This is a genomic window from Streptomyces sp. NPDC019224, from assembly GCF_040632605.1.
In the GTDB taxonomy this organism is placed as follows: domain Bacteria; phylum Actinomycetota; class Actinomycetes; order Streptomycetales; family Streptomycetaceae; genus Streptomyces.
In genome coordinates, this window is record NZ_JBEYCF010000001.1 from 151,460 (window position 1) to 207,450 (window position 55,991).

54 protein-coding genes and 1 pseudogene (1 of these 55 cut by a window edge) are annotated in these 55,991 nt (G+C 71.3%); 29 read left to right on the plus strand and 26 right to left on the minus strand.

The features are described 5' to 3' along the window. The first annotated feature begins 188 nt into the window (after positions 1 to 188). Complete coding sequence (gene rplQ, locus ABZ564_RS00790) at positions 189 to 665, plus strand: 50S ribosomal protein L17 (RefSeq protein WP_328901794.1); 477 nt, start codon at positions 189 to 191, stop codon at positions 663 to 665. 88 nt (positions 666 to 753) lie between these two features. After that, positions 754 to 1,608 (plus strand): tRNA pseudouridine(38-40) synthase TruA, encoded by an 855-nt coding sequence (truA, locus tag ABZ564_RS00795; RefSeq protein ID WP_360847259.1) that lies wholly within the window; start codon positions 754 to 756, stop codon positions 1,606 to 1,608. A 9-nt stretch (positions 1,609 to 1,617) separates the two neighbouring features. Here truA and ABZ564_RS00800 read toward each other — a convergent pair whose 3' ends face one another. Next, entirely contained in the window at positions 1,618 to 2,493 is an 876-nt protein-coding gene (locus ABZ564_RS00800) for a hypothetical protein (protein ID WP_360847261.1), read from the minus strand. A 172-nt stretch (positions 2,494 to 2,665) separates the two neighbouring features. Beyond that, positions 2,666 to 4,018 (minus strand): FAD-binding oxidoreductase, encoded by a 1,353-nt coding sequence (locus ABZ564_RS00805; RefSeq protein WP_360847264.1) that lies wholly within the window; start codon positions 4,016 to 4,018, stop codon positions 2,666 to 2,668. Positions 4,019 to 4,158: 140 nt separating this feature from the next. Here ABZ564_RS00805 and ABZ564_RS00810 point away from each other — a divergent pair, with 140 nt between their 5' ends. Then, positions 4,159 to 5,115, plus strand: a complete 957-nt coding sequence (locus ABZ564_RS00810) for a YihY/virulence factor BrkB family protein (protein ID WP_360847267.1) — start codon at positions 4,159 to 4,161, stop codon at positions 5,113 to 5,115. Here the strand turns inward: ABZ564_RS00810 and ABZ564_RS00815 are convergent. Further along, the gene (locus ABZ564_RS00815; protein WP_360847270.1) at positions 5,063 to 6,337 is read right to left on the minus strand and encodes a D-alanyl-D-alanine carboxypeptidase; all 1,275 of its coding nucleotides are present in this window, start codon (positions 6,335 to 6,337) and stop codon (positions 5,063 to 5,065) included. The genes ABZ564_RS00810 and ABZ564_RS00815 overlap by 53 nt on opposite strands. A gap of 121 nt (positions 6,338 to 6,458) precedes the next feature. Between ABZ564_RS00815 and ABZ564_RS00820 the strand changes: the two genes are divergently transcribed. The 3 genes from ABZ564_RS00820 (at position 6,459) to ABZ564_RS00830 (ending at position 9,808) form a co-directional block, all read left to right on the plus strand. Then, positions 6,459 to 6,704: a hypothetical protein gene (locus ABZ564_RS00820; protein ID WP_360847273.1), complete on the plus strand. Its 246-nt coding sequence runs from the start codon at positions 6,459 to 6,461 to the stop codon at positions 6,702 to 6,704. Positions 6,705 to 6,777: 73 nt separating this feature from the next. Next, positions 6,778 to 8,034 carry a metallophosphoesterase gene (locus tag ABZ564_RS00825; RefSeq protein ID WP_360847276.1) on the plus strand — a complete coding sequence of 419 codons (1,257 nt, stop codon included), beginning with the start codon at positions 6,778 to 6,780 and terminating at the stop codon, positions 8,032 to 8,034. Between the two features lie 220 nt (positions 8,035 to 8,254). Beyond that, complete coding sequence (locus ABZ564_RS00830; RefSeq protein ID WP_360847279.1) at positions 8,255 to 9,808, plus strand: ABC transporter substrate-binding protein; 1,554 nt, start codon at positions 8,255 to 8,257, stop codon at positions 9,806 to 9,808. 36 nt (positions 9,809 to 9,844) lie between these two features. On the opposite strand, the gene ABZ564_RS00835 is transcribed toward ABZ564_RS00830, so the two are convergent. Next, complete coding sequence (locus tag ABZ564_RS00835; RefSeq protein ID WP_360847281.1) at positions 9,845 to 10,570, minus strand: TetR family transcriptional regulator; 726 nt, start codon at positions 10,568 to 10,570, stop codon at positions 9,845 to 9,847. Positions 10,571 to 10,598: 28 nt separating this feature from the next. Beyond that, the gene (locus ABZ564_RS00840; RefSeq protein ID WP_360847284.1) at positions 10,599 to 11,843 is read right to left on the minus strand and encodes an MFS transporter; all 1,245 of its coding nucleotides are present in this window, start codon (positions 11,841 to 11,843) and stop codon (positions 10,599 to 10,601) included. Positions 11,844 to 11,930: 87 nt separating this feature from the next. Here ABZ564_RS00840 and ABZ564_RS00845 point away from each other — a divergent pair, with 87 nt between their 5' ends. Continuing rightward, complete coding sequence (locus ABZ564_RS00845) at positions 11,931 to 12,440, plus strand: MarR family transcriptional regulator (protein WP_360847287.1); 510 nt, start codon at positions 11,931 to 11,933, stop codon at positions 12,438 to 12,440. Positions 12,441 to 12,641: 201 nt separating this feature from the next. On the opposite strand, the gene ABZ564_RS00850 is transcribed toward ABZ564_RS00845, so the two are convergent. From ABZ564_RS00850 to ABZ564_RS00870, 5 genes are all read right to left on the minus strand, one after another. Continuing rightward, positions 12,642 to 13,418, minus strand: coding sequence for a succinate dehydrogenase iron-sulfur subunit (locus ABZ564_RS00850; protein WP_136320159.1), 777 nt, complete (start codon positions 13,416 to 13,418; stop codon positions 12,642 to 12,644). Then, entirely contained in the window at positions 13,418 to 15,172 is a 1,755-nt protein-coding gene (sdhA, locus tag ABZ564_RS00855; RefSeq protein ID WP_360847290.1) for a succinate dehydrogenase flavoprotein subunit, read from the minus strand. Before sdhA ends, ABZ564_RS00850 begins: the two co-directional genes overlap by 1 nt. Positions 15,173 to 15,202: 30 nt before the next feature. Further along, positions 15,203 to 15,676 carry a succinate dehydrogenase hydrophobic membrane anchor subunit gene (locus ABZ564_RS00860; protein WP_360847293.1) on the minus strand — a complete coding sequence of 158 codons (474 nt, stop codon included), beginning with the start codon at positions 15,674 to 15,676 and terminating at the stop codon, positions 15,203 to 15,205. Between the two features lie 5 nt (positions 15,677 to 15,681). Continuing rightward, complete coding sequence (sdhC, locus tag ABZ564_RS00865; RefSeq protein WP_026242571.1) at positions 15,682 to 16,062, minus strand: succinate dehydrogenase, cytochrome b556 subunit; 381 nt, start codon at positions 16,060 to 16,062, stop codon at positions 15,682 to 15,684. Positions 16,063 to 16,306: 244 nt separating this feature from the next. Further along, entirely contained in the window at positions 16,307 to 16,816 is a 510-nt protein-coding gene (locus ABZ564_RS00870; protein WP_360847296.1) for a 2-oxo-4-hydroxy-4-carboxy-5-ureidoimidazoline decarboxylase, read from the minus strand. A 345-nt stretch (positions 16,817 to 17,161) separates the two neighbouring features. On the opposite strand from ABZ564_RS00870, the gene ABZ564_RS00875 reads away from it, so the two are divergent. The 5 genes from ABZ564_RS00875 (at position 17,162) to ABZ564_RS00895 (ending at position 22,871) form a co-directional block, all read left to right on the plus strand. Then, on the plus strand, positions 17,162 to 18,757 hold the full coding sequence (locus tag ABZ564_RS00875; RefSeq protein WP_360847298.1) for a family 20 glycosylhydrolase: 1,596 nt from the start codon (positions 17,162 to 17,164) through the stop codon (positions 18,755 to 18,757). A 224-nt stretch (positions 18,758 to 18,981) separates the two neighbouring features. Continuing rightward, positions 18,982 to 19,689: a DUF4328 domain-containing protein gene (locus tag ABZ564_RS00880; protein WP_360847301.1), complete on the plus strand. Its 708-nt coding sequence runs from the start codon at positions 18,982 to 18,984 to the stop codon at positions 19,687 to 19,689. A gap of 162 nt (positions 19,690 to 19,851) precedes the next feature. Continuing rightward, positions 19,852 to 20,421: a hypothetical protein gene (locus tag ABZ564_RS00885; RefSeq protein ID WP_360847304.1), complete on the plus strand. Its 570-nt coding sequence runs from the start codon at positions 19,852 to 19,854 to the stop codon at positions 20,419 to 20,421. Positions 20,422 to 20,832: 411 nt separating this feature from the next. After that, positions 20,833 to 21,717 carry an RNA polymerase sigma factor gene (locus ABZ564_RS00890; RefSeq protein WP_360847307.1) on the plus strand — a complete coding sequence of 295 codons (885 nt, stop codon included), beginning with the start codon at positions 20,833 to 20,835 and terminating at the stop codon, positions 21,715 to 21,717. Beyond that, positions 21,717 to 22,871, plus strand: coding sequence for a hypothetical protein (locus ABZ564_RS00895; protein WP_360847310.1), 1,155 nt, complete (start codon positions 21,717 to 21,719; stop codon positions 22,869 to 22,871). The genes ABZ564_RS00890 and ABZ564_RS00895 overlap by 1 nt, the downstream gene beginning before the upstream one ends. A gap of 172 nt (positions 22,872 to 23,043) precedes the next feature. Here the strand turns inward: ABZ564_RS00895 and ABZ564_RS00900 are convergent, their stop codons facing one another. Next, the gene (locus ABZ564_RS00900) at positions 23,044 to 23,979 is read right to left on the minus strand and encodes a L,D-transpeptidase family protein (protein WP_360847313.1); all 936 of its coding nucleotides are present in this window, start codon (positions 23,977 to 23,979) and stop codon (positions 23,044 to 23,046) included. A gap of 223 nt (positions 23,980 to 24,202) precedes the next feature. On the opposite strand from ABZ564_RS00900, the gene ABZ564_RS00905 reads away from it, so the two are divergent. Both ABZ564_RS00905 and leuE read left to right on the plus strand, forming a co-directional pair. Then, a complete protein-coding gene (locus tag ABZ564_RS00905; protein WP_360847316.1) occupies positions 24,203 to 24,814 on the plus strand; it encodes a Uma2 family endonuclease in 612 nt (203 codons plus the stop codon). 71 nt (positions 24,815 to 24,885) lie between these two features. Then, positions 24,886 to 25,554: a leucine efflux protein LeuE gene (leuE, locus tag ABZ564_RS00910; protein ID WP_360847319.1), complete on the plus strand. Its 669-nt coding sequence runs from the start codon at positions 24,886 to 24,888 to the stop codon at positions 25,552 to 25,554. Positions 25,555 to 25,635: 81 nt separating this feature from the next. Here leuE and ABZ564_RS00915 read toward each other — a convergent pair whose 3' ends face one another. The 4 genes from ABZ564_RS00915 to ABZ564_RS00930 form a co-directional block, all read right to left on the minus strand. Continuing rightward, positions 25,636 to 28,143 (minus strand): YfhO family protein, encoded by a 2,508-nt coding sequence (locus ABZ564_RS00915; protein ID WP_360847322.1) that lies wholly within the window; start codon positions 28,141 to 28,143, stop codon positions 25,636 to 25,638. 302 nt (positions 28,144 to 28,445) lie between these two features. Beyond that, the gene (locus ABZ564_RS00920; protein WP_360847325.1) at positions 28,446 to 28,874 is read right to left on the minus strand and encodes a hypothetical protein; all 429 of its coding nucleotides are present in this window, start codon (positions 28,872 to 28,874) and stop codon (positions 28,446 to 28,448) included. Positions 28,875 to 28,960: 86 nt separating this feature from the next. After that, positions 28,961 to 30,349 (minus strand): polysialyltransferase family glycosyltransferase, encoded by a 1,389-nt coding sequence (locus tag ABZ564_RS00925; protein ID WP_360847328.1) that lies wholly within the window; start codon positions 30,347 to 30,349, stop codon positions 28,961 to 28,963. Next, positions 30,346 to 31,329 (minus strand): glycosyltransferase family 2 protein, encoded by a 984-nt coding sequence (locus ABZ564_RS00930; RefSeq protein WP_360847331.1) that lies wholly within the window; start codon positions 31,327 to 31,329, stop codon positions 30,346 to 30,348. The genes ABZ564_RS00925 and ABZ564_RS00930 overlap by 4 nt, the downstream gene beginning before the upstream one ends. A gap of 209 nt (positions 31,330 to 31,538) precedes the next feature. Here ABZ564_RS00930 and ABZ564_RS00935 point away from each other — a divergent pair, with 209 nt between their 5' ends. Genes ABZ564_RS00935 through ABZ564_RS00950 form a run of 4 tightly spaced genes read left to right on the plus strand, consistent with a single transcriptional unit; the run spans position 31,539 to position 36,157 of the window. Beyond that, on the plus strand, positions 31,539 to 32,888 hold the full coding sequence (locus ABZ564_RS00935) for a DUF6716 putative glycosyltransferase (RefSeq protein ID WP_360847334.1): 1,350 nt from the start codon (positions 31,539 to 31,541) through the stop codon (positions 32,886 to 32,888). Positions 32,889 to 32,920: 32 nt separating this feature from the next. Then, complete coding sequence (locus ABZ564_RS00940; protein ID WP_360847337.1) at positions 32,921 to 34,141, plus strand: acylneuraminate cytidylyltransferase; 1,221 nt, start codon at positions 32,921 to 32,923, stop codon at positions 34,139 to 34,141. A gap of 10 nt (positions 34,142 to 34,151) precedes the next feature. Continuing rightward, complete coding sequence (locus tag ABZ564_RS00945) at positions 34,152 to 35,087, plus strand: N-acetylneuraminate synthase family protein (protein WP_360847340.1); 936 nt, start codon at positions 34,152 to 34,154, stop codon at positions 35,085 to 35,087. Positions 35,088 to 35,098: 11 nt separating this feature from the next. Next, positions 35,099 to 36,157, plus strand: a complete 1,059-nt coding sequence (locus ABZ564_RS00950) for a hypothetical protein (RefSeq protein WP_360847343.1) — start codon at positions 35,099 to 35,101, stop codon at positions 36,155 to 36,157. 14 nt (positions 36,158 to 36,171) lie between these two features. Here ABZ564_RS00950 and ABZ564_RS00955 read toward each other — a convergent pair whose 3' ends face one another. Continuing rightward, on the minus strand, positions 36,172 to 36,546 hold the full coding sequence (locus ABZ564_RS00955) for a type II toxin-antitoxin system VapC family toxin (protein WP_360847346.1): 375 nt from the start codon (positions 36,544 to 36,546) through the stop codon (positions 36,172 to 36,174). Beyond that, a complete protein-coding gene (locus tag ABZ564_RS00960) occupies positions 36,546 to 36,788 on the minus strand; it encodes a type II toxin-antitoxin system prevent-host-death family antitoxin (RefSeq protein ID WP_360847349.1) in 243 nt (80 codons plus the stop codon). The genes ABZ564_RS00955 and ABZ564_RS00960 overlap by 1 nt, the downstream gene beginning before the upstream one ends. Positions 36,789 to 37,028: 240 nt before the next feature. Between ABZ564_RS00960 and ABZ564_RS00965 the strand changes: the two genes are divergently transcribed. Beyond that, positions 37,029 to 38,255 carry an amidohydrolase gene (locus ABZ564_RS00965; protein WP_360847667.1) on the plus strand — a complete coding sequence of 409 codons (1,227 nt, stop codon included), beginning with the start codon at positions 37,029 to 37,031 and terminating at the stop codon, positions 38,253 to 38,255. 501 nt (positions 38,256 to 38,756) lie between these two features. Here ABZ564_RS00965 and ABZ564_RS00970 read toward each other — a convergent pair. From ABZ564_RS00970 to ABZ564_RS00980, 3 genes and pseudogenes are all read right to left on the minus strand, one after another. Then, positions 38,757 to 39,543, minus strand: a pseudogene (locus ABZ564_RS00970) (IS630 family transposase). Positions 39,544 to 39,682: 139 nt separating this feature from the next. Further along, positions 39,683 to 40,024 carry a hypothetical protein gene (locus ABZ564_RS00975; protein ID WP_360847352.1) on the minus strand — a complete coding sequence of 114 codons (342 nt, stop codon included), beginning with the start codon at positions 40,022 to 40,024 and terminating at the stop codon, positions 39,683 to 39,685. Between the two features lie 83 nt (positions 40,025 to 40,107). Next, positions 40,108 to 40,251 (minus strand): hypothetical protein, encoded by a 144-nt coding sequence (locus tag ABZ564_RS00980; protein WP_360847355.1) that lies wholly within the window; start codon positions 40,249 to 40,251, stop codon positions 40,108 to 40,110. Positions 40,252 to 40,912: 661 nt separating this feature from the next. Here ABZ564_RS00980 and ABZ564_RS00985 point away from each other — a divergent pair. The 7 genes from ABZ564_RS00985 to ABZ564_RS01015 all read left to right on the plus strand — a co-directional run bounded on the left by ABZ564_RS00985 (position 40,913) and on the right by ABZ564_RS01015 (position 48,401). Further along, positions 40,913 to 41,953, plus strand: coding sequence for a BMP family ABC transporter substrate-binding protein (locus tag ABZ564_RS00985; RefSeq protein ID WP_360847358.1), 1,041 nt, complete (start codon positions 40,913 to 40,915; stop codon positions 41,951 to 41,953). Between the two features lie 308 nt (positions 41,954 to 42,261). Next, entirely contained in the window at positions 42,262 to 43,851 is a 1,590-nt protein-coding gene (locus tag ABZ564_RS00990; RefSeq protein WP_360847361.1) for an ABC transporter ATP-binding protein, read from the plus strand. Then, positions 43,848 to 44,963, plus strand: coding sequence for an ABC transporter permease (locus tag ABZ564_RS00995; protein WP_360847364.1), 1,116 nt, complete (start codon positions 43,848 to 43,850; stop codon positions 44,961 to 44,963). The genes ABZ564_RS00990 and ABZ564_RS00995 overlap by 4 nt, the downstream gene beginning before the upstream one ends. Continuing rightward, positions 44,960 to 46,249, plus strand: coding sequence for an ABC transporter permease (locus ABZ564_RS01000; RefSeq protein ID WP_360847367.1), 1,290 nt, complete (start codon positions 44,960 to 44,962; stop codon positions 46,247 to 46,249). The genes ABZ564_RS00995 and ABZ564_RS01000 overlap by 4 nt, the downstream gene beginning before the upstream one ends. Next, the gene (locus tag ABZ564_RS01005; RefSeq protein WP_360847370.1) at positions 46,246 to 46,650 is read left to right on the plus strand and encodes a cytidine deaminase; all 405 of its coding nucleotides are present in this window, start codon (positions 46,246 to 46,248) and stop codon (positions 46,648 to 46,650) included. Before ABZ564_RS01000 ends, ABZ564_RS01005 begins: the two co-directional genes overlap by 4 nt. A gap of 117 nt (positions 46,651 to 46,767) precedes the next feature. Further along, on the plus strand, positions 46,768 to 48,045 hold the full coding sequence (locus tag ABZ564_RS01010) for a thymidine phosphorylase (protein WP_360847373.1): 1,278 nt from the start codon (positions 46,768 to 46,770) through the stop codon (positions 48,043 to 48,045). Positions 48,046 to 48,089: 44 nt separating this feature from the next. After that, the gene (locus ABZ564_RS01015) at positions 48,090 to 48,401 is read left to right on the plus strand and encodes an STAS domain-containing protein (protein WP_360847376.1); all 312 of its coding nucleotides are present in this window, start codon (positions 48,090 to 48,092) and stop codon (positions 48,399 to 48,401) included. Between the two features lie 23 nt (positions 48,402 to 48,424). Here ABZ564_RS01015 and ABZ564_RS01020 read toward each other — a convergent pair whose 3' ends face one another. The 4 genes from ABZ564_RS01020 to ABZ564_RS01035 all read right to left on the minus strand — a co-directional run bounded on the left by ABZ564_RS01020 (position 48,425) and on the right by ABZ564_RS01035 (position 51,973). Beyond that, positions 48,425 to 48,733 carry a hypothetical protein gene (locus ABZ564_RS01020; protein WP_360847379.1) on the minus strand — a complete coding sequence of 103 codons (309 nt, stop codon included), beginning with the start codon at positions 48,731 to 48,733 and terminating at the stop codon, positions 48,425 to 48,427. After that, positions 48,730 to 49,749, minus strand: coding sequence for a sigma-70 family RNA polymerase sigma factor (locus ABZ564_RS01025; protein ID WP_360847382.1), 1,020 nt, complete (start codon positions 49,747 to 49,749; stop codon positions 48,730 to 48,732). The genes ABZ564_RS01020 and ABZ564_RS01025 overlap by 4 nt, the downstream gene beginning before the upstream one ends. A 103-nt stretch (positions 49,750 to 49,852) precedes the next feature. After that, positions 49,853 to 50,569, minus strand: a complete 717-nt coding sequence (locus ABZ564_RS01030) for a L,D-transpeptidase (RefSeq protein ID WP_360847385.1) — start codon at positions 50,567 to 50,569, stop codon at positions 49,853 to 49,855. Positions 50,570 to 50,674: 105 nt separating this feature from the next. Beyond that, complete coding sequence (locus ABZ564_RS01035) at positions 50,675 to 51,973, minus strand: MFS transporter (RefSeq protein ID WP_360847388.1); 1,299 nt, start codon at positions 51,971 to 51,973, stop codon at positions 50,675 to 50,677. Between the two features lie 63 nt (positions 51,974 to 52,036). Between ABZ564_RS01035 and ABZ564_RS01040 the strand changes: the two genes are divergently transcribed. Next, positions 52,037 to 52,987, plus strand: a complete 951-nt coding sequence (locus ABZ564_RS01040; RefSeq protein WP_360847391.1) for a LysR family transcriptional regulator — start codon at positions 52,037 to 52,039, stop codon at positions 52,985 to 52,987. Between the two features lie 225 nt (positions 52,988 to 53,212). Here ABZ564_RS01040 and ABZ564_RS01045 read toward each other — a convergent pair whose 3' ends face one another. After that, the gene (locus ABZ564_RS01045) at positions 53,213 to 53,977 is read right to left on the minus strand and encodes an alpha/beta hydrolase (RefSeq protein ID WP_360847394.1); all 765 of its coding nucleotides are present in this window, start codon (positions 53,975 to 53,977) and stop codon (positions 53,213 to 53,215) included. A 150-nt stretch (positions 53,978 to 54,127) separates the two neighbouring features. On the opposite strand from ABZ564_RS01045, the gene ABZ564_RS01050 reads away from it, so the two are divergent. Both ABZ564_RS01050 and ABZ564_RS01055 read left to right on the plus strand, forming a co-directional pair. Next, complete coding sequence (locus ABZ564_RS01050) at positions 54,128 to 55,282, plus strand: adenosine deaminase (RefSeq protein WP_360847397.1); 1,155 nt, start codon at positions 54,128 to 54,130, stop codon at positions 55,280 to 55,282. A 134-nt stretch (positions 55,283 to 55,416) separates the two neighbouring features. Beyond that, a complete protein-coding gene (locus ABZ564_RS01055; RefSeq protein ID WP_360847400.1) occupies positions 55,417 to 55,731 on the plus strand; it encodes a hypothetical protein in 315 nt (104 codons plus the stop codon). Positions 55,732 to 55,802: 71 nt separating this feature from the next. On the opposite strand, the gene ABZ564_RS01060 is transcribed toward ABZ564_RS01055, so the two are convergent. Beyond that, positions 55,803 to 55,991, minus strand: the 3' portion of a protein-coding gene (locus tag ABZ564_RS01060) for a PspC domain-containing protein (protein ID WP_360847403.1). Its footprint extends 15 nt past the window's final position; only the last 189 of its 204 coding nucleotides appear in the window; the start codon falls outside the window, past its right edge; its stop codon occupies positions 55,803 to 55,805.

Below are 55,991 nucleotides of genomic sequence, written 5' to 3' on the forward strand. Positions count from 1 at the left end.
TTTCGGGCTGGTGCCCGATGTTCAGTGCCGGCGCGCTTGATTTTCGGGCTGATGACCGGATTTCGGGTGCGGACGCCGACTCGGAGTGGGTCGGTGCGGCGACAGCACACACTTCCGCGTGACGACCGTCGCGCGGGAACTGACACCGGTACCTGATACGGCCGGTGCAGCACACAAGGAGAAAACCCATGCCGAAGCCCGCCAAGGGTGCCCGTCTGGGCGGCAGCGCCGCGCACGAGAAGCTTCTTCTCAACAACCTCGCGAAGTCGCTGTTCGAGCACGGCCGCATCACCACGACCGAGGCCAAGGCCCGCCGCCTGCGTCCGGTCGCGGAGCGTTTCATCACCAAGGCGAAGAAGGGCGACATCCACAACCGTCGCCTGGTGCTGCAGTCGATCACGGACAAGGGCATCGTTCACACGCTCTTCACCGAGATCGCCCCGCGGTACGAGAACCGCCCCGGTGGTTACACCCGCATCACCAAGATCGGCAACCGTCGTGGCGACAACGCCCCGATGGCCGTCATCGAGCTGGTCGAGGCGCTGACCGTCGCCCAGCAGGCCACCGGTGAGGCCGAGGCCGCCACCAAGCGTGCGGTCAAGGAAGACGCGGCCAAGAAGGACGAGACCCCGGTCGAGTCCGTCGAGGACGCGCAGGACGCCTGAGCGTTCCGGAACCACTGAACGGGTCCGCATCACCCTCCGGGGCGGTGCGGGCCCGTTCGGCTGTGCGGGATCTTGAGAGGATGCGCTGGTGAGTGACGAGGTGGAGCCCGGCTTCGTACGGGTGCGGCTGGACCTGGCCTATGACGGCAAGGACTTCTCGGGCTGGGCGAAGCAGACCGCCCGGCGGACGGTCCAGGGCGAGATCGAGGATGCGCTGCGGACCGTGACCCGCTCCTCGCGCACGTACGACCTGACGGTGGCCGGCCGCACCGACGCCGGGGTGCACGCCCGGGGGCAGGTCGCCCATGTGGACCTGCCGGACGAGGTGTGGGCCGAGCACGCCGAGAAGCTGCTGCGGCGGCTGGCCGGGCGGATGGCCCCCGATGTGCGGGTCTGGCGGATCGCGGAGGCGCCCGCCGGGTTCAACGCCCGGTTCTCGGCCCTGTGGCGCCGGTACGCGTACCGCGTCGCCGACCGCCCCGGCGGCGTCGACCCCCTGGTGCGGGGCCACGTGCTCTGGCACGACCGCCCGCTGGACGTGGCCGCGATGAACGCCGCCGCCGCCCGGATGACCGGGGAACACGACTTCGCGGCGTACTGCAAGAAGCGCGAGGGCGCCACGACCATCCGGACGCTCCAGAAGCTGCACTGGGTGCGGGACGGGGCGACCGGGATCATCACCGGGACCGTGCAGGCGGACGCCTTCTGCCACAACATGGTGCGGGCCCTGGTGGGGGCGATGCTGTTCGTCGGCGACGGGCGGCGCCCCGACCCGTGGCCGGCCGAGGTGCTGGCCGCCGGGGTGCGCGACCCCGGGGTGCACGTGGTGCGCCCGCACGGGCTGACCCTGGAGGAGGTCGCGTACCCGGCGGACGAGCTGCTGGCGGCCCGTGCCGTGGAGGCCCGCAACGTGCGGAGCCTGCCGGGGGCCGGCTGCTGCTGAGCGGCGGGGTCAGGTCGTGGTGAGGTTCGCGGCGGCCGAGGCCTGGACCTCGCCGCGGTGGCGGATCCGGCGGAACGTGTAGTCCGTCAGGTCGTCGCCGGTGGTGTACACGTTCTTGTCGCCCTCGGTGACGTTCCTGCCGTCGGTGAAGCCGCCGACCGTGAAGTACGCGTACCGGCCGTAGGAGTTCGCGGTGCGGCGGCAGATCACGCCGTCGCGGCAGAAGACGGGGACGCCGGACCCGTTCAGCGAGGCCAGCCCGCCGCGCGCCTGCCGGGCGGTCCGCTTCGCCTGGGCCTCCGTCTCGAAGACCGCGATGCCGACGGTGACCGCCACGCCGTCCCGGCTGTACGTGGCCCGGATGACCTGGTCGCAGCCGTTGGCCGTGAGGATCGGGCCCAGCGCGCCCTGGGTGGTCGTGGCGCAGCCGGTGGTGCGGTGGGTCGCACCCCTGGCGTACGTGTGGCCGCCGGAGGTCAGCTTCTCGCCGGGGAAGAACGACTCGACGCCGATAGGCAGCCGGTCCCTCTTCACGTCGGCTATGTAGTCCCTGGGGTCCGGCGGGGGCGGGGGCGCCACCGAGGAGAAGGACGGCTCGGGCGCGGGGGTCTCGCCGGGCAGTTCGTCCGCCGTCGGCAGCTCGCTCGCGTGCTTCCCCGCGGTGGTGTCCGAGCCGTCGCCGTCGGCCGAGACGACCACCGTCGCGACGATCGCGGCGACCGCCGCGGTGGCGAGCGCGCCGCCGCCGATCAGCAGCCACTTCCTGCGCCTGGCGCGGGCCGCGGACGCCTCGGCCAGCGCCTCCCAGTCGGGAGTGCCGCTGTTCCCCGGTCCCGTCGGTCCCGCAGGCCCCCAGGGCGAGGGCCCCCCATCCCCAAAGCTCATGCCGCGCATCCTAGTGCCGCGGCAGCCGGGGTCCGCCCCGTCGCGACGCCATGCACGCACTCTCGCCGCACCGGCCGAAAACCCGAGTACGTCCAGTACGAGGGCTTCCGGCCGGCACGCCGGGAGCACACCTGACGCCGCTCCTTCCGGACAAACCCCGGCTGCCGCGGCACTAGAGCGACAGCCGGCGGGACAGGTCCGAGCGGAACGCGCCGTTCGGGTCCAGCTCGGCCCGCAGCGCCCGGAAGCCGGGTAGCCGCGGGTACATCGCGGCGAGCGCGTCGGGGCGCAGCCGGGAGTCCTCCGTCAGGGACACCCGGCCGCCCGCCGCCGCCACCTCCTCGTCCAGGGAGTCGAGGAAGCGGGCGAGCCCCGGCAGGCCGGCCGGAAGATCGAGGGCGAGGTTCCAGCCGGGCGCGGGGAAGGACAGCCAGCCGGGGCCGGCCTCGCCGCACCGCCTGAGCACCGCCCGGAACGAGGGGCAGCGGCTGCGGGCGATCCGCCCGACGATCCGGCGCAGCGTCTCCTCCTGCCCGTCCCCGACCAGGAACGCGTAGTGGACGCGGCCGCCCGTGGCGGAGACGCGGTTGCTGTGGGGCGTGGCGTCCAGGGCACGGAAGAAGGCCGCGAGCGACTGGAGTTCGCCGGTGCGGGACCGGGGCGCGGAGCGGTAGCCGATCTCGTTGAGCGCGGTGGCGGACAGCCGCCCGAACAGGCCGGAGAGGCCGGAGAGGAGCGGGAGGGCGAGGGGGCCCCGCGCCGGGCGGAGTGCGAGCGCGGTGTGCCGGGCGTGCGCCGGGAGCGCGTGCACCGGGACGTGGTCCGCCCGGACCAGGACGCCGCGCCCGGTGGCCCGGCCCCGGGCGGTCAGGTCGATCCGGGCGTACTCGTAGGGGCGGTGGCCGCCGCGCGTCATCCGGGCGAGCAGGTCGTCGAGCCCGGCCGCCCGCCCGGTGTCGACCGCCATCAGGGAGGTGGTGACCGGGCGGAACCGGAGCGTGGCCGAGAGGATCACCCCGGTCAGGCCCAGGCCGCCGGCGGTCGCGTCGAAGAGCGGGGTGCCCGGGTGGACCGTACGCACCTCGCCGTCGGCGGTGAGCAGCGTGAACTCCGTGACGTGGCGGGAGAAGGAGCCGGCCGCGCGGTGGTTGTCGCCGTGGGCGTCGCAGCCGATCGCGCCGCCCACCGTGACATAACGCCCGCCGGGCACCACCGGCAGGAACCAGCCGAGCGGAAGCATCACCTCGCGCAGCCGGTGCAGGGTCGTGCCCGCCTCGCACACCACCAGGCCGGCCGCCGCGTCGATCGCCCGGACGCGGTCCAGGGCCGTCATGTCCAGGACCGAGCCCCCGGCGTTCTGCGCCGCGTCGCCGTGCGCCCGGCCCTGGCCCCGGGCGATCGAGCCGCGCGGCCCGCAGCCCAGTACGGCCGCCGCGGCCTCCTCGTGACTACGGGGGCGGAATCGCAGCGCGGCCGTCGGGGAGGTGCGGCCCCAGCCGGTCAGGGACACGGTGTCGACAGACATGAGGGTGACCGTATCGCCCGGGATAACACCTTTGAGGGATTTGTTACAGCACTCACCGAAATGGGTGATTGAAGGCCCGTCATCTCCTCCATCCCGCCCCGGACTTCGGTTTTCGCGGGCCGGAAGGGTAGTCGTGACGCATGGACTGGCTGAAAAAACTCCCCGTCATCGGGCCACTCGTCTCCCGGCTGATGGAGACGCACGCCTGGCGCAGTTACGAGACGCTGGTGCGGGTCCACTGGGCCCGGCTCGCCGCGGCGATCACGTTCATCAGCTTCCTCGCCCTCTTCCCGCTGATCGCGGTTGGCGCGGCGATCGGCGCGGCGCTGCTCACCGACAAGCAGCTGGACGAGATCAAGGACAAGCTCGCCGAGCAGGTGCCCGGCATCTCTGACCAGCTCGGCATCGACGGTCTGGTCGCCCACGCGGGGACGGTCGGTCTGGTGGCCGGTGCCCTGCTGCTCTTCACCGGTGTCGGCTGGATCGGCTCGATGCGGGACTGCCTGCGCGCGGTCTGGGAGATGGACGACCTGGAGGAGGGCAACCCGGTCGTCCGCAAGATCAAGGACGCCGGGGTGCTGTTCGGCTTCGGTGGCGCGGCCCTGGTGACCCTGGCCGTCTCCTCGGTCGGCTCGGTGGCCGTCGGCTGGGTCGCCGATCTGCTCCACATCCCCGAGAACGGCGCGGGCGGGGTGCTGCTGCGGATCGCGGCCCTGCTGGTGGGCGTGGCCGCCGGCTTCCTGCTGCTGCTCTACCTGCTGACCCTGCTGCCCGGCGTCGAACCGCCGCGCCGCCGGCTGGTGGTGGCCGCGCTGCTCGGCGCGGTCGGGTTCGAACTGCTCAAGCTGCTGCTCGGCAGCTATATGAGGGGCGTCGCGTCCAAGAGCATGTACGGCGCCTTCGGTGTGCCGATCGCCCTGCTGCTGTGGATCAACTTCACGGCGAAGCTGCTGCTGTTCTGCGCCGCCTGGACGGCGACACCGAGCAAGGAGGACGATCCGGCGGTGGACGCGGAGGAGGGCCCCGCGCCCGCCGCCCGGCGCGTCACGGGCGGGGACGGCGACGCATCAGGTCCGGCAGCGGCCAGCGCCGGTTGACCAGGAACACCCCGCCGGCCAGCAGGACCAGCACGCCGCCGACGATGCCCAGCGCGATCCCGACGCCGCTGGATCCGTCGGTGGCGGCCACCGCCCGCACGGCCCGCTCGGGCCCGTGCCCGCCCTTGTCCGCGGCCGGCGTGTCCGCCTCGGCGCCCTTGCCCGTGCCGGCGGTGTCCGAGCCGTCGCCGACGACCGCGGACTTCGGCGGGACGAGTTCGCCCACCGGGGTCACCTTGCCGTTCGCGGCGAACCCCCAGTCCAGGAGCCGGGCCGCCTCCTTGTAGACCGCGTGGGTCTCGTCGGACGCCGGGTTCATGACGGTGACGAGGAGGACCTTGCCGTCGCGCTCGGCGACTCCGGTGAAGGTGTTGCCGGCGTGCGTCGTGTAACCGTTCTTGACGCCCGCGATGCCCTTGTACGCGGTGACGCCGTCGGCCCCGGTGAGCAGCCGGTTGGTGTTCTGGATGCCGAAGGTCTCGCGCTTCTCCCCCTTCTTCTTCTCGCCGGGGAACTGGGCGGTGGCGGTCGAGCAGTACTCCCGGAAGTCCGCGTTCTGCAGTCCGTCGCGGGCGAAGAGCGAGAGGTCGTACGCGCTGGAGACCTGCTCGGGCGCGTCGTACCCGTCGGGCGACACCACGTTCGTGTCCAGCGCCTGGAGCTCCTCCGCGCGCGCCTGCATGGCCCGGACGGTCTTCGGCACGCCGCCGTACATCGAGGCCAGTACGTGCACCGCGTCGTTCCCCGAACGCAGGAAGACCCCGAGCCACAGGTCGTGCACCGTGTAGCTGTGGTCCTCCTTGATCCCCACCAGGCTGCTGCCCTCACCCATGCCGGCGAGGTCCTCGTCCTTCACCGTGTACTCCCGCGTCTTCGGCAGGAGCGCCCGGTCCTCCAGCAGGGTGTCCGCGAAGAGCATCTTCAGCGTGGACGCCGGGGGCAGCCGCCAGTGCGCGTTGTGCGCGGCGAGCACCTTGCCGCTCTCCGCGTCCGAGACCATCCACGAACGGCCCGTCAGGTCCTTGGGCAGGACCGGGGCGCCGGCCAGGAGATTGACCTGGGTGCCGGAGCGCCCCAGCTGCGCGCCCCCGATCTGCGACATGTTCGACGGAGGCTTGGGGGCGTCGTCGTCCCCGCCGGCCGCGGAGGCGGGCGTGACGACAAAAGCGGACAGCAGAGCGGCAGAGGTGACCGCCAACGCGGCCTTCTTGAGAGCTGGCACGGTCGAAAACGTACATGCAGTTGATGTGAATATCGGCACTGGTGTCATGACCCGCCGGGCGCGACGCCGGGACGGACCACCCCGGCCGAGCCGTCCCGGACGCGGCGGCGATACTGATTCCATGAAGCTCAGCCGCCCGGTCTCCTGGTTCCTGCTCGCCTTCGGAGTGTGGTCGTGGGTCATCTGGGTCACCTTCGCCAAGAATTTGTGGAAGGACGGCAGCGGCCTCGCCTTCGACGACGCCGGTGACCCGACCGCCTACTTCTGGGTGCATCTGCTGCTCGCCATCACGTCCTTTCTCCTGGGGACGGCCGTGGGCTGGATCGGGTTCCGGGGCGTCAGGGCCCTGCGCAGCGCGAAGGCTTGAAAACGCCGGTCCCATCGGGGCCTGAATCGGTCGATAACCGGACGAACAGGGCGGGGGAGTGGGCGTGCGGTTCATGGGGTTCGCTCTGGCGGCGGTCGCGGTGCTCGCGCTGCTCGTGGCCGTGCACCGTTATGTGTGGCGCCGGCTCGTCGGCGACACGACGGCACCCGGCAGCCCGTGGCGCAGGGCCGGCACGGTCGCCGCGTACGCGCTGCCGCTGCTCAGCCTCGGCGCCCTGGTCTCCGGCCGTACGGGGGTGCCCTTCCGGTTCCAGCAGGTGCTGGCCTGGCCGGGGTTCCTCTGGCTGGCCGCGCTGCTCTACCTGACGCTCGCGCTGCTGGTGGGCGAGGCCGTACGGCCCCCGCTCCGCCGGTGGCTCGCGCGCCGGGCGGCCGCCGCGCCGGAGCCCGCACGGGAACCGGCGCCCGTATCCGCACCCGCCTCCGCGGCCGTGGCGGAGTCCGCGCCCCGGCCCGCGCCGGAGTCCGCCCCCGCGCCCGGCGCCCCCTCGCGGCGGCTCTTCGTGGCGCGGACCGTCGGCGGCGCCGCGGCCGCCGCCGGGCTCGGGATCACCGGCTACGGCACGTACGGCGTGCTGCGGGGGCCCCGGGTGAAGCGGGTCGCCGTGCCGCTCGCCCGGCTTCCCCGGTCCGCGCACGGGTTCCGGATCGCCGTCGTCAGCGACATCCACCTGGGCCCGGTCCTGGGCCGGTCCCACACCCGGAGGATCGTGGACGCGGTCAACCGGACCCAGCCCGATCTCATCGCGGTCGTCGGTGATCTGGTCGACGGATCGGTCGCCGATCTCGGCCCGGCCGCCGAACCGCTCGCCCGTCTCCGGGCCCGGCACGGCGCGTTCTTCGTCACCGGCAATCACGAGTACTACTCCGGCGCGGAGCAATGGGTCGACCGGGTAAGGGAATTGGGTCTGCATCCGCTGGAGAACGCCCGGGTGGAGACCGGTGGTTTCGATCTGGCGGGTGTCAATGACATCGCCGGCGAGAGCGAAGGACAGGGCCCCGATTTCGCCCGGGCCCTCGGGGACCGCGATCCCGGCCGCGCGGTCGTGCTCATGGCCCACCAGCCGGTGGTCATCGACGAGGCCGTCGAATACGGCGTGGACCTCCAGCTTTCCGGCCACACCCACGGCGGCCAGCTCTGGCCGGGCAACTACGTCGCGGAGCTGTCCAATCCCACGGTCGCCGGGCTCGAACGCCATGGCGACACCCAGCTGTACGTCACGCGGGGCGCCGGTGCCTGGGGCCCGCCCGTCCGGGTCGGCGCACCCTCCGACATCACCGTCGTCGAACTCGCCTCCCGGCAGGCGTAAGCGCCGTCGAGAGTGCCCGGAATGGCTGATCGGGTGACCGGTCGTGAACCCTCTGTATTCGCCGTAACAGCCGAAGGTTTCGGCTGGCGAACAATTGACTGTGAGCCTCTGATCTCCTCTTCCAGATGTGAAAATCGTGTGGTTGGGTGAGCGCGAACATGCGGTGATCTGCGTATCTGAGCGCGACACCGAGGTGGGGCAGTTAAGGGAGAGCACGTCAATGCGGTCGATCCGGCTACGGATTCTCGCGATTCTCGCGGTTTTGGTCATCGCAGGCGTCGTCGCCTGGCAACTGCTTCCCGCGGACGAGGGGGACTCCGATCCGGTCGTCGTCGGGACGACCGACGCGGTGACCTCGCTCGACCCGGCGGGCGCCTACGACGCCGGTTCCTGGGCGATGTACAGCAACGTCTACCAGTCCCTGATGACGTTCAGGGCCGGGGCGATCGTGCCCGAGCCGGACGCCGCCGAGAACTGCGGCTTCATCGGCGGGAAGCTGCAGACGTACCAGTGCGAGCTCCGTGACGACCTGACGTTCTCCGACGGCAAGAAGATCACCGCCGAGGACGTCAAGTACTCGTTCGACCGCATGATGGAGATCAAGACGGACGCCGGTCCCTCGGTCCTCTTCCCCAGCCTGAAGAACGTGGTCGTCGAGGGCCGGATGATCACCTTCAACCTCTCCGCGCGTGACGCGACCTTCCCGCAGAAGCTCGCCACGGGCGCCGGCTCGATCGTCGAGAAGGACGCCTACTCCGAGCACAAGCTGCGCAACGACAACAAGGTGATGGGCTCGGGGCCGTACGTCCTGAAGTCCTACGAGCCCGGCGTCAAGGCCGAACTCGTGCCGAACTCGCGGTACAAGGGCGCGCTCACCAAGACCGGCGGTCCGGTCACCGTGCGCTACTACAAGCAGTCGGAGGACCTCCTCGCGGCCTGGAACTCCGGCCGGGTCGACGTGACGCACCGTCAGCTGCCGCCGTCCACCCTCGCGGCCCTGAACCCGGGCGACGCCGACAAGCGTGTCACCGAGGCCGACAGCGCCGAGATCCGCAACCTCGTCTTCAACGTCCGCAAGGACTCCCCGCTCGCCGACCGCAGGGTCCGGCAGGCCATCGCGGCGGTCATCGACCGCGGCCCGCTGGTGAGCGACGTCTTCAAGGGCACCGTCGAGCCGCTCTACTCGCTGATCCCGCAGGGCTACGTCGGCCACAGCACCCCGTTCTTCGACGCCTACCCGTCGCCGGACACCGAGCGGGCCGAGGCGCTCATGCGGGAGGCCGGTGTCCAGACGCCGCTGTCCGTCACCTTCGCCCACCGCGAGGGCGACGACTACGTCAAGGAGACGAAGGAGATCAAGCGCCAGCTGGAGGCGACCGGGCTGTTCAAGGTCACGGCCAAGGCCGTCGAGTGGACGCAGTTCCAGAAGGGCTACGCGTCCGGCGAGTACGACATGTACACCGTCGGCTGGCTCCCGGACTACCCGGACCCCGACACCTTCAGCCAGCCGCTCGTCGGCCGCGACAACACCCTCCACAACGGCTACACCAGCAAGAAGATGGACCAGCTGATCAGCTCCACCCTGGAGTACAGCGACCGCAGCCGGGCCTCGGCCGACTTCAAGGAGCTCCAGAAGCTGGTCGGCGAGGACGTGCCGCTGGTGCCGCTGTGGCAGAAGAAGGACTACGTCGTCGCCAAGGCGGACGTCTCCGGCTCGCAGTACCTCACCGACGGCACCGGCGTGTGGCGCCTGTGGGAGCTCGGCTGGATCTGATCCGTCCGGCGCGTGGGCGGCAGGACCGGAGAGGCCTCAGGACCTCTCCGGTCCCGCCGCCCGCGCCGTCGCGCCCGGCAGGAACTCCTCCAGTACCTCGTGCACCTGGCGCACCAGCGGCCGCAGCACCCGGAACCTGGACAGGGCTACGGCGCGGGCGGCGATCGGGACGGTACGCGCGACGAGGCGGCGGCTCCGTTCGGCGCCGTCCGTCCGGTCGTACACCCAGAACAGCACCAGGCCCATGTGCATGAGCCACATCAACTGCGGGAGCAGCGGGGCCAGTTCGGTGTCCGTCTTGGTGGTGGAGCCGGTCAGGCAGCGTTCGTGGATGGCGATGACCGCCTCGCGTGCGGTGACCGACTCCGGTGAGAACGGGCTGAGCGGGCTCTCCGGATCGGCGGCGTTCTTGAAGAACTGGGTGGCGAAGGGGCGGTACGGCTCCGCCACGTCCAGCCACGTCAGCAGCACCCCGCGCAGGCGCGCCGCGAGGTCCTTCTCGCCGTCCAGGACCGGCCGCACCGCCGCCGCGTGTTCGGCGGCGAGCCGGTCGTAGAAGCCCTGCACCAGGTGCTCCTTGGACGAGAAGTAGTAGTAGGCGTTGCCCACGGAGACGCCGGCCTCCTGGGCGATGGCCCGCATCGTCGTCCGGTCGTAACCGCGTTCCTGGAAGAGCCGGAGCGCGGTTTCGAGGATCAGGGCACGGGTCTGCTCGCTCTTGGGGGCCTTGACCGCCTTCACGTCCTTCTCTTCCTTCGGCACGGCCCCGAGGGTATCCGGGCCGCGCCCCCTAACCGGCCGCGGGCGTCGTCCCGGCCGGCGCCCCGGTCTCCCGCGCCGCGACGGCGGGCGCCCCGAAGCGCCGTACGCCCGGCACGGCGGCCGTGGCCGCGCAGGCCGCTCCGGTGAGCAGCCCGGCCACGGCGAGCGGGACCTCCGCGTCCCAGGCGGAGGCGGCGAGCGGGGCGAGGGCGTAGCCGAGCGGCGTGGCGGCGAGGGACAGCAGCCAGTCGTACGAGGTCACCCGGGCCAGGGTGCGTGGGGGAATGGCGGACTGGACGGCCGTCTCCCAGACCGGGTTGAGGAAGCCGAGACCGGTCATGGCGATCCCGTACGCGGTGAGGGAGACCGCCATGGGCACGTGCGCGGCCAGCAGGCAGAGCGGCAGCACGTACAGCGCGCCGGCGAGGTTGGCGGCCAGCACCGGGCGGCGCGGCCGGATCCGGCCGGCCGACAGCGACCCGAGCAGCAGGCCGACCGCGCCGGTCTGGAGCAGGGCGACCCAGGTGCCCTCGCCGCCCGGGCCGTGCAGGAAGAGGGCCGGGCCGAGCGTCATCAGCGTGGCCGCGGCCCCGTTCCAGACGGCGTGCGCGATGAGGCTCGTCCAGTACCAGTCGCGGCTGCGGACCTCGGCCCAGCCCTCCTTGAGGTCGCTGAGCAGGGAGCGCCGGGGGATCGGGACGTGCCGCACGTCGATCGCGTACAGCAGGGCGGCGCTGACCGCGAAGCCGGCGCCGTCCAGCACGAAGGCCCAGCCCGGTCCGGCGGTGAGGATCAGGGCCCCGGCGACGGCGGGCCCGCCGAGCCGGGCGGCCCCGGAGGCCACCGCCATCAGGGAGTTGGCGCGCAGCAGCCCCGACTCGTCCACGGTGCCCCGGATCAACGGGGAGGAGGTCGGCATCGCGAAGGCCCCGGCGGCGCCACCGACCGCCTCGGCGAGGGCGATCTGCCAGAGGGCCGGGGTGCCGGAGAGCAGTTCGGCACCGACGAAGAGCTGGGTGGCGCACCGCACGAGGTCCGTGGTCAGGGCCACCGTACGGGCGTTGAAGCGGTCGCCGACGACACCGCCCAGCGGGAGCAGCAGCAGCTTGGGCACCATCGCGCACGCCAGTACCAGGGCGAGGTCGCCGGTGGAGCCGGTGGCCAGGTAGACGGCGAGGGTGAGCGCGGCGGGGATCGCGGCGTCGCCCAGCATCGACAGGGACCGCCCGATGAAGAGCAGCCGGAAGGAGCGTGTGCGTAAGGGGTGTGCCATGGGCGGCAATCTATTTCGGTTCCGAAGTACCCGTCAATGAGAATTTCGTTTCCGAAAGATCAAGGGGGTCCGCGTAGGCTGGAGCCCATGCAGCGACGCGACTGGACCGACGGGCACGTGGAGCGGTGGAGACCCGTGCTTCCCGAGCTCGATCCGGATGTCGAGGGCGCGGTGACCCGGATGAAGAAGCTCTCCGTCCATCTGCGCCGGGTGCGCGAGCAGTCCCTCGTCGACTTCGAGCTGGACCGGCAGGAGTTCGACACCCTGCACAAGCTCGCCGGACGGGGCGGCACGGCCGCCCCGTCCGAACTGGCCGCCGACCTCGACCTCGCCCCCGCCTCCGTCACCGGCCGGCTGGACGCGCTGGAACGCCGCGGCTTCGTCCAACGCACCCCGTCCACCACGGACCGGCGGCGCGTCGACGTGGAGCTGACCGACGAGGGCCGGGCGACCTGGCTCGGCGCGATGGACTTCCTCGGACACGAGGAGGAACGGCTGCTCGGCGTCCTGGACAAGTCCGAGCGGGCGCTGCTCAACGACATGCTGCGGCGCATCATGGTGGTCGCCGAGGACCGGGGCGGCGCCGCCTGGGACTGAGCCAGCCCCTCGGCGGGTCCTTCTCCGGGCGCCCCTGGGCCGCCTGCCGGGCCGGCTCCTCCCGGAGCCCCGCCGGGCCGGGCTCCGGCAGTCGGCCCACCGCCTCGTTCCGGCTCCGCACGGCCGTACCGGCCGGGTTCCCGGGCACAGCAAGAGGCCCGGCCCCCCTCGGGGGACCGGGCCTCTTCACGTGCTCGGGGATCAGAAGCGACGCGTGATCAGCGCGCGCTTGACCTCCTGGATCGCCTTGGTGACCTCGATGCCACGCGGGCAGGCGTCCGTGCAGTTGAAGGTGGTGCGGCAACGCCACACACCGTCACGGTCGTTGAGGATCTCCAGGCGCTGCTCGCCGCCCTCGTCGCGCGAGTCGAAGATGAAGCGGTGCGCGTTGACGATCGCCGCCGGGCCGAAGTACTGGCCGTCGTTCCAGAACACCGGGCACGAGGACGTGCACGCGGCGCACAGGATGCACTTGGTGGTGTCGTCGAAGCGCTCGCGGTCCTCGGGGGACTGCAGACGCTCGCGGGTCGGCTCGTTCCCCTTGGTGATGAGGAAGGGCATGACGTCGCGGTACGCCTGGAAGAACGGGTCCATGTCGACCACGAGGTCCTTGAGGACCGTGAGGCCCTTGATGGCCTCGACCGTGATCGGCTTCTCCGGGCTCAGGTCCTTGATCAGCGTCTTGCAGGCGAGCCTGTTCTTGCCGTTGATCCGCATGGCGTCCGAACCGCAGATGCCGTGCGCGCAGGACCGGCGGAACGTGAGCGTCCCGTCCTGGTCCCACTTGATCTTGTGAAGGGCGTCGAGGACACGCTCCTTCGGGTCGATCTCGATCTGGAAGTCCTGCCACTGGGCCTCGTCGGAGACCTCCGGGTTGAACCGCCGGATGCGGAACGTGGCCGTGATGTACGGCGAGTCGGCGAAGCCGGCCTCGGGCTCGGGAGCCTTGTCGGCCTTGTCCAGGGTGGGGGTAGCCATCAGTACTTACGCTCCATCGGCTGGTAGCGGGTCTGGACGACCGGCTTGTAGTCCAGCCGGATCGACTCGGTGCCGTCCTCGGCGACCTCGCGGTACGCCATGGTGTGGCGCATGAAGTTGACGTCGTCGCGGTTGGGGTAGTCCTCGCGGTAGTGACCGCCGCGGGACTCCTTGCGCGCCAGCGCCGACGTCGCCATGACCTCGGCGAGGTCGAGCAGGTTGCCCAGCTCGATGGCCTCCAGCAGGTCCGTGTTGAACCGCTTGCCCTTGTCCTGGATGGACACGTCCAGGTAGCGCTTGCGCAGCTCCGCGATCTTGTCGACCGCGGTCTTGATCGTCTGCTCGGTGCGGAACACCATCACGTTGGCGTCCATGCACTCCTGGAGCTCCTGGCGGATCGTCGCGACCCGCTCGGTGCCCGTGGAGTTGCGCAGCCGCTCGACCTGGTCGATGACCAGCTGGGCCGGGTTCTCGGGAAGCTCGACGAAGTCGCTCTTCGCGGAGTACTCGGCGGCGGCGATGCCCGCGCGGCGTCCGAAGACGTTGATGTCGAGCAGCGAGTTGGTGCCGAGGCGGTTGGCGCCGTGCACCGACACGCAGGCGACCTCGCCGGCGGCGTACAGGCCCGGGACGACGGTGGTGTTGTCGGCCAGCACCTCGCCCTCGACGTTGGTCGGAATGCCGCCCATGGCGTAGTGCGCGGTCGGCTGGATCGGGATCGGGTCCGTGTAGGGCTCGATGCCGAGGTACGTACGCGCGAACTCGGTGATGTCCGGGAGCTTGGCGTCGAGCTGCTCCGGCGGGAGGTGCGTGAGGTCGAGGTAGACGTGGTCGCCCTCGGGACCGCAGCCGCGGCCCTCACGGATCTCCGTGTAGATGGAGCGGGACACGACGTCACGGGACGCGAGGTCCTTCATGACCGGCGCGTACTTCTCCATGAAGCGCTCGCCGTCCTTGTTACGGAGGATGCCGCCCTCACCACGGGCGCCTTCCGTGAGGAGGATGCCCATGCGCCAGATGCCGGTCGGGTGGAACTGGAAGAACTCCATGTCCTCCAGCGGGATCCCGCGCCGGTAGCAGGCGGCCTGGCCGTCGCCGGTCAGGGTGTGCGCGTTGGACGTCACCTTGAAGAACTTGCCGGTGCCGCCGGACGCGTAGATGACCGACTTCGCCCGGAAGACGTGGATCTCGCCGGTGGCCAGCTCGTAGGCGACGACGCCGGCGGACTTCTTGACGCCGTCCTCCTCGACGACCAGCTGGTCCAGGACGTAGAACTCGTTGAAGAACTCCACGCCCTCCTTGACGCAGTTCTGGTACAGCGTCTGGAGGATCATGTGGCCGGTGCGGTCGCCCGAGTAGCAGGCGCGGCGGACCGGGGCCTCACCGTGGTTGCGGGTGTGACCGCCGAACCGGCGCTGGTCGATCTCGCCCTTGGGCGTACGGCCGAACGGCAGGCCCATCTTCTCCAGGTCGAGAACGGCGTCGATGGCCTCCTTCGCCAGGATCTCGGCGGCGTCCTGGTCGACCAGGTAGTCACCGCCCTTGATCGTGTCGAAGGTGTGCCACTCCCAGTTGTCCTCCTCCACGTTGGCCAGCGCGGCGGCCATGCCGCCCTGCGCGGCGCCCGTGTGGGAGCGGGTGGGGTAGAGCTTGGTCAGCACGGCGGTGCGGCTGCGCTTGGTCGACTCGATGGCCGCGCGCATGCCGGCGCCGCCGGCGCCGACGATGACGGTGTCGTACGTGTGGATCTGCATGGTTTACCTCTGGTCCTTCGGGCCCGGCGCCTAGCGGATGTTCGGGTCGAAGGTGAAGATCACCAGCGTGCCCAGCAGGACGGTGAACACCGTGGCGGTGTACAGCAGCATCTTCAGCCAGAAGCGGGTGTTGTCCCGTTCGGCGTAGTCGTTGATGACCGTACGCAGACCGTTGGCGCCGTGCAGCATGGCGAGCCACAGCATCGCAAGGTCCCACATCTGCCAGAACGGCGAGGCCCAGCGGCCGGCCACGAAGGCGAAGCCGATCTTGGAGACGCCGCCGTCCAGCACCAGCTGGATCAGCAGGTGGCCGATGACCAGGACGACCAGCACGATGCCCGACAGGCGCATGAAGAGCCAGGCGTACATCTCGAAGTTGGTGCGCGAGCCCTTGGGGGTCTTGCCGGTCCGCTTGCGCGGCGGCTCGATGACGGGGGCCGGGTTGTCGACGTCGTACAGCGAGACGCCTTCGACGGCGCCGATCGCGGAAGTCTCGGTGGACATGGGCCTCAGCTCCCGAAGAGTTCGCGGACGGCGTGGCCGAGCACGGGGTACAGCGCCCCCAGCATCAGCACGATCCAGATGCCCAGCACGGCCCAGAGCATCTGCTTCTGAACGCGCGGGCCCTTGGCCCAGAAGTCCACGGCGACGATGCGCAGCCCGTTCAGCGCGTGGAAGAGAATCGCGGCCACCAGGCCGTATTCCAGCAGCGCGACGATCGGCGTCTTGTACGTGGACACGACGTCGTCGTACGCCTCGGGGGAGACGCGGACGAGGGCGGTGTCCAGGACATGCACGAACAGGAAGAAGAAAATGAGGACACCGGTGACTCGATGAGCCACCCAGGACCACATGCCTTCCCGGCCGCGGTACAGCGTTCCAGCCGGCACGGAAGAACCCTCCGGGAGCGGGGATTGGGGTCGGCCGGCTTGACTGTCGGTCTGACCCGGCCGGGTACGGTCCACCGGCCCTGGCCATCGTAGCGACGGATCGTCGGTTCGATCGCGCGGGGGCCTCCGGTGTGATCAAAGTGGCAACGAAACAGGCACGGACGGGCTATGGACAGGCCCCCGGGGCCCTGCTCACCCGCCTGTTTACCGGGGATGCGGGCCCGCGCGGCCCTCCGCCGACCCGTTATCGACTCGATACCAGCGCGGCCAGGCGGCCCCGGGCGAGTCGCCGCATCTCGTCCGCCGTGACGGCCCGCTCCCGCTCCTCCTCGTGCGCCAGCCGGGCCCGGATGCCGGCCAGCACCTGGTCGGGGTGTTCGTCGGGCGGATAGCCGTCCAGGCAGATCACGAAGACATGGCCGAACCTGCGTTCGTACTCGGCGTGCGCGGCGGCCAGCGCGAGATGGGCGGAGCGGGGCGCGTCCGGCCGCAGCCCCGGCGAAGCCTCGGCGGCCAGCGCCTCGGTGTGATCGGTGGGGAAGAGGTCGTGGACCGCCTCGTCGGCCGCGGCGAGCAGCGCCTCCACGTCCGGGTAGGGGCGGTGGGCGGCCAGCCGCTGCGCCCAGGCCCGGCTGCCGAAGCACTGCAGCAGGGCGGCCTCGGCCTCCGGGGCGGACGCGGTGTTGAAACGGGGCAGGTCCCAGCACTGCGCGGCGGACCGGGCGGGTGCGCCGCCGCGGTTCTGCACGGGCACGGCGGTGCGCCGGGCGGGCCGGGGCGGCTGCTCGGGAAGGCCGGCGTGGGACTCGCTGGACCTGGACAGCGGGGGCTCCTGGAATCAACGGCATCTTTGAACCTGGAGGGGGGAGGGACTGGGGGGACCAGGCGGATGCGGGGGCGAAAGGAGAGACGAATGGGGCTCAACGCTAGCGATACGGGGAAACGGCCGGGCGAAGGATGCGCGAATTTCACCCGGACGGGAGAGTTTCGTGATGCCTGAAGAGCGGATGTGTGAGGAGAATGCCCGGCGACCTCCATATATCCGCCCTGTTTTCTCGCAGTTCTGCTCCCTTTCCCCCGAACCGGAGGTTTCCGACTGATGGCACCCTCACGCGGCGTCCTCCTGGCCGTGACGGCGACGGCCGCGGCGAGCGTCGCCCTCGTCGGCTGCGACGGCTCCGGAACCGAACACCGCAACGGCCCCGAGACCTCCCGCGCGGCGTCGTCGCCGTCCCCCACTCCCTCCCCGACCCGGAGCTACCCGCTCTCCGAGACGCCCCGCACCATCCCCGCCGTACGGGAGCACACCCCCGCCCGCGGGCCCGGATGGCGGCCCGGCAAGGACAGCGGGGTGGTCCTCGCGGACGGCAGCGGCAAGCTCGCCGACGAGGGGAAGCTGCTGGCCGGCGAGCTGAAGATCCGCTACCGGGGCGAGGTGCCGGCCCGCGCCGGTGACATCGAACTGGCCCTCACCCCGAAGGCGTCCGGCGGTCCGGAGTCGTACACCCTGCGCACCGGGAACGGACGCGTGCGGATCAGCGGACCCGGCGAGGCGGGCGTCTTCTACGGAACGCGCACCCTCAAGCAGTCCGTGCGCGCCGACGGCTCCATGCCCGAGGGCGAGGTGCGCGACCGGCCCGGCAAACCGCAGCGCGGTCTCAACCTCGACATCGCGCGCAAGCCCTACACCGCGTCCTGGATCGAGGACCGGCTGCGCGAGATGGCCGACCTCAAGCTCAACCAGCTCGGCCTGCACTTCTCCGACGACCAGGCCTTCCGCATCGAGTCCGACACCCACCCCGAGGTCGTCTCGCCCGACCACCTGACCAAGAAGCAGGTGCGGCACATCCTCGCGCTGGCCGGCCGGCTGCACATCCAGGTCGTCCCGGAGATCGACTCGCCGGGCCACCTCGGCGCGGTGCTGCGCGCCCACCCCGACCTCCAGCTGCGCAACGTCTCCGGCGTCGCCTCGACCGGATCGCTGGACATCTCCGAGCCGGGCGCGGCCAAGCTGATCGACGAGCTCCTGGGCGAGTACACCGAACTGTTCGGCGGCGCGTACTGGCACCTGGGCGGCGACGAGTACCGCGCGCTGATGGCGAGCGACCCGGCCGCCTCCTACCCGCAGCTCCAGCGCGCGGCCGTCGCGAAGTACGGCGCCGGGGCGGGCATCGCCGACCTCGCCACCGGCTGGCTCAACGACCGGGCGGACGTGGTCCGCGAGAAGGACATGCGGCCCAAGGCGTGGAACGACGGGCAGTTCCGCGACAGCGAGGTCCGCGCCGACCAGGACATCGAGGTCGAGTACTGGACGGGCAAGGAGTACGGGGCCCGGTCACCGGAGGAGTACCTCGCCGAGGGCCGCAAGGTCCTCAACCTCAACGACGAGTACATGTACTACGTGCTCGGCCAGCCCAACGAGTTCGTCTACCCCACCGGCAAGCGGATCTACGAGCAGTGGACCCCGCTCGTCCTGCGCGGCACCACCCCGGTCCCGAAGCGCTACTCGGACCAGATCCTCGGCGGCCGCTTCGCGGTCTGGGGCGACTTCCCCAACGCCCAGACCGCCGCGCAGGTCGCCGCCGGCATCCGGATGCCGCTGCGGGCGACGGCACAGAAGCTGTGGGTCCCGGGCGAGCCGAAGCTCAGCTATGCGCGGTTCCAGTCGCTGGCGAAGGAGATCGACGCGGGCTGAGACGCCGTGGAGGGCCTCTGACCATGGACAACGCGGTCTGCGGAGCACTAGGGTCCGCTAGCCGCGCCATCCGGGGAGGGGCGCGCGCTTCTCGCGTAGACGTCCGAATCCTGGGGGGTTCCTTCTTCATGCTCTGTTCTCTCTGCGGTACGAGACCGGCCGGCACCGCCGACGGGCGGTGCACCGTGTGCGCCGGCACGCACCGGGCACGGGCCGGTGGACTGATGCCGGTACCGGCCCGGCTGGACGGGCTGCGTTCGCCCGTGGGCCTCGGCAAGGCGGTGTGCGTGCTGCTCGGCGCCGTGGCCGTCGCGGACGTGCTGTCGATCGCTGCCGGTGTCCACTCCCGCATGCTGCTCGCGGACGGGATGGACAGCGGCTTCCTGGCGGTCGACGAGAAGGCGTTGACCCTCGCCGACAACATGTACGGGTCCGCCGGCGCCCTCCAGTGGCTCACCTTCATGGCGACGGCCGTCGTCTTCCTGGTGTGGCTGCGCCGGGTCCGGGGCAACGCCGAGGTGTTCGACCCGTACGCCCACCCGATGCGGCCCGGCTGGGCGATCGGCGCCTGGTTCGTACCCGTCGGCAACCTGTGGCTGCCGTACCGGGTGGCGAGCGGTGTCTGGACCGCGAGCGCGCCCGTCGGCACCCCCGGCGGCCGGTCCGCCGCCCCGCGCGGGCTGCTGAACGCCTGGTGGGCGGCGCTGGTCGCGACCCAGGTCCTGTCCAGGATCGCCAGCCGGTTCTACACCCGGGCGGAGACCGTGGACGAGGTCATCGAAGGATTCGACATGCTCGCGTTCTGCGACGCGCTGGACGTCGTCGCGGCGGTCCTGGCGATCCTGTTCGTCCGCAGGCTGACGGAGATGCAGACCCACCGCGCGATGACCGGGGCGCTCCCCGTCGAGCGGCCTCCGCTCCGGGCGCACTGAGGGCGGGGCGCGAGGCGCACCGGGGCGGTTCGGGCGGGCGGTAATCAGCCAGCCGCGGTGACGCTTTTCGGCCATTCGGCGCTGAACGCGATAACAGGAAGCGCTGCGCCCTCCCTGCGTCCCGTCGTGGAGCGCGTACGGGAGGGCTGACAGGAGACGCCGATGAGCCTGCTCGAAATGATCGCCGCCGCCGACGCACGCGGGCTCGCCGTCGGCGCGGCCGCCTGCCTCGAACGCTGTCTGCCCCAGCCCGCTCCGGGCGACGAGCCCGACCCGCTGCGCCCGCTCCGGGCCGGCTGCGCCGACCCCCGGCTCTGGCCCGCCCGGCTCGCCGAGGCCCGCACCGCCCTGGATTCCCTCGCGGACCCCGGCGAGCCGGTCCGGCGGGTCCGGGAGCTGCTCGCCGAGGCCCCGGACGAGCGGGCGGGCGAGGGGCTGCGCGCCTGGGCGGACGCCTGCTCGGTGCTGGCCCTCCAGGTCCACCTCGCCCACGACGCGGCCGGGCCCGCCGCCCCGGACCCGGTGGCCCGCTGCCGGGCGGGCGACCCGTCGGGGGCGGGCCCGCTGCTGGCCGGTGAGCTCGCCCGGCAGGTCCTGATCCTGGAGATGCTCGCGGGCATCGACGAGGCCGCGCCCGCCGGCGCCGGGCTGCGCCAGGTGCTCGACGTCTCGGCGGAGGGCCGGCGGGTGCTGCGCGCGGCGGCCGCCAGACGGGCCCGGGTGCGCGGCTGAGCCGCCTGCCGCCAGGCGTACGCCCCGTCGGTGACCGGGGGCGGCGGCATGTCCCCGGCCCGGCCGGCGGAGGCGGAGCCCGAGGGCCCGCTCCCGGCGGACGAGGCGGGACCCGCGGACCTCCGCGGCGAGTGCGCCGAGGCCGCGTGGCGGGAAGTGACGAGGACGACCGGGGCCGCCACCCCCCACAGGAGAGGCCCCGGTCGTCTTCCACGGGGCCGCAGGACGGCCCCGTACTCATCTCAGCGCCGTGGGGCCGTTTTCTGTCACACCGGGGCGCGGCGCCGGAATGTTGCGGGTTGTACAAGTCATGGACGCGGCGCACACCGAGCACGTAGCGTGCTGAGTCGCGCAGCGTGGCGCGGCAGTGGTGACCAGCTGCGATTCGGACAGCAGGGCAGGGTTGAGGTAGTGCTGGGGGACGACGCGGGGCTTACCGCCGCGGTGCTCGCGGCGCAGCACGGGGACGAGGACGCCTTCCGTACTGTGTACCGCGCTGTGCAGCCGCGGCTGCTGGGCTACATAAGGACGCTGGTGGGGGAGCCGGACGCCGAGGACGTGGCGTCCGAGTCGTGGCTGCAGATAGCCCGGGACCTCGACCGCTTCAGCGGGGACGCCGACCGCTTCCGGGGCTGGGCGGCGCGCATAGCCCGCAACCGCGCCCTGGACCATCTCCGGATGCGCGGCAGGCGGCCCGCCATCGGCGGCGACGAGACGGAACTGTCCGACAAGCCGGCCGTCTCCGACACGGCCGACGAGGCGATCGAAGCCCTGGCGACCGGCCGCACCATGTCGCTCATAGCCCAGCTGCCGCAGGACCAGGCCGAGGCCGTGGTGCTGCGCGTGGTCGTCGGGCTCGACGCGAAGAGCGCGGCGCAGACACTCGGCAAGCGCCCGGGCGCGGTCCGCACCGCCGCCCACCGCGGACTGAAGCGGCTGGCCGAACTGCTGCGGGCGGACAGCGCGGAGAACCGGGGCGGCGGCACGGGCGGACCGCCCGCCCCGGTGCCGGAGGGCAGCGGCCCCCACGCGGGAACCCCCGCCTCGCACGCCGCCCGGCCGAGCGCCGGTGCCGTCCCGGAGGACGGGCGTCCGCACGGCGTGGCACCGGTCGTCCCGCCGCGTGGACCGGGCGGCCCCGAGGCTCCCTCGGCGTCCCTGCGGGAGAATGCGTCGGGCGCACCGGGCCGCACGGGGGAGCTCGGTGCCGTACCCGTACAACGCCCCCCGCACACCGGCCTGGTGGCTCCCGCCGGTGTGACGCATTCGCGTCTGTGGACGCAGAAGGACATGTGATGGCCGACGAGCAGTACGCATGGCTTGACAAGGAAGCGGCGGAGAAATTGCTCCGCGGCGAACCGGTCGACCCTGCCGATGGCCGTCCCCGTCAGGATGCCGAACGCCTGGCCGCCGCCCTCGACGCCGTGGCCCGCACCGCCCTTCCCGCCACCGGCGAACTGCCCGGCGAGGCCGCTGCCCTGGCCGCCTTCCGCACCGCGTCCCGCCGCACCCGCACCGCGCCCCGCCGCACCCCTGCCCCCGCGGCGGACGCCGCGCACGGCGAGGACTCCGGGACCGCGATGCTCACCCCCGTCCACATCGGCAGGGCCGCCTCCGGCGCGGGTGCCGGGGCCGCGGGTCCACGCGGCGACCGCCCGTTCCGCTGGAGCCGGCCCCTGCGCTTCGGCCTGGTCGCCTCCCTGGCGTGCTGCGCCCTAGGAGGGGTGGCCGTGGCAGCCGGGTCCGGGGTGCTGCCCGGCCCCTTCGGCCGGCACACCCCCTCCCCGGCGAACTCCGTCTCGGCGGCCGCGTCCCCGGAGGAACTCGGCTCCGGCGGCGTCCCCGACGGGGAGCCCACCGCGCCCCCGCCGCCCGGCTCCCCGACCCCGGACGCCCCGGCCCCCGGCGACGGCACCGACCGGGACACCGCCCACCCCGGCGGCACCGCCCCCCGGGGTGACCGGAACGGCACGGCCGGCGGGACCGGCACCGGCCGGACGGGCGGCAGCCGGTCCGGCGGCGCGACGGGCTCCGGCGACGCCACCTCCGAGGACGGTGCCACGGAGACCGGGAAGGGGAACGGCCGCTTTGGCGACAGCGACGAGGGCGCGTCGGGCGCCTGGTACGCCAAGACCCTGAAGGCCTGCCGCGACTACCGCGCCGGCAAGCTCGACGAGGACCGCCGCACCCGCCTCGAAGCCCTCGCCAAGGGCGCCCGCAACCTGGACCGGTTCTGCGACCGGCTGCTCGACGGCGAGGACGGGCGGGGCGACGACAAGAACGGCGAAGAGGACGCCGAGCAGGGCGGCGACGCCGCCACCCGGCTCCCCTCGATCCGGTTCACCGAGGCGCCCGGCCCCTCGACCGAGGCCGTCGCTCCGGACCCGGCGACGACGGACTCCGGCGCGGCCGAGGCCCCCCGCCCCACCGCCGGCGCGGCGGCCCGCTGACCGCCCGTACCGGCCGGTGTGACGTTTCCCGGCCTGCCGACGCTGTACGGAATGAGCCGACTGGTCATCGGCAGCGCCCGGAGCCGGGGTTCCCCCCGTACCTGCGGCTCGGCGCACACGGCGCGGGCGGGACACGTTCCCCCGGTCCCGCCCGCGCCTCTCTCCGGCGGTCCTACTTGTAGACGACGACCTTGTCGCCGGTGCGGACCTGGGCGAACAGGGCCGCGATCTTCCCCTCGTCCCGGACGTTGACACATCCGTGTGAGGCCCCGTCGTAGCCGCGGGCCGCGAAGTCCGACGAGTAGTGCACCGCCTGGCCGCCGCTGAAGAACATCGCGTAGGGCATGGCCGTGTGGTAGATCGACGACACGTGGTGCCGCGACTTCCAGTACACGGAGAACGTGCCCTCGCGGGTCGGCGTGTACTGCGAGCCGAACCGTACGTCCATCGACGAGACGACCTTGCCGTCGATCACCCAGGACAGCGTCCGGCTGTTCTTGCTGATGCAGAGCACCCGCCCCTCCAGACACCGCTTGTCCGGCTTCGCCACCGGGCGGGTGGTCGGCGGGTTCAGCTCGGTGGCCGTGGGCTTGCGCGTCATGCCGAGCAGCTTCCGCCAGGTGACCGTGTCCGTCCTCCCGGTCCGCGACAGGCCGCGCTTGCCCTGGAACGACTGCACGGCGGCGACCGTGACGGTCCCGTAGTAGCCCGTGGGGCTGCGGTCGAAGTGCCCGATCTGCCGCAGCCGCGCCTGGAGTTCGCGCACCTGCTCGCCCTGCGCCCCGCTCGCCATCAGGACCGTGCCCTGCGGATCGGCCGTGGGCGTCGGTGCGGACGTGGTGCGGCTCGCGCTCGGCTCCGGCGACGCCCCGGCCGGCTCCTTCGGTGTCGCCGTCGGTGTCGCCGTCGCGGACGGGCTCGGGGTACCGCCGCCCGGCTTCGCGTCGTCGGTGGGGGAGTCGCCGCTCGCCGGCGCCGAGGGGGCGGCCGACGCACCGGCGGCGGGCTGCTCCTTGCAGCCGGCGGTCACGGCGGCCAGCGCCACGACGGCCACGGCGGCGGCCCCTCGGAGTGCGTAACCGCGCCCGGTCCTGCCCGTGCGTATCATCCCAGCCCCCTGAATCGTCGGCCCTCGCGTCGTCGGCCTCTGAACCCGCGTATCTCATGGGACGGGTTCCCGCTCCACCCGGTTGCCGAATCCTGCGGATGAGGGGAAAGCGGGACGGTGGAGGCGTGCTGGGGGAGAAGGTGCACACATGCGGGTGATCCCACGCCGTTTGTCCGCAAGGCTGGATAAGCTCGTGAACAGTGACTCCCGAAAGGAGGATGCCGTGGCCGTCATACAGCACGAGGAGCAGGCGCACGTGCAGGAGCAGCCGGAGCTGACGCTCGGCGAGGCAGCAGAACAGCTCGCACACTCGCTGCCTGGGCATCGCGTGGAGATTCTCCAGGGGAGGCTCACTGTGACACCACCCGCGGACGGGACGCACGCTCTGGCGCTGTCCTGGCTCAGCGAGGAATTCGGGGCCCGGGCGCGCAAGACGGGCCTCAGGCTCGTTCAAGGCGTCGGGCTATGGCTTCCCACGGGGCCGGACGACTATGCGGTGCCCGACCTCTCAGTGGTCGAGGCCGACTTCCGTGACGCACACGCCATGAAGAACTGCTACGCCCCCCATGTCTTCCGCATGGTCGTGGAGGTGACCTCCTCCAACTGGGCGGACGACCTCGGGCCCAAGGTCGAGGACTACGCCCAGGCGGGCATTCCGGTCTACGTCGTGGCCGACCGGAAGCACGACCAGGTGCTGCTGTGCACCGACCCCCGCGGCGGCGAGTACAAGAACCGGACGCACCACAAGCGCGGGGCGTCGTTCCTGGTGCCCGACGAGGTCGGTGTCGAGATGGAGCTCTCCGTGGATCGCCTGCTCGACGGCGACGAGGACTGAGAAGAGGACGGGGACATCGCGGCGGAACCCCCGATTCCGGGGTGTCGTACTCGCGTGCGACACTCCGTCCCATGCTGGGTGTCACCGACCTTCCGACCTATCTCGCCGGCCTCGTCCTGATCGTTCTGCTGCCGGGGCCGAATTCGCTGTACGTGCTGTCCGTCGCCGCGCGGCGCGGGGTGCGGACCGGATATGTGGCCGCGGCCGGGGTGTGGACGGGGGACACCGTCCTGATGACGCTGTCCGCGCTGGGCGCCTCGTCGCTGCTGCAGACGACCCCGGTGCTGTTCGCGATCGTCAAGTACGCGGGCGCGGGCTATCTCACCTGGATGGCCGTCGGGATGCTGCGGGCCGCGGTGTCGATGTGGCGCGAACGGCACCGGCGGGCCGCCGAGATCACGGACGAGGAGCGGGCCGAGGCACAGGCCCCGGGGGCCATGGAACGGCCGTACCGGCGGGCGCTGGTGGTCAGCCTGTTCAACCCGAAGGCGATCCTCTTCCTGATCTCGTTCTTCGTGCAGTTCGTGGACCCGGGATACGCCTACCCGGCGCTGTCCTTCCTGGTCCTGGGCACCCTGCTCCAGCTCGCCAGCTTCCTTTACCTGTCCGCGCTGATCTTCGGCGGCACCCGGCTGTCCGCCGCGTTCCGCCGGCGCCGCCGGCTCTCGGCGGGGGCCACGTCGGCGGCGGGTGTGCTGTTCCTGGGCTTCGCGGCGAAGCTGTCGCTCAGCAGCGTCTGACCGGCGGGGCCGGTGGTCTCAGCCGGCCCTGAGGCCGAGGCCCAGCGGTGCGACGTACTCCGCGAGCCCCTCGCCGTCGCCCTACGTACGCACGCGCCGCCACCGCACGCGTGCCAGGGCCGCCGGCAGGAACGCCACGGCGAGCAGGGCCGCCAGCGCTGCCGCCCCGGCGATCGTCCCGGCGCGCAGTCCCGGCGGCCGGAAGGCACAGTCCACCGAAGGCCGGTCGCCGCCGACCGGCACCGCCACCAGGCCGAGGTACGAGTCGGCCGGATGGCCGTTGCAGCTCCAGCCCGCGATCCGGGGCGCGGCCAGCACGGCGACCCCCTCGGTCCGCGGCGGGAGTTCGGCGTGCACGCCGCTGCCGGAGACGGTGACCCGCGTCGCACCCGTCTCCTTCAACTGCTCCACCGCCGAGGCCAGACGCCCCGGAACCAGGCAGCCGACGGCCTCGTGCGGGACGGTTCCCGCCCTTTCCGCCCGCAGCGTCACAGCGATCCGGCCCGCGCCCGCGCCCAGGGGCAGAATGCCGGCCCGGCGCGCGGGCATATCGCCCCGGATGTCGTTCAGTTCGCCGGTCGCACCCAGCCGGGCGGTGCCGAACAGGTCGGGCGCCCACAGAAACACCTGGCTGCCCGCAGGACAGGTCGCACCCAGGGTGTACGTCCCGGGCTCCACCGCGTAGGTGCTCGTATTCCTGTCGGTGGCGGCCGAGCCGTCCGCGGCCCGCAGCGCGGTCGAGGGCAAGGTGTACACCGAGGCGCCGAGCAACTTCTCCTGGTTGCGGAACGGCGAGCGCCCCCACCCGGACGCACCGGAGCCGGCCGGCCGCACGGTCACCAGCGGGGGGACGTCCTGCCGGCTCACGGTCACCGTTCTCCGGTCCGGGCGGTTCCAGACCTGATGCGGATCGCGCGGTACATGGACGCGGGCCCCGACCGAGAACACCGCATCGGTCACCGGGTTGTCCAGGCTCTGCAGCGCGCGGCCGCGCGAGGTCCAGCCGGCGCCCAGGGCGAGGAAGGTGCGGGTCGTCACGTCCGGTGTATGACTGCTGTAGTAGGCCCCGCCCTGCCCGCCGACCAGCATCGGATCGTTGGCGGTGCTCTGTTCGAGACCGGGGTCGGTGCGGTAGCGCGGCCAGCCGTCGGCGCCGGCGACCGCGGCGGCCTGGACGTCCTGCCGCTCGCCCCAGGGGGCGTAGTCATCGAGCCGGTTCAGTCGCTGCTGGTCGGCGTACGCGGTGGTCGCGGCGGCCTGCCCTGCCTGTGCACCGACCAGCAGGAGCGCCGCGAGCAGGAGGAACCTGCGGCTGCGCACCAGCGCGAGCGCGCCCACCGCCGCCACCAGGCCGGCGGCGAACAGGGGATAGGTCCACCGGGTGATCAGCTCGCTGGGGGCGGCAGCGGCGGCGACCAGCACCAGCACCCCGCCGCCGCCCAGCAGCGCCCGCCGCTCCGGCCAGGCACGGGCGACACCGGTCCAGGCAGCGATCACCACGATGCCGGAGAGGACGAACGTCTGCCGGAACGGGCTCCCGTTCGGCGTCGCGAAGGCATGCCACAGCAGATGCGTGGGCCCCCACTGCAACGACAGCGCCACCGCCGCGACCAGCCCCGGCCACACCCACCGTTCCGCGCGCGGTACGGCACGGTGAAAGGCCAGCGCGCAGGCCATCAGCAGGGAACCGGTGCCGAGGAAGACCGCCGGACTGAAGAAGCCGTACGTGGCCGGCAGCAACCGGGCCGCGACGTCCGGCCAGGCGGCCGGGGCGAACTCCCGGGTCCAGCCCGGGTAGGCGTGGCGCGTCCCCAGGAACACCGGCACCAGCACCGGCGCGGCCAGTCCGATACCGATCAGCACCGTCCGCACCGCGCGCATCAGGCCCCGGACTCGCTCCCGCGACGTCCCGTCCTCCAGCAGCAGCCGTACCAGCAGCACCAGGGCCGCCCCGAGCGTGGCCATGTACGCGGTGTAGAAGTTGGACACCCAGGCGAGCGTCACCAGCAGCGCGCCCAGCATCGGCCGCCGCGCGGTGCGTGCCCACTCACCGGCCAGACACAGCAGCGGGAAGGCGATCAGCCCGTCCAGCCACATCGGGTTGTACACGGCCTCGATGACCGACCAGCCGCACAGCGCGTACGAGGCACCGAGCACGGCCGCCAGCCACTCCCGGCCGCGCCCCCGGCGCAGCGCGGTGAGCAGCCAGGTCATGGCCGCCGCCGCCGTCCCCGTCTTCACCAGCGTGACCACGTACACGGCCAGGTCGATCCGGTCCCTCGGGAACACCCCGACGAGCAGAACGAAGGGGCTGGTCAGGTACGTACCGAGGTCCGGCAGGAAACTCGTGCCGAAACCCGACTGCCAGTTGATCAGCAGCCCGCCGTCCGCCCGCCCGTGCAGAAGGTCCCAGAGCCGCGCGTGGAAAGGCACGAACTGGTTGCCCAGGTCGTTCACGCTGCGGGTGTGCGGGCCGAAGGGGTAGCTGCGGGCCACCGCGTCCCCGGCGCAGACGGTGAGGGCGGCGAGCACAGCGGCCAGGGCGGCGGCCCGGGCGCGCGGGGAGTGGAGAATCGACGGAGTCCTCATGGTGGGTTCGAATATGCCACCGAACATCGTCAAATCCCCTGGTCCGAAGGCCGGTTCACGTGATCGACCGCCAGCCTTCATGCGAAGATCCCCGCTCGGCCATCCTGCGCATCGGCGACGGCGCATGCCGAGCACAGGACAGCTGTGGATGACGGCCGGCAGGGGCGATCGCCCCTCGAACACGTAGGTCAGGCGTTGGTGCCGACGCGGAGGGTGCCGTTGGGGGTGGCGGTGGCGTTGGCGCCGAAGACGGAGCCGTTGGAGGGCGGTTTCTAGGGGCCTTCGCCGTGGAGCGTCAACGCTCAGGTGGTGATGACCAGCACTGCAGAGCCGGTGAACCGGTGATCGGCGTTCTCGGCGTAGATCTTGAAGTACGCCGTGCTTCCCGGTGCCCGATGGAAGGAGAAGGTGTTGCCGTTGATGACCTGGTTGGAGACGAAGCACGGCTCCAGCGTCGTCGGACCGCAGAAGCCGGGGTGGTAGCCGAGAGTGAGGGAGTCGTCGGCGTCCTTGGGCGCCCACGTGACCGTCACGGTCTGGCTGGCAACGTCGTACGAGTAGGCGAGCCCGGTCGGCGCGGGCGCGGGCGGGGTCGCGGCCCTGGTCTGCGGTGTCGCGGCGGGCCGGGGAGACTCCGCCGTCGCCGGCGTCGCCACCGCCCCGATCGCGAGACCGATTCCGGCACACGCCGTACTCACGCGGAGTGCCCACAGGCTGACAGATTTCTTCATCGTGTATCCCATCGTTGTGATAGAGGCGTACGGGTCGGCGCACCTGTGCGTGGTGAGAATCGACCCCCTGGGGTCTCGATGCCGCCTCACCTCAGCACCGCCCGCTTCAACGCCCGGGCCCGTCGGGCCACCTTCCGGAGGGCCGGGCTGCGGGGGATGAAGCCGAGCTGGGCGGGGACCGCCCCCGGCAGGGCCAGCGTGGTCAGGCGGCGACGCTTGAAGTAACGCCGGGTGCGATCGTGCAGATGCTGCGCGAGGTAGCTCTCGGCCGCCGGGCGAAGGTCCGGGTAGATCTGGGGCTGCATCGCGAAGCCCACCGCCGTGAGCAGCGGGTGGACGTCTTCGGCCACCTGCTCGGCGGAGGGCGGCGACCACCCGCGTACGGCCTGCGCGTCGCCCAGGTCCGGCAGCAGCGCGTCGACCAGCGTCACCGGCACCCGATTGCTGTTCTGGTACGGGGCGAGCCGGTCCAGCAGCAGCTCCGTGCCGGTCCTGGCGACCGGCAGCCCGTAGAACGCGGAGGCGGTCAGCAGAGCCGTGGAGAAGCAGCCGACGACCAGGGCCGGCCGCATCCGCTGGTACAGCACCTCCGCGAGCAGGGAGGCGCCCGACGTGCCGGCGTCTCCGGATCCGCGTGCCAGCACGGTCAGTTCGGCGCCCAGCGCGCTCGCTTCGGCCGCCATCGCGTGCGACCAGTGCGCCGGTGCGGTGGGATGCGGTTTGAACACCAGACGCGTGTGCCCGAGGGCGACGGAACCCCGGATCATCCGCAGATGCAGCTCCTCCTCCTCCGCCACCTCGATCAGCCCGAGCGCCGAGAGGTACTGGCCCAGCAGCAACGCGGGCCCCTCCACGGGCGGAACGGTGACCGGCATGTCGGCCAGCTCGGCGAAGACCTTCAACAGGTGGTCCGTGCTCAATGTCTCCGGCTCGACACCGAACTCCGTGAGCAGCAACGGCTTCAGCCCGGGCACCAGATCGGGATGGAGCAGCCGGCGCACCCGGGTGCCGATCAGCGGGTCGATCTTGTTCCTGGTCGGGCCGTAGCTCATCAGACCGTCCGCGTACACGTCGATCGGTGCGGCTGCGAAGATCTGGCAGATTGACGAGGCCGGGCTGACCTGGATCGATTCGACGACCAGCTCGACACGGTCGTCGCCGAGTTCCCATTCGAGCCGCAGATGACGCTCCCACAGTGGCACGTCGTCCGCGCGCGGCGCCCAGGCGCCGGGGTGGAAGGGCGCGATTGTCTCGTTCCACGACAGCACGCCGTCGAAGCGGCCGCGCAACGCCTCGAAGCCGGGCATCTCGTCGACGGAGGGGGAGGTCTCCGGAACCGAGGCGTTGTTGCAGAGCAGGAGGAGCGAACGGTCGGCCGCCTCGAACCGGCCCGCGTCCACCGCGGCGGCCAGCGTGGCCACGCCATAGAGGGTGGATGCGACGAAGAGGCGCGTGGTGCGCACGGTGGTGCTCATGCGGCAGCGGCCTCCTTCGCGGTGTGCGGCCGACGGCGCAGCCGGCGCAGCAGCGTCGCGCGCTGCCCGTCCATCGAGTCCAGTGCGTCGTCGAGTACCTGTTGCGGCATACGCTTCAGGGCCGTCGAGCTGAGCGACTTCAGTGTCCGGGCCACAGAAGGTTCGAACCTTTCGATCGAGTTGATGTGATGAGAGATGACGGCGCAATACGTCCGTACGGCCTTCGGCAGCAGAGTGTCCGCGTCGCGATCGTCGGCCGTTTCCCGTACGACCTGGTCGAACGCCCGGATGAAGTCGAGCTGGCGGACGTCCCCGATCTGGGTCAGTGACGTGGACACCCCGCGTCGGTAGAAGAGGCCCAGCATTCCGACCACCGCGAAGGATTCGGCCTCGCGGTGCAGCCGCCAGATCCACGGCCGGTCCTCCGCCGTGCGCAACCCATCGGTGAAATGCAGCAGGCCGCTGTCCAGGAGTCGGCGGTGATAGATCCCGGCCCAGGCGTACGGGTAATCGACCATCGTGGACCGGTGGGCGGGCAGGATCGCCGCACGGGGATCCAGGGGGACGTCCCTCAGGCCGTGCGGTGCGCGCTGCACGGTGCGCTCCCGCCCGTGGGCCTGGACATGGTCCGTACGGACGAAATCGCAGCCCAGGCTCTCGGCGCGGGCCAGGAGTTCGGCGTAGTAGCCCGGCGCCAGCCAGTCGTCACCGTCCAGGAAGGTGAGGTATGCGCCGCGGGCCGCGTCCAGACCGGTGTTGCGCGCGGTGGCCAATCCGCCGTTCTGTTCATGTCTGATCACCACCACCCCTGGAATCTCTTCCTGGGCGCGATGCAGAATGTCCGCCGTCCCGTCGGTCGAACAATCGTCGACGAGGATGAATTCGAAGTCCTCGCGAGCGTTCGCCAGCAGGCTCCTGAGGGTGTCGGGCGCGTATGTCTGCACGTTGTAGAACGGCACGATGACGGAGAGCTTAACCACGCGTCACACGCTAGGCGGATGTCCGTCATTTACCCTGGCGCTGATGGGGCCAGCAGGTGAACGACGAATGTCGAAGTGATGAACCAGGTCCGTTCTTCGTCATAAGTGGGGCCCCTGTGAGGGTGATTCGCCAAGCATCGACGGGTTGTTAACCCGCTGTTGCCGTCACGTTGGGCCGCGAATCCGAATGCCTTCCTAAATTCGAAGACGTGCCTCCACGTACCGAAAGGACGAGCGCCCTCCGGGTCGCCGTCCTCGCCGACTCCGACACCCGATGGAAGTGGGGCGCGCTCACCGCGCGCCGGCTGACCACGGGCGACGGCGGCGCGCCCGCCCCCCGTACGGAGATCAGCGGACTGCTGCTGCGCGGCCGGGCGACCCCGACCCCCCGCCAGCTCGCCGAGGTCGGCGACGTGGGGATCGACGCCGACCGGGTGCGCGAGGTCACCGCCGTCGAGTTCCTGCACGCCGTGCGGGACGAGGGGTACGACGTCGTCGTCCTCGCCCTCGTCGGCGGCGCCGTCCAGGCCATGCTGCACGGCATCGCCGCGCTCCGGCTGCCCGCCAGGCCCGTCCTCGTCACCGGCTACGTCGGCGTCGTCTACGAGAAGCTCACCGACGGGCTCCTGCTGCGGCACGGCGCCGATGTCGTCCTCGCCAACTCCCGCCACGACGCGGAGCGTTTCCGCGCGGTGTACGAGGGCGTGGGCGCCGACGCATCGGCCGTCACGGAGGCCGCGCTGCCGTTCCTCGGCGGCGACCCGTACCGGCCCGAACCGGGCCGCGACACCCTGGTGTTCGCCGCCCAGCCCTCCGTGCCGGAGAACCGCGCCGACCGAACGTACCTGCTGCGCAGGCTCGTCGAGCACGCCCGGCTGCACCCCGGGCGCGAGGTCCTCCTGAAGCTGCGCTCCAAGCCCGGCGAGCACACCACGCACATCGAGGAACACCCCTACCAGCGGCTCGCCGAGCGTCTGCCCGGCGGCCTCCCGCCCAACTTCCGCCTGGTGTACGGGCACATGGGCGAGGTCCTGGACCGCACCGACCTGCTGGTCACCGTCTCCTCCACGGCCGCCCTGGAGGCCCTGCACCGCCGCATCCCCACCGCCGTCCTCACCGACCTCGGGGTGCGCGAGGCGCTCGGCAACCACCACTTCACCGGCTCCGGCCTGCTCGCCTCCTTCGACCACCTGGACGCGGGCGCCCGCCCCCGGCCCGACCCCCACTGGCTGGCCGGCCAGGGCGTCGCCGCCGACGGCGGCTACGCCACCGCCTACGACACCGCACGCGCCCGGGTCACCGCCCTGCTGGGCCGGGGCCCGCTGCCCGGACCGGCGCCGTACTACACACCCGCCACCGCCCCCGGCTACCTCCCCGGCATCCTCGCCCGCCACCACCTGGGCCCCGACGGCCACCCGCTGCCCGGCGCCGCCGCGCCCCGGGAGGCCGGCCGGGTCAGGACGGCGGTGCGCGAGGCGGTCCGCGACGCGGCCCGGGGCGCGTACCGGCACGGCGTCCAGCGCGTCGCCCCGGTCGTCCGGCGGATGGGGGAGCTGTGAAAACCACTGTCAACGCACTTACTGGAGCACCGATGACGCAACCCACCGTGCTCGCCGTGATCCCCGCGCGCGGCGGCTCCAAGGGCGTACCGGCCAAGAACCTCGCCCGGGTCGGCGGTGTCCCGCTCGTCGCCCGCGCCGTCCGCGCCTGCCTGGCGTCCGGCGAGGTGACCGACGTCGTGGTGACGACCGACGCCCCCGCCGCCGCGGAGGCGGCCCGCGCGGCGGCCGAAGCCCTCGGCGAGAGCGGCCGGCTGCACTGCGTACAGCGCCCCGAGGACATCGCCGGTGACACGGCGACCAGCGAGGCCGCCGTGCTGCACGCCCTCGACGCCTACGAGGCCCTGCGGGGCCGCACCGCCGACGTCGTCCTGCTCGTCCAGTGCACCAGCCCCTTCGTCGCCCGCGAGGACATCGACGGGGTCGCCGCCGCCGTCGCCCACGAGGGCGCCGACACCGCCGTCACCGTCGCCCCCTTCCACGGCTTCCTGTGGCGCGACGGCACCGCGGTCGAGGACCACAACTACGGCGTCAACCACGACAAGCGGATCCGCCCCCGCCGCCAGGACCGCCCCGAGGACCTGCTCGAGACGGGCGCCGCCTACGCCATGGACGCCGCCGGGTTCCGCACCCACCGCCACCGCTTCTTCGGCCACACCGCGCTGGTGCGCACCGATCCGGCCCGCGTCCTGGAGATCGACGACCCGCACGACCTGGCCCGCGCCCGCGCGCTGGCCCCGCTCCTGGACCCGGCCCCGCTGCCCACCCGCGACGACATCGACGCGGTCGTCCTCGACTTCGACGGAACCCAGACCGACGACCGGGTCCTCGTCGACTCCGACGGCCGCGAGACCGTCGCCGTGCACCGGGGCGACGGGCTCGGCATCGCCGCCCTGCGCAAGGCGGGCATCCCGCTGCTGATCCTGTCCACGGAACAGAACCCGGTCGTCGCCGCCCGCGCCCACAAGCTGCGCGTCCCCGTCCTGCACGGCATCGACCGCAAGGACCTCGCGCTCAAGCAGTGGTGCGACGAGCAGTCCCTCGCACCCGAACGCGTCATGTACGTCGGCAACGACGTCAACGACCTCCCCTGCTTCGCGCTCGCCGGCTGGCCCGTCGCCGTCGCGAGCGCCCACGACTCGGTACGCGCCGCGGCGCGCGCCGTGACGACCACCCCCGGCGGCTCCGGCGCCATCCGCGAGATCGCGGCCTGGCTCCTGGGCCCCACCCTCACCTCAGCCCCCACCGAGTAAGGAACCTCCCATGAGCACCTCCCGCCTGCGCACCCTCGGCAACCGCACCGCCGGACCCGGCCACCCCGTGTACATCACCGGCGAGATCGGCATCAACCACAACGGCGACCTCGACAACGCCCTCGCGCTCATCGACGTGGCCGCCGAAGCCGGCTGCGACGCCGTCAAGTTCCAGAAGCGCACCCCGGAGATCTGCACCCCGCGCGACCAGTGGGACATCGAGCGCGACACCCCCTGGGGCCGCATGACGTACATCGACTACCGCCACCGCGTGGAGTTCGGCGAGGACGAGTACCGGGCCATCTCCGAGCACTGCGCCGAGCGCGGCATCGACTGGTTCGCGTCCCCGTGGGACACCGAGGCCGTCGCCTTCCTGGAGAAGTTCGACGTCCCCGCCCACAAGGTGGCCTCCGCCTCGCTCACCGACGACGAACTGCTGCGCACCCTGCGCGCCACCGGCCGCACGGTGATCCTCTCCACCGGCATGTCGACCCCGCGCCAGATCCGGCACGCCGTCGAGGTGCTCGGCTCGGACAACATCCTTCTCTGCCACGCCACTTCGACGTACCCGGCGAAGGCCGAGGAGCTGAACCTGCGGGTCATCCACACCCTCCAGCAGGAGTACCCCAACGTCCCGATCGGCTACAGCGGTCACGAGACCGGCCTGCAGACCACCCTCGCCGCCGTCGCCCTCGGCGCCGCGTTCGTCGAGCGCCACATCACCCTGGACCGCGCCATGTGGGGCTCCGACCAGGCCGCGTCCGTCGAACCGCAGGGCCTGTCCCGCCTCGTCCGCGACATCCGCACCATCGAGGCGTCCCTCGGCGACGGCGTCAAGAAGGTGTACGAGTCCGAGCTCGGCCCGATGAAGAAGCTCCGCCGGGTCCCGGGCGTCGTCGCGGAGAGCGACGCGGCGGCCCCGGCCGCCGAGCCGGTCGCGGTCTGACGGGCCGACCGGTGAACCTCGCCTTCGTCGAGAGCCCGGTCCAGCTCCTGAACGTCCTGGAGTGGGCCGTCACCGAGGGAGGCGGCGGACGCGTCCTCACGGACGTCACCGTCGTCGTCCTCCCTCCGGTCGACCCGATGTCGCGCGGCCAGCTGCGCCGGATGGCGGAGCTGGCCCGCGACGAGGGCATGACCGTGCGCTGGCAGGAGGCGCGCGGCGACTCGGGCACCCCCGTGAAGTCGCTGCGCGCCCTCACCCGGCTCGTCCGCAACGCCGACCACATCGTCATCGGCGACCCGTTCTCGCGTTACGTGCAGCTCCTGCTCTCGCTCGTACGTCCCCGCCGCCTCACCGTGGTCGACGACGGCACCGCCACCATGGAGTTCGTCGCCCAGCTCACCCGGGGCGAGCGCCTGGTGCGCTGGCACCGGCGCGGCGGCTTCGACCCCCGCGGCCTGGCCCTGGCCCCGGTGACCGCCACCGCGCGGCGCCGCTTCACCCCGTCGCCGGCCCGCGAGGTCGAACTGTTCACCGCCATGCCGGTCATCCCGCCGCCGGGCGTCACCCTCATCCCGAACACCTTCTCCTGGACCCGTTCCCGCTTCGGCCCGCCGTCGCTCACCAAGGGCGCGGACCTGGTCGGCACCTCGCTCGTCGAGACGGGCGTGGTGGACCGGGCCCGCTATCTGGAGGCGGTCGCCGCCCTGGCCCGTACGCACGGCGCCACCCGCTACTTCGCCCACCGCCGCGAGTCCACCGAGAAGCTCCACGCCCTGGAGGCGGCCACCGGACTGGAGATCGTGCGCCCCGACCTCCCCCTGGAGCTCATCGCCCGCCGCGGCCCCATCGGCCGTACGGTCCTGAGCTTCCCCTCCACGGTGGTCCACACCCTGCCCCTCGCGCTGGCCGGCACCGAGGTGAAGGTCGCGGTCTGCGACATCGCCCCGGAATGGCTCCGCGAAACGGCCTCCCCGCGCGCCCAGGGCTTCCTGAGCGGCGTCACGGAGACGGCCCGGGACGTCCACCGCCTGGCGCCCTGGCGGGTGACGGCGGTGACGGGGGAGGCGTGAGGTGCGGTACCCGGTCAGACGGGCATGACCGGCACGTCGTAGGAGGGAATCCGCTTGTCCCTGGTCAGGATGGTCATTCCCTCCGTCTGGGCCTGAGCGATCAGTATCCGGTCGAAGGGGTCGCGGTGGTGCTCGGGCAGACGACCCGCCCGTACGCCGTGTCCGGCGGTGATGGGCAGCGGGAGGAACTGGCTGTCCCGCACCCGCTCCGCCAGGTCATCCGGCCCTTCAAGCTTTCCGAGGGACTGCTTGATCGCGATCTCCCACGGTGTCACCGCGCTGACGAAGACCGACGGTTCGGTGTCCAGCAGGTGTTTGGCCTCGTCGGTGAGCTCGGTGGAGTCGTCGAGCCACCACAGGACGACGTGCGTGTCGAGCAAGAGCTTCATCAACGCATCCCGAAGGCGTCGGCGATGTCGTCCGGCAGCTCGTCGAAGTCGTCGTTGATGTGGATCCGCCCCCGCAATGAGCCGCGCCCGGTCCGCTTGACCCGGGTCCTCAGCGGCACGACCTTGGCCACCGGCTCTCCAGCCTTGGAGATCACGACTTCCTCACCGGTGGCCACCTGCTCCAGGATGCGCGAGAAGTGTGTCTTGGCCTCGTGCACGTTGTACTGACGAGCTGCTTCCACGGCTGCCTCGCAAGAACGGGTCGAAGAGTGGACCAACCACTGGACTAAGCGTACGCCCCGCTGCGGGGCCACGCCCCGGCTCGGCCCTCGCTCCACCGTGCGGCGAGCGCCGGAGTGTACCCATCCCGTTCGCCTCCCACACGCCAAGACGCGGTCAAACATTCGCCTATGTGGCTGAAGTTTTCTTGTTTCATGGTCAGTTGAGGAGGGAAGAGGCTTACCCTTCAACAGGTGAGCCAGTTGATCTGCCCCGAGACCGATGCCGACCAGCCCCAGGACGAGACCCTGCCCGGCGCCCTGCCCGCCGCCCTGTGCGCCGAGCTGATCGCCTTCCGCAGAGACCTGCACATGCACCCCGAGCTGGGCAATCAGGAGTTCCGCACCACCGCGGCGATCAAGGCCCGACTGGAGCGGGCGGGGCTCGCGCCCCGGGTGCTCACCTCCGGGACCGGGCTCATGTGTGACGTCGGCACGCGCGGGGAAGGCACGCGGCCCATGCTCGCGCTGCGGGCCGACATCGACGCGCTGCCCATCCCGGACACCAAGGCCGGCGTGCCGTACCGCTCCACCGTGCCCGACCGGGCGCACGCCTGCGGGCACGACATCCACACCACCACCGTCCTCGGTGCCGGCCTGGTGCTCGCCGAGCTGGACCGGCAGGGGCTGCTGCCCAACCCGGTGCGGCTGATCTTCCAGCCGGCCGAGGAGGTGCTGCCCGGCGGGGCGCCCGACGCGATCGAGTCCGGTGTCCTCGACGGCGTCGGCCGGATCATCGGCGTCCACTGCGACCCGAAGGTGGACGTCGGCCGGATCGGTCTCCGGGTCGGCGCGATCACCTCCGCCTGCGACCGCCTCGAACTCTCCCTGGACGGACCGGGCGGCCACACCGCCCGCCCGCACCTGACCACGGACCTGGTCACCGCCGCCGCCAAGGTCGCCACCGAGGTGCCCGCCCTGCTGGCCCGCCGGGTCGACGCGCGGTCCGGGCTCGCCCTGACCTGGGGGCGGCTGGAGACCGGCCACGCCTGCAACGTCATCCCGCAGCACGCGGAGCTCTCCGGCACGGTCCGCTGCCTGGACCTCAAGGCGTGGCGCGAGGCGCCGGACCTGGTGCACGCCGCGATCGACGAGGTCGCCGGGATGCACCGCGCCAAGACGGTGATCAACTACGTCCGCGGCGTCCCGCCCGTCGTCAACGACGCCGCCGCGATCGACCTCCTGGCCGGCGCCATGTCCGCCCGCCGGGGCCCGTACGCCATCGAGGACACCGAGCAGAGCCTCGGCGGCGAGGACTTCTCCTGGTACCTGGAGCACGTCCCGGGGGCCATGGCCCGCCTCGGGGTGCGCACCCCCGGCGATACGCGCGGGCTCGACCTCCACCGGGGCAACTTCGACGCCGACGAGGAGGCCATCACGGTCGGCGTGGAACTGTTCACCGCCTCCGCGTTGCTCCACACGACAGGCTGAGAGCAGAGCGGCTCGCCGCCGGTCGTCAGCGACGGGTGCAGGCGACACCGAGCGAGCGAGTCAGTCGTGCTCTGCCTCGATGCTGCCGACGGTGGAGCGGTCTGCTGGTTGGTCGACCCACGAGTGCAGGGGAAGGATGGCCCGGTCATGAGCGCAAAGCGCGCGCAACCGACTGCCGTTCCTGAGACGACTCCTTGGATCCGGTCTTTTGATGCAGGACTCCTCGTTCCTTGCGTGCCGTCATCCGCGTACGTGTGCTTTGCCAGATCTTGGGTCGGCAGAGTTCTGGTTCCCAAGGGTGAGATAGGAGGAGATTGCCCACTCGATGGCCGTTCCGTTTTTTTCTCCCCTCGGCGTGCTTGATGAGGGAATCAGGAGTCGGCCAACAAGAGAAAGGACTGCCTTAACTCGTGCGGCGACTAGCAGAGTGACGGGAGCGGCAGAAATCTTTTTCTCTGCTATTCGAGCACCGGACTGGGTTCGCGAAAATCCTCGCATTGATCAGAAACTCATGGGGTTCTCGTCCAGGACGTAGCGGACGTGTGGGCCGCCGAAGTAGCCGTGGACGATGTGTGGCTGGCGTTGGCGTCTGCGGAAGAAGCGGCGGGTCTCGGCGGCGAGTTCGGCCTGGTCTCGGGCCCGGTGCTGTTTGGGCAGGCTGTGCTTGAGGTCCGCGTTGACCAGCTCGTCGGGGTTCAGCTCGGGCGAGTACGGGGGCAGGAAGTGCAGCTCGATGTCGTTGGGGTGGGCGGCCAGCCAGGTGCGGACCTTCTTCGAGCGGTGGGCGGAGTGCCCGTTGACCACGAGGTGGATCTTGGTCTCGACGTGGCCGGCGAGCCGGTCCAGGAAGCGGCACATCACCTCGGCGGTGAAGCTCTCGGTGAAGACCATGAAGTGCATCCGGGTCCTGCTCGACGGCCCGCTTGTCGGGGCGTTGGAAGGACAGTCCCCAACGCTTCAAGTACTTGCCCACACCCGGCTCGGTCAGCCGCACCCGGTACAGCTTCGCGATCAGCTCGCCCACCAACCGCCGCGTCCACAGCTGACCGGAAAGCCCCACGTCACAGGGCCGGTGATCGAGGACTGCCTGCCGCACCGCGGCCTGCTCGGCCTCCCCGAGCACCTGGTGCACCCCGACCGGCTTGCCCCGCGGGCGCATCGCCAGGGCCTCCCGGCCGCCGGTCTGCCACTTCGCCCACCAGATGTCGACCGCCTTCAGCGACACCCCGAACACCGCGGCCACGTCCTCACGGTCCCGCCCCGCCACCAACGCCGCCACCGCCCGCAACCGCAGGGCCTCCTGCGCCGACGGCGACAGATGCCGCGCGTCCCCCACCAGATCGCTCACGCACCAACAACGACCCAGAACCCAAACCGTTTCTGATCAATAGGAGGTGCCGCGCACGACGATGCACTGAGAATTTCTGTCACAGACGTGTTCGAGTCAGCCCCACCTTGTAGACGCCCACGCTTGTGTTATCGGAGCACTGGGCGCTGGAGGTCTTGCCGTTGCCCACCCGGTTCCCGTTGACGTGCCACTGGCTACCGCGCGGATCGATACAGGTGAGACGGACCTGGACGCCTTCGAGAGGGTAGGGGAGCATGCCGGTGCACTTGGCGTAGCCCTTGTAGGGCGCGGTGCTTGACTTCCAGGTGTCGCAGTCGACGGAGGCTGTGCCGACCTCTGCTGCGCTTGCGGAGGGTGCGGTGACGGCGATCGAGCCGGCTGCGAGGACGAGCCCGGCGGCCAGGCTAAGCATCTTCTTCATGGTTGCCTCTCAGTGGCGTGGTCAGTGGTTGAGGGCTGCGGGCGCCCCTTGCGAAGGCTGCAGGCTCAAGGGGCGGCCTGATGCTAGGCGCTGAACGAGACGCCGGTCTTGAGGATGCCGACGTTGGGGTTGTCCGAGCACTTGACGGTCGAGGTCTGGGTGTTTCTTACCCACGGGCCGTACGCGATCCAGGTGCTTCCGCGCGGATCGACACAGGTGACCTTCACCCGAAATTTATCGAATGAGGATATTTCGCTGCAGTAGGCGGAGCCGGTGTAGGGTGCACTATTTGACGTCCAGGTCTTGCAGTTTCCTATGCCGGCAGATGCGGCGGGGGCCACAACTCCCGCGGTGGCCAGAACTGCTGTCGTGATCGAAAAGATGGAGATTATTCGCTTCATTTTTCCCCTCTGGTTGAAGATTTGTATCGCGATTCGGAATGAGTCGGATTGATTGAATCCGGCTCAAATTAACGACGATGCACCTCGTTAGATTCTCCCGATTTGGCGAATTACATTATTTAACAAAGCTTTAAGATTTGAGTCAACCGTTTCTCTGGGTTTGGCTGAATGTCATGAGATGAAGGTGATGAAATGTGAGTGATATTCATGTATGGGTGTTTTGCGCTGAGAGGTGTGGCCTGTTTCGCTTGTACGGCCTTCGGTGGCGTGCGACCCGCGGCGTGGCCCCAAGGCGATCGAGGAAGAGGCCCTCGCCGCCTCCGCGTTGCTCCACGTCACCCATCCGTAACCGGACAGGTCGCCCCGTGTTCGCGACGATCCGATAACGGCTGCCGTACAGGTCCTTATCTGACATCTACGCGCGTTACGATCGCCGCGAAACCAGCGCCGGAAGAGGCGCTTCGGTCAGGTTTGAAGGAGCCTTCCCTTGCGCCGGGTATCCAAGATCAGTGCCGCGATCGCCGTCACCGCGGCCCTCGCGCTCACCGCCACCGCGTGTGGCGAGTCGTCCGACGAGAGTTCCGGCTCGGACGACGGCAAGATGAAGATCGGTATGGCCTACGACGTCGGCGGCCGTGGCGACAACTCGTTCAACGACTCCGCCGCGCGCGGCCTGGACAAGGCCAAGGCCGAGTTCGGCGCCGAGACGAAGGAGCTCACCGCCAAGACCGGTGAGAGCTCGGCCGACCGCGACCAGCGCCTCCAGTCCCTCGCGGAGGGCGGCTACAACCCGGTCATCGCGATCGGCTTCGCGTACAAGGAGGCGGTCGACAAGATCGCGCCCAAGTACCCGAAGATCACCTTCGGCCTGGTCGACTCGGTCTCCGACGTGAAGAACGTCGACAACATCGTCTTCACCGAGGAGCAGGGCTCGTACCTCGCCGGTGTCGCGGCGGCGCTGAAGTCCAAGGATGGCAAGGTCGGCTTCATCGGCGGTGTGGACCTCCCGCTGATCAAGAAGTTCGCCGCCGGTTTCCGTCAGGGCGTCCTGGACACCAAGCCGAAGGCCACGGTGCAGATCCAGTACCTGTCCACCGGCTCGGACCTGTCCGGCTTCGGCAGCCCCGACAAGGGCAAGGCCGCCGCCAAGGGCATGCTCGACAAGGGCATCGACGTCATCTTCGCCGCCGCGGGCGGCTCGGGCGCCGGCTCGATCGAGGCCGTCGCCGGCAAGAAGGGCGCCTGGTCCATCGGCGTCGACTCCGACCAGGCCAAGGACCCGGCCCTGTCGAAGTACGCGGACACGATCATGACCTCGGTCGTCAAGAACGTCGACGCAGGCGTCTTCGACCTGGTCAAGTCGGTCAAGGACGGCAAGCCGGTGACCGGCACCGAGACCTACTCCCTGGCCAAGGGCGGCGTCAGCCTGACCACCACGGGTGACCACCTCAAGGACATCCAGACCCAGCTCGACGAGGCGAAGAAGAAGATCGTCGACGGCACCATCACGGTCAAGACCACGACCTGATCCGGCCGTCGATCGGGGTCCGGGCGAGCGGCTTCGGCCGCCCGTCCCGGGCCCCGATTCACGTACCCCGGCGGGGTGCGGGCCGTCTGTGATCGGCTGGCCAACGATTCGGCGACGCTACGCGCGTAGCGGCGGGACTGGGACCGGCCCGGCGCGATACGTTTTCCGCCGCGCCCGTACGCCCTCCCGTACCCCACGAGCCGTACACCTCCCCACCCGCCATCCACCGCCTTCCCGTCCTCACCGCCCCCGCCCTCCGCTCCTGCCAAGGAGAGTGCGCCATCAACGCGTCCAGCAGTCCCAACGCCGTGGAGCTCCGCGGTATCACCAAGCGGTTCCCCGGGGTCGTGGCCAACCACGACATCGACATCACCGTGCGCCGCGGCACCGTCCACGCCCTCGTCGGCGAGAACGGCGCCGGCAAGTCCACTCTGATGAAGATCCTTTACGGCATGCAGAAGCCGGACGAGGGCACCATCGCGGTGGACGGCGAACAGGCCGTGTTCTCCAACCCGGGCGACGCCATCGACCGCGGCATCGGCATGGTGCACCAGCACTTCATGCTCGCCGACTACCTCACCGTCCTGGAGAACGTGGTCCTGGGCTCCGAGAAGCTGTACGGCATCGGCGATCGGGCCCGCGCCAAGATCAGAGAGATCTCCGACGCCTACGGGCTGGGCATCCGCCCGGACGCCATGGTCGAGGACCTCGGGGTCGCCGACCGTCAGCGCGTGGAGATCCTCAAGGTCCTCTACCGGGGCGCCCGCACCCTGATCCTCGACGAGCCCACCGCCGTCCTCGTCCCGCAGGAGGTCGACGCGCTCTTCGACAACCTGCGCGAGCTCAAGGCCGAGGGCCTGACCGTCATCTTCATCTCGCACAAGCTGGGCGAGGTCCTGTCGGTCGCCGACGAGATCACCGTCATCCGGCGTGGCACCACCGTCGGCACCGCCGACCCCCGGAACACCACGACCAAGCAGCTCGCCGAGCTGATGGTCGGCAGCGAGCTGCCCTCCCCGGAGACCCGCGAATCGACGGTCACCGACACGCCCATGCTCACCGTCGACGGCCTGCGGCTCACCGCGACCGACCCGGACGGCGCCGTGCGCGCCGTGCTCGACGGCATCACCTTCACCATCCACAAGGGCGAGGTCCTGGGCATCGCCGGCGTGGAGGGCAACGGCCAGTCCGAACTGGTCGACGCGATCATGGGCATGCGCACCCCGGACGAGGGCACCCTCACGCTGGATGCCGCGGACATCTCCCGCACCCCGACGCGCAAGCGCCGCGAGGGCGGCATGGCCGTCATCCCCGAGGACCGCCACCGGCACGGTCTCCTCCTGGAGGCACCGCTCTGGGAGAACCGCATCCTGGGCCATGTCACGGAGCGCCCCAACAGCCGGGGCGCCTTCCTCGACATCAAGGCCGCCCGCACCGACACCGAGCGGATCGTGCGCGAGTACGACGTCCGCACCCCCGGTATCGACGTCACTGCGGCCTCCCTCTCCGGCGGCAACCAGCAGAAGCTGATCGTGGGCCGCGAGATGAGCCACGCGCCCAAGCTGCTGATCGCCGCCCACCCCACCCGGGGCGTGGACGTCGGGGCGCAGGCGCAGATCTGGGACCAGATCCGCGAGGCCCGCAGCGAGGGCCTGGCGGTCCTGCTGATCTCCGCCGACCTGGACGAGCTGATCGGGCTCTCCGACACCCTGCGCGTCATGTACCGCGGCCGCCTGGTCGCGGACGCCGACCCGGCGACCATCACCCCCGAGGAGCTGGGCTCGGCGATGACGGGCGCGGCCAGCGGCCACCTCGAAGCGCCGGAGGAGGGCGGGGCGCCTGCCGCGCCCGCCACGGACGACGACACCGACCCCCGCGAAGGGGGAGAGGACCGATGAAGAAGATCGACAAGGAGCGTGTGCTCCTGGGGATCGCGGCCCCCGTACTCGCGATCGTGGTCGCCTTCCTGGTGACGGCACTCGTGCTCGCCGCCACCGGCAAGGAGCCGTTCAACGCCTTCGGCATCATGTTCGACTACGGGCTGAAGTCGGACAGCCAGGTCTACATCCTGAACAAGGCGACGACGTACTACCTCGCGGGTCTCGCGGTGGCCGTCGGCTTCCGGATGAACCTCTTCAACATCGGCGTCGACGGGCAGTACCGCCTCGCCGCGTTCTTCGCCGCCGCGCTCGGCGGCGCGCTGACCCTGCCCGGCGCCCTGCAGATCCCGCTGATCATCCTCACCGCGATGATCGTCGGCGCCATGTGGGCCGGCATCGCCGGTCTGCTCAAGGTCACCCGGGGCGTCAGCGAGGTCGTCTCGACGATCATGCTGAACTCCATCGCGACCGCGGTCATCGGCTACCTGCTCCAGCAGAACCGCCTCGGCCACCTCGACGAGGCCGGCACCAAGATCTCCACCAAGCCGCTCCCGGAGTCCTCGCACTTCTTCGAGTTCCCGACGACGCCGACGCCCGTCTGGGGCTTCATCGTCGTCGCAGTCGCTGCGGGCATCGCGTACTGGTTCACGCTCTCCCGCACCCGCTTCGGCTTCGACCTGCGCACGGTCGGCCAGTCCGGCTCCGCCGCCGAGGCCAGCGGCGTCAACGTCCGCCGCATGGTCATCACCTCGATGCTCATCTCGGGCGCCGTCGCCGGCCTCATCGGCATGCCGACGCTGCTCAACGACAGCCACGAGTTCAGCGGCGACTTCCCCGTGGGCATCGGTTTCACCGGCATCGCCATCGCCCTCCTCGGTCGCAACCACCCCATCGGCATCGCGCTCGGCGCGCTGCTCTGGGGCTTCCTGGAGCGCGGCACCGGAAAGCTGGAGTTCGAGGGATACGACAAGGAGATCGTCGGCGTGATCCAGGGCGTCATCGTCCTGTGCGTCGTCATCGCCTACGAAGTCGTCCGCCGCTACGGACTCAAGCGCCAGCAGAGCAAGGTCGGCGCGGAACTCGCCGCACAGGCCGCCCGTAACTCCGACCAGCAGGAGGTGTCGGCGTGACCGTCACGGCGACTTCCACCCCGCCCCCGGCGGCCCCCAAGGTCTCCGGCGGCAAGAGCGGCCGTTCCCGCCTCTCCTTCCCCGTACTCCTGCTGATCATCGCGGGCGTCCTGCTCGCGCTGTCCGCCGTACGCGCCATCACCGGCGCCCAGGACGTCACCTCGGCGGGCCAGATCAGCGCCGCCCTCGCCATGGCCGTGCCGATCGGTCTCGCCGGTCTCGGCGGCCTGTGGTCCGAACGCGCCGGCGTGGTCAACATCGGCCTCGAAGGCATGATGATCCTCGGCACCTTCTTCGGTGCCTGGGCCGGCTGGCAGACCAGCCCCTGGCTCGGCGTCCTCGCCGGCGTCATCGGCGGCATGCTCGGCGGTCTGCTCCACGCGGTCGCGACCATCACCTTCGGCGTCGACCACATCATCTCCGGCATCGCCATCAACATCTTGGCGCTCGGCTTCACCACCTACTTCGCCAAGCTGTGGTTCAACAGCGGCGAGGCGGCGGCCAAGGGCGGCTCCCCGAAGCAGTCCCCGCCGGCCGACGAGATCACCTCGGTGACCATCCCCGGCCTCTCCGACGGACTGCACTCCATCGAGAAGCACCACTGGTTCTTCGTCTCCGACCTGGCCGGCATCCTCGGCGGCCTCGTCACCAACCTCTCGCTGCTGACGATCCTGGCCGTCGTCCTGTTCGTCGCGACCTTCTTCGTCCTGTGGAAGACGGCGTTCGGCCTGCGGCTGCGCTCCTGCGGCGAGAACCCGGTCGCCGCCGAATCGCTCGGTGTCAACGTCTACACGTACAAGTACGTCGCGGTGATCGTCTCCGGGGGCCTCGCCGGGCTCGGCGGAGCCTTCCTCTCCCTGGTCACCTCGCACATCTACAACGAGGGCCAGACCGGCGGACGCGGTTACATCGGTCTCGCCGCGATGATCTTCGGCAACTGGCGTCCCGGCGGACTCGCCATGGGCGCGGGCCTGTTCGGCTTCGCCGACGCGCTCCAGCTGCGCAACGGCGGCGAGTCCGTCCACGCGCTGCTCCTGCTGCTGTTCGTCGTGCTCGCCGGTCTCGCCGTGTGGAAGCTCTACCGCAAGAGCTACGTGCAGGGCGTCGTCAGCGCGGTCATCGCCGCCGTCGTCCTGGTCTGGTATCTCGGTACGGACAGCGTGCCCACCGAGTTCGTCAGTGCCACGCCGTACATCGTCACGCTGCTCGTCCTCTCGCTCTCCGCGCAGCGGCTGCGGATGCCGAAGGCGGACGGCATGCGCTATCGCAAGGGTCAGGGCAAGTGACGCCCCCGGCCTTCACCGAAGCCGGCTGGGACGCCCTGCGGGCCGCCGCCCGGGACGCCATGTCCCGGGCGTACGCCCCGTACTCCGGCTACCCGGTCGGCGTCGCCGCCCGCGTCGACGACGGCCGCACCATCACCGGCTGCAACGTCGAGAACGCCTCGTACGGGATCGGGCTCTGCGCCGAGTGCGGCCTGGTCTCCCAGCTGCACGCCACGGGCGGCGGCCGGCTGACCCACTTCACCTGCGTGGACGGGGCGGGCGAGATCCTGGTCCCGTGCGGTCGGTGCAGGCAGCTGCTGTACGAGTTCGGCGGCCCGGAGCTCGTCCTGGAGACCCCGGACGGCCTCCGCACCCTGGACGAGATGCTGCCGCAGGCGTTCGGCCCGTCGCACCTCGGCTGACAACGCGCCGGGTGGGCCCGCTCTCCGGGCCCACCCGGCGCCCCTTTCTCCCTCTATGCGCGTAGAGTCAACGGCACTCATCGCGTGTGTACGTACCGGCCGGAAGGACGCCAGACCATGGACGCCATCTCCGTCATCCGCACCAAGCGGGACCGAGGCGAGCTGACACCCGAGCAGATCGACTGGGTCATCGACGCGTACACCCGCGGCGAGGTCGCCGACGAGCAGATGTCCGCGCTGGCCATGGCGATCCTGCTGAACGGCATGAACCGTACGGAGATCGCCCGCTGGACCGCCGCGATGATCGCCTCCGGCGAGCGGATGAACTTCGACGCCCTCTCGCGCCCCACCACGGACAAGCACTCCACCGGCGGCGTCGGCGACAAGATCACCCTCCCGCTCGCCCCGCTCGTCGCCGCCTGCGGTGCCGCCGTGCCCCAGCTCAGCGGACGCGGCCTCGGCCACACCGGCGGCACCCTCGACAAGCTGGAGTCCGTCCCCGGCTGGCGCGCCCACCTCTCGAACGCCGAGATGCTGGACGTCCTCGACACCACCGGCGCCGTCATCTGCGCGGCGGGCGACGGCCTCGCCCCCGCCGACAAGAAGCTGTACGCGCTGCGCGACGTCACCGGCACCGTCGAGTCGATCCCGCTCATCGCCAGCTCGATCATGTCCAAGAAGATCGCCGAGGGCACCGGCGCCCTCGTCCTGGACGTCAAGGTCGGCTCCGGCGCCTTCATGAAGACCCTCGACGACGCCCGCGAGCTCGCCTCCACCATGGTCGCGCTCGGCACCGACAGCGGCGTCCGCACGGTCGCCCTGCTCACCGACATGTCCACCCCCCTCGGCCTCACCGCCGGCAACGCCCTGGAGGTCCGCGAGTCCGTCGAGGTCCTGGCCGGCGGCGGCCCGAGGGACGTCGTCGACCTCACCCTGGCCCTCGCCCGCGAGATGCTGGACGCGGCCGGCCTCAAGGACGCCGACCCGGAGAAGGCCCTCCGGGACGGCTCCGCGATGGACGTCTGGCGCCGCATGATCTCCGCCCAGGGCGGCGACCCCGACGCCCCGCTCCCGGTCGCCCGCGAGCGGCACGTCATCAGGGCCTCCTCCACCGGCGTCCTGACCCGCCTGGACGCCTACGACATCGGCGTCGCCGCCTGGCGCCTCGGCGCGGGCCGCGCCCGCAAGGAGGACCCGGTCCAGGCCGGCGCCGGCATCGAACTCCACGCCAAGCCCGGCGACGAGATCACCGACGGCCAGCCGCTGCTGACGCTGCACACGGACACCCCGGAGAAGTTCGACTACGCCCTCAAGGCCCTCCCGGACGCCTACGACATCGCCCCGGCGGGCACGCCGTTCACGGCGACCCCGGTGGTACGGGAGCGCATCGCCTGACGCCCCCGCGATGACTTTCCGGCGCGCCGCCGGTCTCCTTGGGTATGAACCCCAAGCGGCCGGCGGCCGTCGTCGTCCTCCCGGGCCACCTGACCCGGGCCGATGTGCCACGCCTGTGCGCGGAACTGGAGGCCCTGCTGTCAGCCGCCCCCGAAGCCCATGAGGTGCACTGCGACGCGAGCGCCGTCGGCCACCCGGACCTGATCACGGTGGAGGCCGTGGCCCGCCTCTCCCTGACCGCCCGCAGGGCCGGGGGCCGCCGCCTGCGGCTGCGCGACGCCCAGCCGGGGCTGCGGGCGCTGCTGGACCTGGTGGGGCTGGGGGAGGCGACGGGGGCCGCCGAGCCCTCGCCCTGAGCCGCCGGTCCCGCCCTCCGGCGTCAGTCGTCCACCACCGCGTAGTCGCACAACACCGCCGTGACGTGGCTCTGGACGCCGTCCTTCGTCATGTCACCGGCCAGCGGGGCAAAGGCCGGCGGAGCGGGGCTCGGCGAGCGCTTCGCCGCCCGCATCGCCTCCGCGCAGTCGAACTCCGGCTGCGGTCCCGGCTCGGCGGCCGACGACGGTGGCGTCACCGGCGCGGGCCCCGACGTCGCCGTCGGCTCACCGAGCCACTGCGTGACCCCCCACCCCGCGCCCGCGAGCACCACCCAGCCCGCCACCACCGCCCGCACCACGCGCCGCCTCACGCCGCATCCGCCTCCAGGCGGTCGGGGAAGCCGAACAGCGGGAACCAGCGCGGGGTGTCCAGGAAGCAGTGCATGCCCGTGATCGCGCCGTCCGATATGTCGATGACCTGGACCGCCCACGGGACGAAGCCGGGGCCCTCCGGGTCCGGCTTGTAGTGGGCGAAGGCCGGGGTGCCGTTGGCGGAGGTCGCGAGCAGGCGGGAGCCGGCGCAGCTCGCGCCGATGGACGTCATGAAGCCGGTGATGTCCTCGTGGCCCCGGAGCCAGAGGTCGAACGGCGGCATCGTCATCACCGCGTCCTCGTGGAGGAGGGCGGTCAGGGCCTTCATGTCGTAGCCCTCGAACGCCGCCACATACCGTTCGAGGAGGGCGGCCTGCTCCTCGTCGAGGGGGTTCGCGGCGTCGGCGGCCACGGCCTCGTGGTCGGTCAGCGTGGCCCGGGCGCGCTGGAGGGCGCTGTTGACCGAGGCGACCGAGGTGCCGAGCAGTTCCGCGACCTCGGCGGCCTTCCACGCCAGGACCTCGCGCAGGATCAGTACGGCCCGCTGCTTCGGCGGCAGGTGCTGGAGCGCGGCGACGAACGCGAGGCGTACCGACTCGCGCGCCACCGCCGCCTCCGCCGGGTCGTCGGTCGTCGGGATGATCCGGCCGTCCGGCATCGGCTCCAGCCAGGTGTTCTCCGGCAGCGGGTTGAGCGCGGCCTGCGCGAGCGGCGTCGGCCCCGACAGGTCGACCGGCCTCGCCCGCTTCCTGCCCGCGTTCAGCATGTCGAGGCAGACGTTCGTCGCGATGCGGTACAGCCAGGACCGCAGCGAGGACCGGCCCTCGAACTTGTCGAAGTTGCGCCAGGCCCGCACCAGCGTGTCCTGGACGGCGTCCTCCGCCTCGAAGGCCGAGCCGAGCATCCGGTAGCAGTAACCGGTCAGCTCGACCCGGTGTCCTTCCAGGCGGCTGTCGATGTCGCCCCTCGGGCGGGTCCCCGTACCGGAGCCCGCCGCCGCTGTCGGTTCACCCATCGCCCGCTCCACCCCTGTCGTGCTGTGACACCGCTCACTTCACCCAGCACCTCGGAAGCTACCGCAGGGGACTGACAGCGGGGGTGGGAAGAGCGGAAAGCGGTCAGGTTCCCGGCTTGCGGCCGTACACGTAGACGTCGTCGCCGTTCTTCAACAGGTTCCAGTATGACTTCGCGTCCGAGGTCCGCATGTTGACGCAGCCGTGCGACCCCGGCGGGTTCCACATCTTCACGCCGACCGCGTGGAACGCCTGGCCGCCGTCGAAGAACTGCGAGTACGGCATGGCCACGTGGTAGATCGACGACACGTGGTTCTGGTGGCGCCAGGAGATCTTCTTGGCGCCGGTCCGGGTCTCGTACCCGTCGCGCCCGGTCCGCACCGGTACCGGCCCGAACTTCAGCTTCTCGCCGTCCTGGATCCAGCTGATCTGCCGCGTCAGGTCGACACAGGCGATGCGCCCCTTGTCGGTGGGGCACTTCCCGGCCTGGTTCGGGTTCTTCCCGGCCGCCTTCTGCGCGGTGAGCGTCTGCATCGTGCGCCATGTGACCGGCCCCGCGTAACCGATGGTCGGAGTGACCCCGTACGTGCTCTGGAACGAGCGGATCGCCGTGCAGTCGGCCGCCGACTGCCTGCCGTCCACCTTCAGGCCCAGGTACTTCTCGGCCTGCTTCTGGTACGGCCCCGCGGACGCCGTGCAGGACGCCGCCTGTGCGGTGCCGCCCGTACCGAGGACGAACGCCGGTATCGCGGCCAGGCCCGCGACGGACAGGACGAGTCCCCGTCGCGCCCGTATGACCCCGATATCCCGTATGTTCCGCATGTTCTTCCTGTCTTCCATGTACACGCCGACTCCCCTTCGCGCGCACCGCGACGGTTCCGTCTGCTGGATGCGCGAAGGGGAGCGGTTGGTTGTGCGCCGTATGTCTCAGTTCCGTACGGACGCCACGGCGGCGGGCCGCAGCCGTTCGGCGCGGGCGACCCGGGTCCCGTACAGCGTGACGGACACGACTCCGAGGACCGCGAGCAGCCCCAGCGTGACCGTGCCCGCCCAGCCGCCGGCGTGGAAGGCTACCGCGCCGAGCGTGCCGCCCGCGCTGGAGCCCAGGTAGTACGCCGACTGGTAGAGCGCGGACGCCTGGGCGCGGCCCGTCGTCGCCGTACGGCTCACCGACGACGAGGCGACCGCGTGCCCGGCGAAGAAGCCCGCCGTGATCAGCACCAGGCCCAGCAGCACGGCGGCCAGCCGGTCGGCCAGCGAGAGCAGCAGGCCGGCGGCCGTGGTGGAGACGGCGAGGTACAGCGCGCCCCGCCGCCCGAGCCGGCCCACGAGCCGCCCGGCGGCGGCGGAGGAGACCGTACCGACGAGGTACACCAGGAAGATCGAACCGACGACGCCCTGCGGCAGGCTGAACGGAGCCTCGACGAGCCGGTAACCGATGACGGTGTAGACGGCCCCGAACACCGTCATGAACAGCGCGCCGATCGCGTACAGCCGGCGCAGCAGCGGGTTGGCGAGGTGCGTGCCGACCGTACGGGCGAGCGCCTTCGGGTTCAGCGTCCCGGGGGTGAAGTTCCGGGCGCGCGGGATCATGAAGTGGAAGACGACCGCGCAGGCCACGGCCAGCAGACCGACCGCGCCGAGCGCCGCCCGCCAGCCCCACAGCTGCGCGATCCAGCCGGTGAGGATGCGACCGCTCATCCCGCCGATGCTGTTGCCGGCCACGAACAGCCCGATCGCGGCGACGAGCGCCTTGGGCCGCACCTCTTCCGCCAGGTACGCCATCGCGGAGGCGGGCAGCCCGGCGAGTGCGGCACCTTGCACGGCGCGCAGCGCGATCAGCCAGCCCAGCGAGGGCGCGAACGGTACGAACAGCCCGACCGTGACCGCGATCACCAGCGAGGCGGTCATCATCTGCCGCCGCCCGAACCGCTCGGACAGCGCGCTCATCGGCAGCACGCACAGCGCCAGCGCGCCCGTCGCGGCGGACACGGTCCAGCTCGCCTGCCCGGCCGTGGCGCCGAAGGACGCGGAGACGGCGGGCAGCAGCGCCTGCGTGGAGTAGAGGAGCGCGAACGTGGCGACACCGGCGGCGAAGAGGGCGAAGCTCATCCGGCGGTAGCCGGGACCCCCGGGTTCGAGCCGGTCGGTGGTGTCGGTGACGGGGGACGACTGGGTCGAGGCGGCCACGACGAGGGTGGACGCCCCGGTACTGGCGGGAGGCATGCAAGGAACGTAGGCCGCGCGCCTCTCATGCGTCCAATGCACAAACAGCGAATAATCAATCCCATGGTGCATCAACGCAGCTCACAGCCCCGGCTGTCACCCAGTAGTTACGAAGAAGACATTCGCGCGGTACTTGCGCCCCGCCTCGCCTACTTCGAGGCGGTCGCCCGCCACGAACACGTCACCCGTGCCGCCCAGGAGCTGGGCGTCCCGCAGTCCACGCTCTCGCGGGCGATGGTGCGGCTGGAGGACGACCTGGGCGTCGCCCTGTTCGCCCGCAAGGGCCGCACGGTCTCCCTCACCCCGGCCGGCCGCACCTTCCTCGGCTCGGCGGAGCGCGCCCTCGCCGAGGTGGAGAAGGCCGCCGACTCGGTACGCGCCGACGCCGACCCCACCGCCGGCAAGGTCGCCTTCGGCTTCCTCCACACCCTGGGCTCGGAAACCGTCCCCGCCCTCATCCGCGCCTTCCGCGTCGACCACCCCCGGGTCCGCTTCCAGCTCGTCCAGAACTACGGCGAGGCCATGATCGAACGCCTCCGCGCCGGCGGCCTCGACCTCTGCCTCACCTCCCCCGTCCCGGACGCCCCCGACCTGGTCGCCCGCCGCCTGGACGAACAACGCCTGCGCCTGGTCGTCCCCGAGGACCACCCCCTGGCCACCCGCCGCCGCATCCGCCTCGCCGAAGCCGCCGACGAGACCTTCGTCACCCTGGAACCCGGCTACGGCCTCCGCCGCATCACGGACGACCTCTGCGCGGAAGCGGGCTTCGTCCCCCGCGTGGCCTTCGAGGGCGAGGAGGCGGAGACCCTGCGCGGCCTGGTGGCGGCGGGCCTGGGCGTGGCGTTGCTCCCACCGCCGGCGGTGGCCCGGCCGGGGGTGGTGGAGCTGACGGTGACGGCCCCGAGGGCGGCCCGCGAGATCGGCGTGGCCTGGCTGGACGGCCACCCGGACACCCCGCCGGTGGCGGCGTTCAAGCGGTTCCTGCTGTCGCGGCGGGGGAGTCTGCTGGGGTAGGGGGCCGGGGGTCCCCCGGTCCGGGGTCCCCGTGCCCCGGAGCGGATCGCCAGAGATCGGGGGCCCCGACGGATACCATCCCCGCGCGTGCGGAGAGGGCCCCTGTTCGCTGGTTCATGAAGTTCATCACCACGAACCGCTCCCCGCGCGCGCGGGGCTGGTCCCCCGCCTCTCACGGTCGGAATCAGTTTGGACGTCTGCTCCCCGCCCTCCGGGGGAGGCCCCTCAACCCGCCCCCAACGACTCCCCGAACCCCACCGCCAGCGGCATCCGCAGTCCCAACGGCGGCGGAGCCGCCAGCGCGTCCGCGACCGGTCGGGCGTACGCGTGTCCGAACAGGGCGCCCCGGACGAAGTCGGCGGCCAGCGCGGCGACTTCCGCGCGGTGCTGGCGCAGGGCGTGCCCGTCCGAGTGGACCTCGAAGCGGCAGGTGTCGCGGTTGGCCTTCTTGGCGCGTTCGGCCAGGCGGAACGACAACTCCGGGTCGCAGTGCGTGTCGTTGGTGCCGTGGGCCAGCAGGACCGGGCGGCCGACGAGGTGCTTGACCGGTTCGGGGTCGGCGGACGGGTCGCCCGGGAGCCAGGGAGCCATGGCCAGGACCGCGCCGACCGCCGGGTGGCCGCCGGCGCGCAGGGCCGCGCGGGCGCCCATGCCGTGGCCGGCCAGGCAGACGGGGACGTCGCCGTAGCGGCGTACCGCCTCGTCCACCGCCCACTCCGCGTCCGCCGCGAGGTGGGCCTCGCCCTCGTTCCAGCCGCGGCAGCGGTAGCGCACCACGTGGGCGGCGAGACCGTCGGCGCGGGCCGCGCGGGTCAGGGCGCGGGCCAGCGGGAGCAGACGGGCGTGGGAGAGGGCGGAGGGGCGGCGGTGCGAGTGGGGTTCGCCGTCCGGGAGCAGCAGGACCACGCCGCCGACCGTTGTTGCTCCGGCCGCCGCTCCGACGGCCCGTCCCAGCCGTGCCGCGGGCTGGGGGAGTGCGCGCTGTGCCATGGCGTAACAGTGCCAGACGAGCGTGTGTACGCCACCTCTGTTCGCGGTGTCTGTTACGTGCCGCCGCGGCGCGCCTCACGCGAGCGCGGTCCACCGTTCCGTTATGCGGCGACAAGCGCGCTCTACGCGCGTAGGCGCTACAGTGCCTGGATGATGAGCCCGACTCCCGACGTGCCCGGCCAGGATCAGATCCGGCGTGCCCCCAAGGTCCTTCTGCACGACCACCTCGACGGCGGCCTGCGGCCGGGGACGATCGTCGAGCTCGCCCGTGCGAGCGGTTACGACGCGCTTCCCGAGACCGAGCCGGACAAACTCGGCATCTGGTTCCGGGAGGCCGCCGACTCCGGTTCGCTGGAGCGGTATCTGGAGACGTTCGCGCACACCTGCGCCGTCATGCAGACCCGTGACGCGCTCGTCCGGGTCGCGGCCGAGTGCGCGGAGGACCTGGCGGCCGACGGTGTCGTGTACGCCGAGGTGCGGTACGCCCCCGAGCAGCACCTGGAGGCCGGGCTGACCCTCGAACAGGTCGTCGAGGCCGTCAACGAGGGGTTCCGCGAGGGCGAGCGGCGGGCCCGGCGGGACGGGAACCGTATCCGGGTCGGCGCCCTGCTCACCGCGATGCGGCACGCCGCCCGGTCGCTGGAGATCGCCGAACTGGCCAACCGCTACCGCGACCAGGGGGTCGTCGGCTTCGACATCGCGGGCGCCGAGGCGGGGTTCCCTCCCACCCGGCACCTGGACGCCTTCGAGTACCTCAAGCGCGAGAACAACCACTTCACGATCCACGCGGGCGAGGCGTTCGGGCTGCCGTCGATCTGGCAGGCCATCCAGTGGTGCGGCGCCGACCGGCTGGGTCACGGGGTCCGCATCATCGACGACATCGAGGTCGCCGAGGACGGCGGGGTGAAGCTGGGCCGCCTCGCCTCCTACGTACGGGACAAGCGCATCCCGCTGGAGATGTGCCCGACCTCCAATCTGCAGACCGGGGCCGCGGCCTCGTACGCCGAGCACCCCATCGGGCTGCTGCGCAAGCTGCACTTCCGGGCCACGGTGAACACGGACAACCGGCTGATGAGCGGCACGAGCATGAGCCGGGAATTCGAGAAGCTGACCGAGACCTTCGGATACACGCTCGACGACATGCAGTGGTTCACCGTCAATGCGATGAAATCAGCGTTCATTCCTTTCGATGAACGTCTGGCGATGATCAATGACGTCATCAAGCCCGGATACGCCGAGCTGAAGTCCGAATGGCTTTTCGAGCAGACCGCTGCGACCAGCGTGTCTTCCTCGCTCGCCGGCTGACGGGCGGGCGCGGAGAACGGCCGGGGAAAGGTTTTCCCGGCCGTTTTCCGTGGTTGCGGACGTTTGCGGAGCGGGGTGGCGGCTGACTACGTTGCAAAGCCGCTCACATCCCCTTCCCCAAGGATGAATGTCATATGAAGCAGTCTGCTGCCAGGACTCTCGGCGTCGCCGCCCTCGGTGCCGCTTTCGCCGCTGCCGCCGCCGGTACCGCCTCGGCCACCGCGCTGCCGCCGGCGACCGCGACCAGTGTCCTGCCCGTCGCCGGCGCCGTGGCCGACGCCACCTCGACGCTGCCGGTCCAGGACACCGCCGACCAGCTCCTCGGCACCAGCCAGACGAAGGTTCTGGGCGACGCCACCACCCCCGTCAAGGGCCTCATCGGCGGCCTGCCGGCCGGCGGGGTGACGGCCAACGGCCTGTCCGCCAACGGTCTGCCGCTCGGCCGCTGAGCCGACGCCGGAACCCGCCTGTGGGCGGACACCCCGACCGGGTGTCCGCCCACAGGCATGGGTACGGGTGCTTACCAGGCGGTCGCCGACGACGGCCGTTCCCGGGGCAGCAGCAGCCACAGCGCCAGGTAGAGCAGGAACTGCGGGCCGGGCAGCAGGCACGAGACCAGGAAGATGACACGCATGGTCGTCGCGGATGTGCCGAAGCGCCGCGCCAGCGCCGCGCACACTCCGCCGATCATGCGTCCGTCACGGGGGCG

Coding starts and splice junctions, on each gene's coding strand:
- ABZ564_RS00895 (WP_360847310.1), top strand. CDS start 21,717: ATGGCCGACGAGCAGTACGCATGGCTTGACAAGGAAGCGGCGGAGAAA.
- ABZ564_RS00875 (WP_360847298.1), top strand. CDS start 17,162: ATGGCACCCTCACGCGGCGTCCTCCTGGCCGTGACGGCGACGGCCGCG.
- leuE (WP_360847319.1), top strand. CDS start 24,886: ATGCTGGGTGTCACCGACCTTCCGACCTATCTCGCCGGCCTCGTCCTG.
- ABZ564_RS01010 (WP_360847373.1), top strand. CDS start 46,768: ATGGACGCCATCTCCGTCATCCGCACCAAGCGGGACCGAGGCGAGCTG.
- ABZ564_RS01045 (WP_360847394.1), bottom strand. CDS start 53,977: ATGGCACAGCGCGCACTCCCCCAGCCCGCGGCACGGCTGGGACGGGCC.
- ABZ564_RS00945 (WP_360847340.1), top strand. CDS start 34,152: ATGAGCACCTCCCGCCTGCGCACCCTCGGCAACCGCACCGCCGGACCC.
- ABZ564_RS00805 (WP_360847264.1), bottom strand. CDS start 4,018: ATGTCTGTCGACACCGTGTCCCTGACCGGCTGGGGCCGCACCTCCCCG.
- ABZ564_RS01030 (WP_360847385.1), bottom strand. CDS start 50,569: ATGCGGAACATACGGGATATCGGGGTCATACGGGCGCGACGGGGACTC.
- ABZ564_RS00820 (WP_360847273.1), top strand. CDS start 6,459: ATGAAGCTCAGCCGCCCGGTCTCCTGGTTCCTGCTCGCCTTCGGAGTG.
- ABZ564_RS00840 (WP_360847284.1), bottom strand. CDS start 11,843: ATGGCACACCCCTTACGCACACGCTCCTTCCGGCTGCTCTTCATCGGG.
- ABZ564_RS00860 (WP_360847293.1), bottom strand. CDS start 15,676: ATGTCCACCGAGACTTCCGCGATCGGCGCCGTCGAAGGCGTCTCGCTG.
- ABZ564_RS01025 (WP_360847382.1), bottom strand. CDS start 49,749: ATGGGTGAACCGACAGCGGCGGCGGGCTCCGGTACGGGGACCCGCCCG.
- ABZ564_RS00955 (WP_360847346.1), bottom strand. CDS start 36,546: ATGAAGCTCTTGCTCGACACGCACGTCGTCCTGTGGTGGCTCGACGAC.
- ABZ564_RS01040 (WP_360847391.1), top strand. CDS start 52,037: ATGGTGCATCAACGCAGCTCACAGCCCCGGCTGTCACCCAGTAGTTAC.
- ABZ564_RS00915 (WP_360847322.1), bottom strand. CDS start 28,143: ATGAGGACTCCGTCGATTCTCCACTCCCCGCGCGCCCGGGCCGCCGCC.
- ABZ564_RS00845 (WP_360847287.1), top strand. CDS start 11,931: ATGCAGCGACGCGACTGGACCGACGGGCACGTGGAGCGGTGGAGACCC.
- ABZ564_RS01055 (WP_360847400.1), top strand. CDS start 55,417: ATGAAGCAGTCTGCTGCCAGGACTCTCGGCGTCGCCGCCCTCGGTGCC.
- ABZ564_RS00800 (WP_360847261.1), bottom strand. CDS start 2,493: ATGAGCTTTGGGGATGGGGGGCCCTCGCCCTGGGGGCCTGCGGGACCG.
- ABZ564_RS00940 (WP_360847337.1), top strand. CDS start 32,921: ATGACGCAACCCACCGTGCTCGCCGTGATCCCCGCGCGCGGCGGCTCC.
- ABZ564_RS00850 (WP_136320159.1), bottom strand. CDS start 13,418: ATGGCTACCCCCACCCTGGACAAGGCCGACAAGGCTCCCGAGCCCGAG.
- ABZ564_RS00880 (WP_360847301.1), top strand. CDS start 18,982: ATGCCGGTACCGGCCCGGCTGGACGGGCTGCGTTCGCCCGTGGGCCTC.
- ABZ564_RS01015 (WP_360847376.1), top strand. CDS start 48,090: ATGAACCCCAAGCGGCCGGCGGCCGTCGTCGTCCTCCCGGGCCACCTG.
- rplQ (WP_328901794.1), top strand. CDS start 189: ATGCCGAAGCCCGCCAAGGGTGCCCGTCTGGGCGGCAGCGCCGCGCAC.
- ABZ564_RS00920 (WP_360847325.1), bottom strand. CDS start 28,874: ATGAAGAAATCTGTCAGCCTGTGGGCACTCCGCGTGAGTACGGCGTGT.
- ABZ564_RS00995 (WP_360847364.1), top strand. CDS start 43,848: ATGAAGAAGATCGACAAGGAGCGTGTGCTCCTGGGGATCGCGGCCCCC.
- ABZ564_RS00810 (WP_360847267.1), top strand. CDS start 4,159: ATGGACTGGCTGAAAAAACTCCCCGTCATCGGGCCACTCGTCTCCCGG.
- ABZ564_RS00900 (WP_360847313.1), bottom strand. CDS start 23,979: ATGATACGCACGGGCAGGACCGGGCGCGGTTACGCACTCCGAGGGGCC.
- ABZ564_RS00925 (WP_360847328.1), bottom strand. CDS start 30,349: ATGAGCACCACCGTGCGCACCACGCGCCTCTTCGTCGCATCCACCCTC.
- ABZ564_RS00885 (WP_360847304.1), top strand. CDS start 19,852: ATGAGCCTGCTCGAAATGATCGCCGCCGCCGACGCACGCGGGCTCGCC.
- ABZ564_RS01035 (WP_360847388.1), bottom strand. CDS start 51,973: ATGCCTCCCGCCAGTACCGGGGCGTCCACCCTCGTCGTGGCCGCCTCG.
- ABZ564_RS01050 (WP_360847397.1), top strand. CDS start 54,128: ATGATGAGCCCGACTCCCGACGTGCCCGGCCAGGATCAGATCCGGCGT.
- ABZ564_RS00975 (WP_360847352.1), bottom strand. CDS start 40,024: ATGAAGAAGATGCTTAGCCTGGCCGCCGGGCTCGTCCTCGCAGCCGGC.
- sdhA (WP_360847290.1), bottom strand. CDS start 15,172: ATGCAGATCCACACGTACGACACCGTCATCGTCGGCGCCGGCGGCGCC.
- ABZ564_RS00830 (WP_360847279.1), top strand. CDS start 8,255: ATGCGGTCGATCCGGCTACGGATTCTCGCGATTCTCGCGGTTTTGGTC.
- ABZ564_RS00825 (WP_360847276.1), top strand. CDS start 6,778: ATGGGGTTCGCTCTGGCGGCGGTCGCGGTGCTCGCGCTGCTCGTGGCC.